Genomic DNA, 45,148 nt, shown 5'->3' on the forward strand with positions numbered 1-45,148 from the left:
TTGGTAGCGGAGGAACGCTACCGCCGAAACAGTCCTAAACGCGCCCTGATCACGATCGCCTGCTAGGCCCTCAGATCAGGGTTTTCTGACCGCCAACGAGCGCCGTCTCCACATTTGAGATCAACAGCTCGCCAACGGGCTTCGCCTCCCCGCCCTGCACCGTGTATTTGGTCTTCACCTCAAGCATGGCAAAGTCCGAGAATATCTCGCGGATCTCTGGCACATCGTTGATCGACAGAATGAACGTGCCGGCCAAACCGGAAAGACGCTTGGCCAGGTCAACAAACCGCGACCGGGAAAACAGCGATTTCCCGTAATCCCCCTCACCACCGTAATAAGGCGGATCGAGGTAAACCAACGTTCGACCAGCGTCGTACCGGTCAATAACCTCGATGAAATCCAAGCTCTCGATGATCACATGTGACAGGCGCTTGCGGATGCGCTCGATATTGGCTTCGATCTTCTCGATCGAGAAACGAGATCCTCGATCGCGGTCAACACCGAAATTCTGCCCCGACGGCTTGCCACCGAATGCCTGATGCTGCAGATACAGGAAACGCACCGCCCGCTCGATCTCTGTCATGAGATCCGGACGCTGCGACTTGAACCGCTCGAACTCTTCACGCGAGCACAGAAGGAATCGAGCTTCATCCAGAACGACCGAATGATGACGACGCAACTGCCGGAACAGGTTTGAGACCTCGCCATTATAGTCGTTGATCACTTCGCACTTTACCGATCGGCGACGACGAAAAAACACGCCGCCCATACCGATAAAAGGCTCTAGATAAAGGTCATGGTCGACACCATCGATCAAATCGACGATCCGGTCAGCCAGACGACTTTTACCGCCGAGCCAAGGAGCCGGCGGTTCGCACTTGATTACATCTTCCATTTGTTAACGATTTACCTGTACTGTCCCGCCCGCCGTCGACGGCAGCGCGGGGCGGCTTAGCCGTGGGATGTTTGCCCATCCCGGTTTGGGTCGCTGGTACGACCCAACCCCCGCCGAAACGGGGTTGCGATATTGGCGCCAAAGGCCATATCCACACCGATCGACAACGGAAGATGCGTGATGGCTATCGATTGGGATGGATACATTTCGCTGCATGAAGCGGCACGGCAAAACGATCATTGTGTGGTTCATTGCATCAATGATCGGTGCCAGCATTCCAGCAGGCTTGACTTCGAACCCTTGCTAGAACGGTTCGACAAATCGACCAGCCTTGGAAAGATCCTGAAGCGGCTTCGCTGTCAGGCCTGCAAAGGACTTGGCGCGACACCGATCATGCAGGCCGGGTCAAAGCAAAAACCGCCCACGCCACTTTTCTGCCCGATCGAAGGACGGCAGGATCACCGTTGCGACAAAAAAAAGGCGTGCCAAACCGGATGCAGGTTTGACACGCTCTGAAAATCACGGCCCGGGATTGAGATCCGGACCAAACAACTCGCCGATCTTGCGGTTCTTCCCAAAGCAATCATCGTGCGCTGAGAGCAGATCGACGATAAACCGACCAACCTTTTTATCGGTAATCGGCGGGCTCGGATCATTCGGGCGGGGCGCGCACGATGTCAGCTCCCCCGGAACCTCCACCTCGATCACTTCCGTCACCTGAATCGGCTCCGACACCATTGTCCCGCATGCTGTCAAAAAGACCGCGCACAGCAGGACCGACACAGCCATCGTCTGGTGCATCATTCACCCCCTCGATAAAAGATTTGTACCTGGCTTCTGATCGCGAACGCCGATCCCGCTCTTCTGTCAGCGCGACCTCGATCCGGGATCGGGCACGGCGGAGGCGATCAATCGTTTCCATGTTCTGAATATTCGCATCCCGCCAGCGCGCGATCCGGACATCAGCAACCTCGACCCGCGCCATTGCCGCATCAAGGCGAACGGTTTGCACGCCCGCGAAGGCAAACAAACCAACACCCACAGCACCGATCAGCCACCAAAGCGTGCTGCCCGAGAAAAACCCGCCAACCAGCTTTAAAACACCGCCCATTATCCACCCCCGATCATTTGCCCGTACCAACCCCAGATCCGATCGACATAAGTGATCGTCTCGCGAGAATGATGACCGGTCACATCAGGCAAACACGAAACGATATCCCGATACAGAACAGGACCGCCGCACACCTTTTGCGCCTTGAGAAGACTGCCAAGTCCGGCGTTGTAACTGCCAAGCGCAAGACTGTGACGATCCCATTCCGGGCGCGGCGAAGACCACTGCCCCCGGAGCCCAGCCATATAAAAAGCCGCAGCCCGGATTGAGAGCTGCGGCATGAAAGCCGACGCATTCGCCGGCAGATCAATCTGCCCGGAAACCTGTCGCCACGTCCCGGGCATGAATTGGCATAACCCCTGCGCGCCGACAGGTGAAACCGCCCTGGGCTTCAACAAGCTTTCCTGATAACACTGCGCTTTCAAAAGCCGCCAATCAAGCCCAGGCAGATAGCGCGCCGAATGCTGGCGGAATTCTGCGTCAAAGCGATCCGGAAACGATAAGGCCCAGCAAGTGACAGACGGCAAGAATCCGAGCAGACACGTAAATAGAAACAGGCAAATCTTCCGCATTTGATATCCACCTCTTGAAATCAAAACCGGTACGCTTGTCCAAGCCTTTCAGCATCCAGCGCGCGACCAGAAACGCGATCAGCGCAAGTACGATCTGGATACAGGCCGAGACCACGGCAGGCGGAAGGACGTACGCAATCTGAGCGAGAACCGACAGAACTTCCGCCGGCAAGAACTTCAAAATTTGATCCATTTCAGACCCCTTTCCAGCGACCGAGCAAAATGGCCTGTATGCCTTTCGGGCCAAGCCAACCGATGAAGGTCGCAACCCCACAGGCCCCCTCGATGCTCATTTTGAAATAATCGACAACCCCCATGGAAATCGCGAAACACAACACCGCTGTGCCCAATTCCCACCAGAGTTCCCGCCCCCAGAACCGCCGCGAACCCTTGGCAACAAGATTCCGATGCCAGAGAACGCGAGCAAACAAAGTCAGGCCAACGACCGGCCACCAGAATTTCAACGCCGTGAGCCACTCAGGCTCGATATCATGCGGCGGCTTGTCCATGCCGGCACCCCTCCACCAAGCAAGCATTAAAAAAGCCGCCGATCGGCGACTGAGAGAGGGCGCGTTGGGGCAACAAAGATTAAGCCAGGTCAGGAACAGCCGGGAAACCTGTCGAACAATCGAACGCAATACAAGCATCGAGATCCGGCAACGCCTCGATCAAAGCCCAGACGTCATCAAGGTTTTCGATACAATCATCACGCAGAATGGCAACCGTGTCGGCAATCTGGACCATTTCTGCCGGGGTGATTTTCGGTGTCGAGTTATCGGCCATCCGGAACGGGATCAGCGTAGCATCCGACGCAGCAACCCGCCGATCGGCAAGACGACCTTTCTCAGCGATATTCGCACGGCTCATTTCATCGGTTTGCACAAGGTAGCTCTCACCCTCCGCGCGATCCCAGATCCAACCGCTAAACATCGCCATCTTGCAGCAATGCACAGCTTTCTTGCGCAGCTTCGCTTTGGCCGCATCGATATTGATTGGCGAAGTAGACCAAACCAGCGCCGCCGTCTGGTTCTCGCCTTCACCCTCGATCAAAACATCCGGCGAGGAGGCCACACTCTGCCATTCGGTTGAGGGCTTGCTTGTCTGAGCAATCGGCTTGACAAAATGCTCCGCCAGATGGCCGATCGAATGATCCGTCGCCGGCTTGAACTGGCGTCCGGTCACTGAGGTGAAATTCACCCCTTTCTCGTAGCGATTGACCGACCAGTCTTCGTTGAAAATCACATAAAGTGGATAACCCATTTGGTTAGCTCCTAAACAGCATTTGCAAATTTGACCGGCGTCTTGGCGACAGCAAAGCCAGCATATAAACCGCTATCGTTGGTTGATTGCGATGCGTCAAACCACTTCACACCGTTGCCGTAAAAGTCCATGCCCCATGTATCTACGCCAGGTGAAGATATGGAATTCAGAAACTGATTCTGGACATTTGGATTAGATCCAAGGTTGTCTTTGACGAAATAATTACTGCCCCCGGAAAGCTTGCGCCCCATAAACAAATCAGCCTCGAAATCGAGCTGGGCAAACGCACCGTCTGCCGCATCGTCATTCCCTTCGTAAACATACGATTTGGAAAACTGAGGGACGGATCTCTTAATCCAAACACGATAAGTGCCACTCGGCAGGGAGCCATCGACGGTGAATTGATTGACCGTATTACCGGTGATGAAACCGGGATCAGATGTAAATTCAATTCCGTTCAAGCGTCGATAGCCATCGCCACCCTGTGAGCGCAAATATTCGCGACGATCCCCACCCGAAACCGGGAAAAATGTCGCCTCATCCGCGACGCCACCCGCCGAATGATTGACGACAGTCGGAACACCGTTGACATGGTTAATTGTGACCAAAGACATGCCCGATTGGGACGTGCACCTGAATGCACGGTCGATACGCGTCCCTTGATAGCTCACATCAGCACCGACCGCCGCACCGCCAGAGTTAAACGTAAACCCGTCCTCTCCGACGATTTCGCCCGAATTGTCCGCTGTATCGAATGGGTTAACCTGCACGCCACCAATAATCATATTAACGCGCCATTCTTCGGCACTGTCTGTGCGGTTGGTGAGAACCAACGTATCGTCGACAAGAGGATTCCAGTTGGTGGAGAGATCACCACCACCAATGATCTGTTCACGCTGGTAGTATTCGGACGGGTCGAGTATCTGCGGGCAAGAAACCGAACCTGTACTGAGCGCCGCATTGGTGGGCGGTGCAAACCCCCACGGGTTTTGCCCGAAATTGACCTCTACGGTTGGAGAATTCCCATCATCGGAGAAAAAACCGAAATAGAAAGGCGTTTCGCCAAACAACTCAGGCGCAGATATCGCGCCTTGCGGGACCCCATCAATAAAGAACTCGATGGTTTCTGCCGCAGGGTCGGTGTATGCACCAACTTCTTCTGTCGTAAAGCCAGAGCTGTACGACGAGACCACTTCGAAGACTGACAGGGTGCCGTCATCTTCAAGCCAGATTGAACTTTCAGTGGCTACAATTCGATCAGAAAGATCGCTCGAGACACCCAGCACAAGTCTCGATCCGAAAACATCTACTTTGACGGTGAAATATGACGGCTTGTCCCTGTGAATGGGCAGCGTGGCGAAGCCAGAGGCATTCAAGGATAGATAAACCCCTGATGACCTCAAGTTTCCATGGCTGTAATTTCCATCCTTTGGACCATAGGGCAACGCCGCATTAAGGGTCGCGAAGTTGTTCTCGGGAACATCTACGGTCTGCTCGACAGATCCAACAACAGTAAGATCAGCGCCAGCCAAGTTTAGCCCCATGTTCAGAGCATCCGAAAACGGGGCATTAATGACCGCTGGGCCGGAGTAGTTTTTATTGACCCAATGGCCGTCATTGTTGAACCGACCGAAATCCTCCCGCGCTGGCGTCAAGCTGTCCGAATAGACAAAACGGCTAATGTACTGATCTTTGCCCTGCCCCGGTGAACTACTACCACCCCAAGAGCCGATATAATAATCGGTTGTCGTACCAAGATGCGGCATGTCGTAATCAAGGGCAGGGAATGTCCCTGTCAGAAGCATTCTGACCCCGTTAAGCCAAAACTGCACGCGGTCTGAATTGACAAGCGCCCCGGTATTAATGCGAATATGCGGGTTCTTATGAGCAGCCCCGCCGCGCACCTTCCCAACCGTTGCCACACTAAAACCGCCGCCTGAAGTAGGAGCGTTCTGAATCAGAAACTGGTCAGTAACGCCAGGTCCTGCATAGAAGTAATTCGCTCCGCTGAACGGAGTAGGCCCGCAGCAAAAGTGCTGCCGGTTAGCCCCCGGCGCGGTGTCCTTATACCAATAATCAATAACCGCTTCTCGCTGACTTGACGGGGAAAAATTCCCCACCAAGTAATTGCCGCCCTCAGGGAACAGCGACGAAAAATTTTCTGGATCACCCGGATCTCCACAGCCGATCTTGGCATATGCATTTTCCATCATCAGCGACATATCAGACCTCCGAGCGCTGAATGGTGACAACATCAATCACATCGTCGTCAGCGTCGTATTCGAGCATGCAACGGTTGACCGCGCCTGCGTCGTTAACAGGCGCGCTTTTTACACGGTACTTTGTTCCCCAAGTGATGCCGTGACCACCAACACCATCAATGGTCAGTTTGATTTGCGCAGGGCCTGCATCAGGGATCGTTGCCGGGTTGGAAATGTGCAACGCGCCATCCACAACATGCTTGAAGCGGTTACCCGTGGCCGGATCGAACGTTGCGACACCAGCATTGACGATCAGATCAACCGGCGTGGTGTGGAAACCCGCCCCAAGAGTTGCCGGCACAGTGCGCTGTAATGCATCCACCATGCCATCAATTACGGCCTGCGAAATTGCCTTGCGCAATTGCTGCAGATCCGCCTCATCCGCAGGGAGCGGCGTTTCGACGGTGCCAAGGAAATAATTGATCGCATGCTCGATCTCGCGCATCGGATGCTCGATCGCCTCGGCAGGCGGGATTGACCCCTCTACGCCGTTTTCCGGCACCGGGTTAACGTACTGGCGGTCCGGATCTTGGGTATCCCCATTAACTGGCGGCTGATACTGCATCACTCACCCTCATATGACATGGTCAAAAAAGAATGGGCCGGCTGATGCCGACCCAAGAGACATTCCAAATCTTCGGCACGCGATATTCGCGCAAGCGGGTCCTGACCCAATGTCGAGACCCCGACCTTGAACCACGTCACGCGCGGACCCAAAACCCGAACACGCCACCACGCACGCTTGTCGGCAGTCGCGCCAAGCATGTCGTATCGCGTGCTGTAATCATTGCCAGACGTGTTCGCTCCGCCAACTTGGCTTACACCGACCATGAACGGACGATATTCGACGATTTCGACCTCATATCCGAGCGTCTCCGCCAAACTGACAAAGTAACGCGGACGCTGACCGCCCGTCGCACGCAAGCGCGTCAACACGGCGGCACGCCGTTCCTCGATCGGCAGGCCGGTCGTCTGAAAACAGCAATCCGGCAGGCCGACTTGGCGTTCATGATCGGCAAGCATTTCGACTGCCCGGGCCGGTTGGCTTTCGATAATCAGGCGCTCTGCCGTGATATCGACATCGACCCATGTCGCCACCTTCCCGATCAGGAATGCATGGCCGACACCATCGTAATCACGAAAACCCTGCCATGCCGCCCCGGGCGGAAATGCCCCGGCGATCACATCGGCATATGCTTCAAGACGCTCACGCGACATAGGACACCGCCCCGATTACCGGAATTTCGCCAATCTCACAGACCACATCACCAGCAGGCACCGTCATCTTGTGCCGGTCTTCGCCCGCTGCGATCGCAACAGCCTCAATCAGCCAGCTTTTGCTGACAGTGACACCGGGCTCGCCACGCCGGTAAAGCATGTCGCGAATTTCCGCCTCGATTGCCGATCGCGTTTCCGGTGTATCCGGGTCCAGACCGGAGATCGTGACATTGATCGGCTTGGCAATTGGCACAACAACGAACAAATCGCCAGTAACCGGGCGCTCCGCATTAATATGCGCCGCGACAAGGTCCACATCCGCCGCAGTCGGGATGCCTTCGGAATCTGCCCGAAGCTTATCCATCATGAAGCGGACGGTTACGGTACCAAGCCCCATTTCGCGCGGCGATGGCCAGACACGAGAAACCCCGGAAACTTCCTTGGCCCACTTGACATAGTCATCCTGATTGCCGCCGTGCGGCGGCGTTCTGATCCGGTCAAGGATGCGTCCGCGATAGTGCTCACTAATACCCTTTCGACCGTCAAGCTCCGTGTCCGAACCACCTGAAAAGCCCGCAGATGAAACAACAAGAACCGGGTCAACACCCTCGACCGGCGAGGTCAATGTCAGCTTTGCGCCCGCTTCGAGGTTTCCCGCTGCACCGGGATCCACAGCAACAAATGAAGCGCTAGCCTCGCCGGAACCATCAAGAACAACACCCTCGACCAACCGAAACTCGGTGCCAGACTTGTCGCGTGCAGTCTGCGGAACAGGGAAAGATGCCCCAGCAAGACCCGTGGCACTCACAGAACCGCCGCCACGGGTCGCCTGATTGCGCTTTACACCCCAAGTGTAGCCATGGGCATCAAGGTTTTCTTCCGTCGCATACAACACCATCGTCTGAGCGGCGACATGATCGATGTATCCGTAAGCCCCCTTCGCGAGAAGGCCATCAACATAGGGCATGGCAGGAACAGGACCCTGCCCGACCGTAACACCCTGACCAAGCTCCCCCTCATAGTGTGCCTTGGATGTGGCGCGCAATTCAGCGAAATCCGGCGTCTGGAAACCTGTCAGTTTGCTCATGAGTTGCTATCCATCCATTTCCAGATATCAGAGTAACGGCGCTCAAAAACGGGCAGGTTTGGCCGCTCAATCAGCGCCCGACCCGAAATCACCCACCGGCCAGCATCGCGGTCGCGGGACGCCTCGAAGGTTGCCGAACTTGCAAACCCCTGATCGACGATCCACTGCAAAGCTTCCGTCCCGTATTCGCGCACGCGCGTGACCGTTTCCGGGGTGATGATCGCGCGATTTAAAAGCCAGAAACGAGACCCGACTTTCATGCCCGGGATCGCGGGCCAGGTATCCCCCCAGAAGCCGCGACGACCCTTTCCATCTGGCAATTCGTCATCATCACGGGCGCGCTGGTCGGTAAACAAGGACACCGTGACGGCGGTTTCCAGACCGTGATCCGTATCAAGACCACCAGAACCGTCACCCAAAAGCTGCAAATCAAAACGCCCCGCCTCGTTATCGAAGCGGAGCGACATGTCGGTAATCAAATTTGGCATTGATCACATTTCCTGATTGGGGGATCCCGTCGGGCCACCATTGTCGTTTTCAGGGTGGTTATGCCCGTTGTGGACTGACCGCATGCCGGCCACGGTCCGCGTGTTTCCATCATTCGTTTGGTCGGTAATGTCTTGAGCGACCTCCAAATTCCCACCAATCTTGACGTTTTGGGTGAACTCCCCCTCGGGGGTTTCGAAGATGATTTTCTCGGTCGCGACAACCCGCAAGACCTTGGTTGTCAGAACAGCCTCCTCTCCGCGTTTAAAGGTGAAAGTCTGCCCCTGATCGTCATACAACCCAACCTCACCCGGGACAGACACACCGCTCTTTGACCGGTGCCGCCGGTCCATCGGCGGCAAGCCGACGACCAAGTTGCGCTCTAGCTGTAGCGCCAACATCTCAGCGCCCCGCCCATTTGCATCCACCGGCAGAGGATATTGATCAAACCCGTAATGGTGCATGATCAACACATCATCCGGCGTCTCGCCGGCACGGCCCGAGGCTTGCGCGATCATCGCACCACTGCCCTCGGTCAGACGGCAACGACGGATGACCGCCCGAAAAAGCATATTCTCGACGCGGCGAGACAAACGATTGAGAATATCCTCAAACATCAAGAACCCCCACTGACCGCAGCTCGCAACGCGGCATATTGAGCATCGCCTTCCGCCTCTTTGAAAACGGGCTTCGGAGCCCAAGCAGATAACGGCTCAAGCGACAATGACGTCCGGTAACCGCCAGCATCCTCATCAAGCATCAAAGAGACCGACACGATCAGCATGTCGGAGCTGATCTTGTTTTTCTCATCCTCGACAGGGACGACGATACCTGGCTTCCAAAACGAGCCGCCCGATGTTTGCCGCCAGCCTTCAAGCTGGTAGCTGACACCGGTCGAAAGACCGATACGGCGGGACGCCTCCCATTCCACACGCGCCTTTAGCTGCGCGGAAGTTCCGGCACCATCTGAGGTCAGGATCGCGGGGCGGTAACGTTTGACCGCCTCGTCAATCGCAACCGCCTCAGACTGGGCAGCGGAAAGACCAAAATCCATGTCCGACGTTGCCGCCTGAGACCGCATGATCAGCCGGCTAAATCGACCGGACATATCGAAAGATCCGCTCAGCTCGACGATGTTATTGTCCAGCCGCAACTGACCCGTTTCGGTATATCGGTATCGAAGCACGGCCTCCGATCGCGCAAAACCGGGACGCCCGATCACGACACCACCATCGGTACCGGCCCACGCATTAAACCCGCGCTCTCGACAAATCCGGTCAATAACTTGCGAAACGGTTTCACCTTGCTCGACCTTGATCCGGTCAAACCTGTCGCCTGTTTGATCAACCGCAGACACGCCGACACCGAACGGACGACACAATTCCCGGCAAGCATCCAGCAACGAAACATTGCGCAGCTCTCCGCCTTGGACGATCGCAGCGCAATCGACCAAATCCCCGGACTTTGAACGCCCACTGATCCGTGTCCCTTCCCGATCGGGAACCGTCGACGTGTCGACACGGTCAAGCCAGCCCGTGAGAAGATCCTCATCACCGCAACGGACCTTGACCGACATATCCCCCACATCTTCGGGCGAGAAATCATCAACCGTCAGGGCAAAGCTGCCGGCGATATCCTTGATCGACATATTGAGGGAGCATTTCTGCCAACCATCATAAATCCGGCCATTCAGCTCGACCTCTGGAACATCACTCATCAAGAACCTCGACCGGAGCCCATGACGGCACCAAATTCGGATGCGCCAGATCATTGCGGCGAACGATCTCGCCTGCCCGGGAAGCATCCCCATAGAGACGATAAGCAGTCACCTCGGACGGCTCAGTAAGCCACGGCAGATCTTCGACGACGTTCGCCTTGCCAGCACCAGCTTCGCGCGTGAAATCAAAAACCGCCGATCGGACCGATGAAAGGGCGGCAAACACACCACCATCCCCCTCGCCAGCAACATCACTGCCAGCGCGGTCAATTTCGGCATCGATCACGTTAACGAAACCCTCGGTGATAGTCTGAGCCTGATTGTAGGAGAGGAAGGTATATTTCGGCAGAAGCTCTGTCGCCATTGAGATCGATGTTCGACGCACGAACGAACCAAGTGCAGACCTGTTGATCGCCTCAATACCCCGCGTTGCCGTCGAGATCGGGACGTCGATCCCAGACGCCTCGAACGCCCCCAGAGACAAGAACCCGCTAACACCGTCGTCAATAGATGGAACGGCGGCAGACAAAGCGGAAAATCCAGCCGACAATCCGGTCGCGATATCCAAACCACCACCGGTTAAAGCGGTAAGACCAACCGCACCGATTTCCGAGATCGCATCCTGCATGGTCGAGCTGACACCGAGCGCAGTGAAGACCTGACCACCAACCTGATCGGTTAGCGCCCCGATAACATCCCCACCAGCTTGACGAACGAACCCCGGAACGCCATCGGTAACATACGAGTTAACGAAAGCGTTCTGGGCAGCCAAACCAAGAGCGGACGATTTTTCAGTAAGCTGGAAGGCAGAAGAAATGCGACCAGCAGTAAAACCGCGCTCGGTGTTTTCGCCAACCTCTTCGAAATTGATCGTGAAGCTGGCGACGCATTCTGCATCGAAACTCTCATCAAGGTCATAGGTCACAACCTTGACCCGGCGCTCGGCAAAGCGGCCACCAAACGGGTCGACAAACGTACCTGGCCCCGCAGCATCTAGAGCCGCGACAAGCCGGTCCTTTGCCTCAAACCCGTCAGACGTCAAGACAAAGGCCGGCACACTGAATGAGCGAACCTTTCGCCCTAGATCCTGTGCCTCGGCCTGATCGCGGTTTGGGCGCTCAATTGTCGGGCCACGACGACCAGACGTTAGCTTGCGCGATTTGGTATGGAACGGAACACCGCGAAAACTGCCTTGACGCAAAAGATCCTCAAACGCCATATCAAACCCCCGGCAACCCGCGCGCCACTTGCGACAATTGATCGAGCGTACTACCGCCTGAAAGCGAACCTCCACCCGGAATTCCGGGCATTGCCGGGACAGGCTTTGTGGCGATCAGATGCTCGATAAACATACTTTTCTTAGGACCCGATCGGGAGGTTTTGAGTGCATCACGCATTTCACGCGCGAAATACGCCGCCATACGCCCCTCGACCACCCCGCTCATTGTCTTCTCAAACCGCCAGCGCGGCCTGATCCTTCGGGAATCCTGAATAACCCAAAGGAGCGACAGCGGGGTGCGCTTGCCCTTCTTTTGACGGACAAAAACGCCGCGCTTGCCGCGACCAAGATCAACAACAAACGGCTTTTGCTTGGCATACCCTTGCTTATTACGCTTGGAGCGCCGCGCTCCGGGGTATGTCCTGTTAGCCTTGAGATCCTGCCGAACCTTCTGCTTGGTAAATCGCCGCGCAACACGACCCTCTTTGGATTTCCGGGTCCTTGCCCCCAAACCCGGAATCCACGACCCCTCGCCCGATTTGCCGCGACGGGTACCGCCGACCTCTTGGTCCTCAAGAAACCAAAACGGCGTCCCGATCTCGGACTGGATCACGGGCTGAGACTTGTTGCTCGGCTTGACCCAAAGAGCCCTGCGCCCGCCGCCAGAGGCCTTGAGGGACTTTTCTCGAATGGTGAAACGACGCGGAAGTTGGTCAATTACAACATCCCGCCCCTCGTAAGTCAGACGGTTGATCGTGCGCGAGAGCGCATAAGGAACATGCTTTTTCTCCAATTCCGTCAAACGATCGATCACATCATCGATGTTGGTCGCGTAATCGAGATCAAGCATGTCACCCTCAAATCTTAGCCCGCACCGAGCCCCGCCAAACTCGGACCAGTTTTCAGATTGGTTTCAAGACCAATCCCACGAGACGCTGACCGGACAACCCGAGCCTCTTGGGCACCACCACCGACCAGCTCGATCGTTATCTTGCCCTCGGGAGCCTCCGGCACCGTCACGACGTTGCGGGTTTCAACCCGCGCATTCGCCACACGCTGCGCTGTTTGAGCGATAGACGGATCAGAAACCGGACCAGATTCCTCACCAGCGCCCGTGTCCGCCACTGCAGCATCGCCTTGCGAGATCCCCAACCGGTCGACAACCCAATCAGGGAGAACAGAAACCATCGACCGGATCTTGCCTTCGATAATAGATGCCAGGTCAAATCCGGTGATGTATTCAACCAGCCCCGTGAAGCCATCATACAAGAGGGAAAACGGGTTAAATTCGGCCATATAGGCCATTATTCCGTCGATAAAACCGTTTTTAAAAGCACCGCGGACTGCTTCGATCTTGCCCGTAAAGAAGGACACGATCCCATCCCAATTGTCATAGATCGCGTAAACCGCGCCCGCAATCAGACCCGCCGCCAGAACGATCGGGTTTGATGCAAGGACCCACCCGAGATTGGCAAAGGCCGTGCCAACGCTCAGAAGCGATGCGATGAACGGGCCAGCCATCAAGGCCGCAAAACCCAGCGCCGCATTCTGCCAGCCGCCAAGAAAATCAACGATACTTGCGCCATATCCGATCATGCTCTCGATCGAGGAAATGAAGCTCATAATCGCCTGACCTGCAGGCGTCGTGCCATCCTTCGCTACCGTGAACCACTGCGACATGGTAGCCGACACACCTATAATCGCCGCGCTAAGGCTCTCGACGATTTGCGGACGCATCGAGATAACGAACTCTTTCATCTTGGCAACCAATGGCGTCAGGACGGGAAACAAAGCCCCCATCAAACCGTTCCGCACACCGGTAACCGACTTACCGAAACTATCCATCGCGTCGTTGTAAGCTTCGGTGTCTTTGGCTGCCTGCCCGCTGATCATGCCGAGATCGGTCATTTCATCGAACAAACGCTCCAGTTCGGCCTGCGGCTGAGACAGTAGCTGAGCCATCGCTATACCACTCTCGCCGAAAAGCTTCATCGCGGCTGAGGTTTTCAGCGAAGGATCTTCGATCTTGCTGAATGCAGCCTGAAGCTCTGGCAGCAACTCATTGAACCCCCGAACCTCTCCACTTCCGTCACGGAGAGATATCCCCATAGCGTCAAAAATGGGCTTAGCCCTACCGATCCCGTTAGCCGCATCACCAACATTCTTTGACAAATCGCGGAAGCTTTTCATCAAATCCGCATTCGTCATGCCTGCGGCCTGATTTGCTGCATGCTGCCATTGCTGCAACTGCTCGGTGGTCAGCCCAACACGACGGCCAAACTTGGCCAGAACGTCCGCATCATCCGCCCCGCCATGTATCCACGCCAGCAATCCGCCACCGAGCCCGATACCGGCCAACCCCAAAAGCCCAGCTCCAACCCCGGAAATATGCCGACTGAGGCCGACAAACGACGTCCCGAGACGGCGGAAGCCATCGGTGATCTTATGGAACCCAAGACTGCGGGAAACCGCTGCAGCACGGGCGCGGATAACGGCAAGCATACCTTGCACACGGCGCATTGGCCCTGCGACCCGTTCCCGGGCATTCAGGATCATGCTAACGACGAAATTCTTACCCATTGTTCAGACCTTCCACAGCGGAAACCTGGCGCTGTGCATCTTCTTCATAGGCCTCGATGCACAGCGCAATGTCATCAAGTGTCATGTCGCGTATTTCCTCAGGCTTCCACCCGAACCGCGCGACAAACACCTTGATTACTGAGCGGATGTCTTCCGGGACGGCTTTGGGAAAAAACTGAAAGCGATCGCCATAGAACGCAGGGAATCCGCCGCGTCCAGATCCCCCAGCTTCACCAAGCTAATCCGGTCATCACCAAAAATCAGAGGATGAACAAATTCCCGGGTTGCCGAGAAGACCTTGCTTGTGCCTTCGATTTTTTCCAAACGGTCCAAATCTCGCCCAACCGGGCGACGATACTCGATGTGAGTGATTTCCTCGGTCCGCTTGCCAGAGCTATCCTCGACCGTAACCGTGAGCGGGTACTCGAGCGTTTGGACCTTACGCCCAAAATCACTAGGCTCAACCCACCCCTCAAGGTCGATGTCTTCTGGATTAAAGTCATCACTGGTTTTCATGACACCGCCCGCGCACTATTGCCTTCAAAACGAACCGTGAGGCTGTTTTCCGAGGCATCGTTATCAGCCGAACCCACTTCATCACCAGAATTCATCACGATCGTGCGGTCAGCACACTCGAGTTGAATTTCTTGGGACGTAGCATTCGTCACATCGTCCGACGACTGGCCCTCATCGAGGTAAATCTTCACCTCAATGAAGGCCGGACGAGCCTTCTCACTATAACCTGCCCGCTTTCCACCACCCATGATGGATTCACGCTGCTTGCCGCCCAAGTTGTACGTCGCTGTCTCTGCGGTCGTGTACGACACACCCGCAACCTTAAGGGATCGAACCCCTGCTACCGTTGGCATAATTCAATCCCCCATCAATAGTTGCGGAAATCTAGAGAGAACGCGATCTTCGACGCGAGGACATAGAGTGGATTCGTAAGATCCGGCTCATAAATCACGTTCGCACGGAATGCGTCATTCGGCGATTTGGACACCGTCAGACGTTTTTCAAACTCCTCAATGCTCTCGACCAGACCAAAGCCCTGCAGGTACTCATAGTGCGACACCAAAGTCCCTTTGATTTGACGCGGCGATACGTGCGGCACCGCATCATCAATGGCGGTGCCGTCATTGACCAGAATCGGGCGCAAAGACATGATGCGCGAATTCACCACACTGCGCATCTCATCACGAAGACGACCGAGCTGCGCGACAGTGTTCAGCAGAAGATAAGCCGCCGATTCATCGCCAAATTCGTTTGTCTGATACATCGTGATCGGCATATTCAGACGAACTTTGCCGTCCGCCCCAACGTCCGTGACCGTGATACCAGCGAACATCAGAGTGTTCTTATCCGAGAAGGTGAACAGGCTGCTTTTCGGCGGGGCCATTTCACCGATAAGCTCAACCCCATAAAGCGGTCGAGCGGGATGATTAAACAGCTTCGCCGAAGCCTGCCCCATATAACGTGCAGCCTTCAACCAGACCGGACCTGGCGCATCAAAACTCTCGACCGTCGTAACAAAACGATCATTACGAGGAGAACCATATGTGACCAGCTCGCTAAGCGTACCACGGCGACCGGTGAAGCCCTTGACGTCAACCTCGGAACCGGCAGATTGCTGTCCTTCGAGCCATCCGGTCGCGGCATCAAGCGTCGCACTATCCGCCCAAGGGAAACCGATATAGTTGAACTTGTCATCACCGATGACCGCCAACGCGCCGGCAATATCCGGATTGCCAGACCCGCCAGTCAGGAAACCGGCATCAGAAACCGCAATCGAGACACCATCCGGCACCTTCTCGCCATTCAGAATGCCACGCAGCGCAACCTGAATGCGCACATCGTTACCAACTTCACCAGCGTTCTTCGCGGTAAATGTCACAACACCAGCCGCTGCAGCCGCAGTTACCGGAAGGTCGGGCTTTGCTGACACAGCCGCCACAATAGAAGCAGCAATATCTTCGTTGGTGTCATCCACCGAAACCCCGACAAACACGCGCTCAGCCGCCACATAGACAGCCAGAGCGCGGCTCTCGGTTGCAGTGCCGGTAACGGTCAGAGTACCGGACGCCTTAACGCCTGCAACAAGATCCGCCATCGGCAGCGCATACAAGGTCATCGTGTCGTTGTTTTCGCGAAACGCCTTGACCATGAGCGCTAGGTTCGAACCCTTGCCAAACAGGTCACCAGAGGAATCGCCGGTGCCGGGAACAATGACAAGCTCATCATTATCCGCAGTACCCGTCGCAAGGCTCTGACCGATCAGCAGCGCAACATGGTTGGCCGTGAAGCCATCAGCGCGCGAACCATCAATCTCGAAGTAGGACCCCGCAACACGCGTGTTGATCGGGATCTCGTTAAAGACTTCATTTGGGATCGCCATGGTTTACCCTTTTTTCTCTGCCTTAGCGGCACCCTTCACAGGGACCAGATCACCGAACTTGCCACCGGGAATACCACCAGCACTGACAGGCGGCAGCAACCGGATCACGCTCGGATTGCGCAAATCCTTGTCGGAGAGTTCGAACTCGCCGTCGGGATAGAAACCACCCTTGACCGGGTTAACCACCCGGAGCGGCATGCCATCGACCTCTCGGTCGGGATTAATCCGCACCTTCATTACTCACTCGCTCCTTGCTGAATATCGACACCCTGCAGCTCACCCGCAGAGATCGAAACGACACGCGGGCGAGTTAGCTCACCCGACATTGAAATGATTTCACCAACCAGCGGACCGCCGTCGCGATGCACGAACTGCTTGATCTCGACCTCCGGCGGCCTCTTCCACAGCTTGCGGAAATCACCATCGGCAAACAGGGCTTGGATGATCGAGGTCGTTTCTGCCTCCGCGACAGCACACCAATTATTCAAATCACGAACATGAACCTCGATCGAAAGACTGACCGAGGGCATGAACTGCCACGCCGATCCGATCGGCGACATACCGTCGGCAGGCGCGTAGATGCTGACCGCCTTTTCCTGATCATCCGGAATTTCAGTGACGCGCCCGATAACCGCGGCAGGACTGTCAGGCCGCGCTTCGATCTTGGTTTTGACGAAGGCCATCAAGTCTGATCGGGCATAATATTCAGACATTGCCAACCTCACCCTTGATTAAACCGACCTCGATCCAACCAGTATCATCCGGGTCGATCTGATCGATCGTGAAAGACCCATCGGGGAGATCCACATAATCCCCCTGCTTAACGTTTGGAGCCTCCGACAATCGAAATGCGCCTGAGTATTCGTAGGCCTGATATTCGGCCTCGCCACCCCCAGATTCCGGACCTGCAGTGTGCCGATAATCAAATTCGGACACCGTAGACGTTCCACCGGCACGATGACGAATAGTCACCTGCTGACCGAGAACCTTGGAAACCGGCTCATTCAACAATCGATCAAAATTGATCATGAAAAATCACCAAACAAAAAGCACCCGCCCCGAAGGGCGAGTGCCGATAGCCAGGTCAAATCAATGGACCGTCAGGACTACTTGCCCGCCGCATTCTCAGCAGCAACAAACTTTTCCCAAGCCGCGTCACGGCGCTTTGCCGTAACCTCAAGACCGGTGAGTTTTTCCAGCGCTTCGACCTTCGGACGACCATCAGCCGTGAAATCTTCCTCGGCGACATTTTCCATCACCGCAAAGATCTGATCGACTGTGGCAATATCCGGATCAGGCTCCACAACCGGGGCAGACGGTTGCGCAGAAACTTCCAAATCGGAAGCCGCAACAGCCTGCTTTTTGTCGATCAGATCCTTGGCTTCAGAAGCCAGAACCTCGACCGACTTTCCCGCAAGGTAGACAAAACGCTCGCCCTTCTTGTCGCGACCTTCAAGGGTGATTGTAGGCACAATGCTCTGCTTTTTTGTAGCCATCACCACCTCCTTACAAGACCGTCGCGCGGAGCGACGCGTTGACATTACCCGGGACAATCAGCGGACGCGATTGCGTCAGCACAGATTCGATCGACGGGTTGTCTTCCTCAATGATTTTCGGGAAGTATTCCATCGGCATGTAGCCGGCACCCTTGTCCAGAATCGCACCGTGCGCTTGCACACCCTGAATGCCGGCACCGACAATAACGACCTCGTCAGCGCCGAGATACGGAACCTCGTTACCGTCATCATCTTCATAGGTTTCCGCGTAGACGAAGATGTTCAGATCGCCAAGTGTTCCGGCAAAACGAACCGAGTTAACCGAGATCGGCCCGATCTCGATCGAGCTTGACGTGCCACGACGGTTATCAAGCAGCTTCATGAACGCTTCATTCTTGCGCATCGCCGACCAAACAGTCGGGGAGACGAAGACATCAAGCGCAACAACACCAGATTTGTTCTGAATGTCAGCGACCCAAGCTTCAAGGTCACCAATAATATCCGCGCCGGCTTCTGACCAGAGATTTGCCGGGATCAGAGCCTTGGTCAGCAGAGGGTCGCGGTTAAAATCAACCGTCCGAGACGGATATTCAGGACCTTCCACAACAACCTGACCCGTGCGAAGAATCTGCCAGCCCATCCAGAGCTTGCGACGCATGATTTCATTGCGGTGATCCATCAGAATTGACGCAACCTGCGCATCACGCCGCTGATCGGGCGACATGCTACCTGCGCCGAGAGCCTCACCTGGCATACGCGTAAGCAAGCGCTCAGGGTCGACAACGTCCATCGGCTTGAGGGTTGCAGGTTTGAAGCTCGTAGTCGTGAAACCTTCGCGAATTCCCGCCTTGGCCTTTGCCGTATCCATGACAAACGGGGCGAGTTTTTTGCCTTTGATAACTTCATCAAGAGCGATCGCCGATTTGTCAGACAGCATCAGCGCGCCGAAATAGCGATCAAGGACGAACATGTCCGGCGCCGAGAAACGCGTCAGGACGCCGAGAAGATCGGTAGTGCTATAGGTATCCATCGGACCCCCCGTTTAAACAGCGAACAGCGGGGCCAGGTCGAGCTTGGCGCGGAGGGACGCCTTTGTCCAACCAGAACCAACCTGCAGTCCGCTGTAATGGAAAATGCCGGTTTTATAAACCGGGGCTTCGATATCGCCGCCGCTGGTATCAAGAGCGGACGTCAGAACCGCAATCGGGGTTTCGCTGCCATCGGAAGCACCCGACGCAGAGAGAGCCAGCTTCCCAGACGCGGTGACACGGCCCAGAAGCGCGCCTTTTGCCAGATTCTGACCGGAAGCAATCACTTCCGGTTCGGTCACCAGCGGATAATCGCCAGCGATGAGGTTTGGCGGAGTATAAGTTTCCGTGGTCATGGCTTAGCCTTTCGCCTTGCAACCCGTGGCCGCAGCATAGTTTGCGGCGATGGTTTCTGCTTTCGAGGGACGGTTTTCTTTACCGTCATCGCCGCCGTCATCACCGATGACATCGTTCGGCTCATTGTTCATGGCAGCACCGAGGGGATCGGCAACAGCAACAGGAGCCTTTGACAGCGCTGCAACTGCGGCCTCGACCGACATGTCGGTCTCGTAAGCGAAGTGTTCCGCAAGTTCCTTGCGGCCTTCCGCTTCCTTGCTGCTCATAATGCCGGCAATGCGCTTGCGCTCACCACCGATCGCCTCTTTGGCGTCGACACCTTTCGGAGCCTCGGCACTGGTATCATCCGGATTGATATCGCCCGGACGGTTACCGTCGTTCGGTTCATCCATTTCAGAAGCATCCTTGCTTTGAATAGGTCCAATGACTGTCCGTCCGGACAGCTTCTCAACAAAGTCGGACATCGCCGACTTACTGGACTGCACCGCGTCGGCGAGCCCAATCTCGACCGCCTCTTCGGCGGAATAGCACTGCGCTTCGGTCGCCAAGACATCCTCAACGGATAGCCCGGAACGACCTTTGACGACTTCCTCGGCAAACAACTGTCGGGTAGCCTCGACATCCGCCGCGACACGGGCGCGAACATCTTCGGGCAATGGCTCAAACGGGTTGCCGTCTGCCTTGTGGGTACCTGCAGCAATGATTGTGACCTTGACACCGCTTTCATCGAGGCGCTTGGAGAGATCAGCATGCATCGTGATCACGCCGATCGAACCAACACCGCCTGTCTTCGGAACCATCAACCGGTCGGCTTGGCTACCAATCCAGTAAGCGGCGCTATAGGCTTTTTCGTCTGCGACTGCCCATACCGGCTTTTTTTCCCGAGCTGCCCGGATAGTCTCGCCAAGCTCAAGAACGCCGGACACCTCGCCGCCCGGACTGTCGATGTCAAGCATGATCCCCTTGACCGCGCCGTCAGCAACCGCCCGATCAATCTTCAATGCGATGCCGTCATATCCGGTCATGCCGCAGTGGGGGTGAAGCCCCAACCGGTGAACCAAAGTATCGCGTACGGGGATCACCGCCACACCATCCATCACACGATAATAGTTATCGTACTGATCCGACCGCGCTTTGACGCTGGTAACGCCAGCCATCAAGTCGGTCACAGAATGGACAGTGTTTTCATCGACGATGAAACCGTTCGACATATTCGACCGGGTCATCAGATACGCTGTCAGGTCACGCGCACACTCAGGCGTAACAAGAAGGGGACGGCTTGTTAGCCGCCCCCATAGGTTTGCAAAGACAGGATTCATTCTACGTTCCCCGCAACTGAGCCCGCCGCCCGATATCCTCAAGCCGCGAGACATGCGCGTTTACAGTGTCGCCATTCTGATCTTCGACATAGACAACCTCGGTCTGACCAGACCCGGGGTAGACCAAGCCACGCTCTTCGAATTCGTCTTTCTCGCGCGCCCGTTGATCAAGGATCTCGCGATAGTCCGATCCCTGCTCCGCCGCCTCGGTCTGCAAGGTCGACAGATTGTTTTCCATCCGGATCTGGGAAGCGTTTGCTTCCTTGACCGGATCAACCCAACCGCGACCTGGCCCGATCCAGTTACCACGACACCAAGCCGCAGGGTTTTCCCAGAAGCGCGGCGTGCCGGGCGGGATATCGATGTTGCCTTGGCTGATATGCTCCTCAAGCCAAAGCGCGAAGATCGGTGTTGCAAACCCGTTAGCAAAGTGACCACGGCGCGTTGTCAGGAATTTCCAAGACTTGAGCATCGCAGCCCGGGCCGAGGAATAGTTGGTCCCCGACCAGTCGTTGGCGAACTCCTCGTATGACTGCCCCAGAGCCGTTGCCGCGTGGCGCAGAGCATTCTGGATGAACACCTGAAACGCTGCGTTGTCGCGATTTCCGTGATTGAAGTTGAAAGATTCGCCTGCGAACAAACGATGCACCTTGGACCCACCGAACAACACGGGGTTCGCCTCGGCAAATGCGGATCTCTCAGTTTGATATTGCGAGATCGCGCCTTCGTCTTCGCTGACCTCATCCATGATCGTCTTGTCGAACGGGCTCTCAATGAAGGCTGCAAAGATCGCATTGATCAGCGCTGCCTCTTGCTCCGAACGCTCGTAGTCATCGGCGACCTTGAGCTTTTCGATCGCGGGACCAAGCAATCCCCGCCCGCGCGTCTGCCCAGCCTGTTCAACCTCAAAGAAATGAATGACACGGGACCGGCCCCACTTGGTGCGCGCCTTCACACGCTGCCAAGTCTGGTTATTCAGCGACCAAGGGTCGTTCGGATGTCGAGACCGGAAATGGTACGCGATCGGCGCACCGTATCCATTGATCTCGATACCGTTCCGCAACCCCTCCCCATTGAACTTGCCATAAGGATTAGACAGCCGATCAGGATCGACAACCTGCACAGCAGTCGCATAGGCAGAGGATCGCTTGGGGAACCAGTGCGCCAGACAGATGGCGTCCCCCTCGCCCATACGATGGCGAAAGCCGAGGCCAAGAATGCCGGCAAGGCTCAACCGACCGCCTGCATCAAGCGGTCGACGAGGGTCGTTTGCATAGTTGTGGAATGCGCTCTCGGTAGCCGCGACAAACTCTTTCGCCCAATCTCGATCGAGACCGAGTGCCTTGAGGTCAGGATTCCAATTGAAGCGGAAGCTCGCACCGATTGCCTCATCGACTTGGCGCTGCACGGCACCGGACAGCCAACCGTTTCGATCGACAAGATCCCGAACACGGGCCACCATCCGATCACGACCAGACGATATGCGATCGTCGGCAGAGCGAAGGCGCGGAGACCAGCCAGCAAGCGAACCACCAACCGAACCACCCCCACCAGAACGAGGGACAGCAAAGGTTGAGGCCGACTTTTTCATTGGCAAACCGTCAGCACCAAGGATTGTGACAGGATTAGTCATCGGCGACCTACCAGATACCCGCGCCGAAACTGCCCCAAAGCAAGTTTCAGCTCTTGAATTCGACGATCAATGAGATCGATCTGCTTGGCCCGGTCCCCATATTGAACCGAACGACCGTTGGACCCGACACCCGACACCCACTCGTCGGTAATGATGGCCTTCTTTCTGGCCTCAAGGCCCGCAAGTTCGGCCTGCATTTCTGCTTTTGTCGCCATCGATCAGCTCGCATATTGTCGAGCGCGACGCATGGCCGGTGAAAGTTCCGGCTCTTTTTTCGTCGGCAGCTCTTTGTTCTGATTAACCAGCACCGGGGGCGCTGGCGGCTTTAGAAGCAGATCCTCAAGATCCATTTGCCCGGTGTCCGGGCGAGTTTCTCGCTCGCTGGTCATCCGATCCCAAGTCTCGGGCGGCATATCCCGCCACCCTTTGGTGATCGCTGCTGCCTCGCCGTAAATCGCCGTATCAAGGACCTCGTTTCGGACCCCATCACCCTTGACCCACACATATTCAGGCGGGGCACCAAGGGTTTTTGACTTTTTCGCGACGCGCTTTTCCGAGGTGTACTGCTCGAACCATTCGTCATCAAAGCCGCTGGCCAGAGCAACGTAACCACGCTGCAACGGGTCGGTTTTTTCCAAGTTCCGGTAGAGCGACAGCTTGAACTTACTGACACACAGGTTATAGAACGGACGCCCACGGCGCTTTTTCTTGCGCCCTTTCCGGTCGCGCTCTTCCTTTACCTGCGCAATGAGCGGCGCTGTTTCCCCACGGCGACCACGGATAACCATGACCTTCGTGCGGGAATGCGATTTCGCCCAATCAAACACGTCCTCGGTGTAAGCGTTGCCGTCGATCGCCATCATATCAACGGCGATTTTGTTGCCGGCTGCATTAGGCCAGGTCGATTTGATCAGATCATCAAGACGCTTCTGGGTTTCTTCTTCTCCGATGAAACCATCGATTGTACCGTATTCAACCGTCGCCTTCCGCAAGTCAGGACCAAACGCCTGCAGGTGCCATTCAAGGCGATCGCCCTGCACGTCGACACCCAACGTCAGAAGCGGGAAGCCCCAAGGAATAATGCCCCGGCGATGCCCCGTTTCATCAGCACGCTTTTTCAGCTCGTCAAATGGCGGCGCTTCGCCTTGGACCTCGTAAGGCAGACCAAGAACGTCGTTGTAGAAGGTTTTCTCCGAATCTGGATCACCTTCTGACCTGATTGCTTCCTCAGCAATTCGCTGCCACGACATCAATGGCGCATAGGCCGACCAAACGTAGAAGCTTCTGTGCGAAGCTTTAAGTTCGGGCCGTTCTGCAACCCAACGCCCTCGCTTCATCATGTTTTGACGATGGCGCTGTTCGATCACGCAGCCATTGTCCGGACAGACAAAATGCGATTTCGCGGGGTTGTCACGATCGACAGCGAAGTTTTCCCATTCGAGCGAATGATAGACGCCACAAGACGGGCAAGGAACGTGGAACCGCTCCTGAGATCCGGCTCGATAGTTTCTCGTAATCCGACACCCGGGCCAAACCAACGGCGTCGAGTTCTTGAATATCTTGCCTTCCTCAAACGCCTGAGATCGCGAGTTCGCCAAAACCTCGGGATCACCCGCGACAGGATCGTTCACCCATTTCGCCAAGTCGTCCTGCACCTGGCGCTTCATCGAGATCATGGACAGGCTTGCTGGAGACGATGCCCCGGAAACCTGAATACCGCCCCGCATATCTCGGCGCTCGATGTAGTCCCATGTCCCTTCGTTGCGGCCATAGGAAAATGCGCTCAATGCGGCGGGCATCTTCATAATCATGGGGCGAAGCTTTGTCTTTGCCCAGCGGATAGCGTTCCCTTCGGTTGGGTGAACGTACAAAAAGAACCCGGGATCTTGCAGAGAGGTCCCGAGCATGAAAGCCTGCGCCAAGATCGTTCCACCGATCTGCGCTGATTTCTTCAATGTCACGATGCGGCACGGATCTTCCGGACCGAGCGCTTTTAGAATTTCCGCAAAAAACGGGAAAAGGTCGCCGTTCCATGGTCCCGGAAACTGACTGTCCGAACCAAACGACACATTGTCGGTCGCCCATTTATTCAGATCGACTGGTGCCGGCGGCTCAAGAATGCCCGCAAGGCTGTCAACGACAAGATGATCCGGGTTTCGCAAAAGAATGGACATCGCGTTTCCTATCAGGCCGCGCTGCTGTCATCCCCGCTGTCGATCGCTTCCTCATCATGCTCGGGAAGATCGTTGACCAGATCACGGCTATGCCGCGCCAGCTTTTCGCGTGTGCCTCGAAACAGTTTTCTCAAACTGAGCTTGATCTCTTTAACCGAACCACCTGTCTCGGCAGATAGTTCCTCGGCCCAATGACCGAGATCGGCCTCAAACCCGTCAATCATGTTGGCAACGTGGCGAATGACCGTCGAGCGCATCGCATCAGCACGAACATAAACCCCGTTCTTTTCCCGGCGGCGCTCCTCAAGATCCTCGTTTTCACGCTGGATCTTGCGCAACCGCTCTTGCTTGTAGAGATCTTCCGTTGTTGGTTCGCGTGGCGCTGTATCGATCGGCGATGTGACAGGATGGTCCTGCCCTTGGTTAGCAACAGCAAGATCCGCAGTGCCATTCGCAGCACGCTGATCAAGGTCAAGGCCCGCACTAAGTTGCTGCTTGGCAATCCCGACCACGATCTTTGCCGACCGCCCATCACCCTGAATTGCAGGACCGTGGATCTTGCCCTCGCTGATCAACTGTGAAACACGGGGTTTCGACACACCGATGATCTGGGCAAATGCCGACTTCGAAACGACGTCAGAAGATGCTGCCATTTCGCCACCAAATTACGATATGAACGCGACCAGTTAACCGGGGATGATGCTAGTTAACCCCCTGAGTTAAGGTGGTTGTTAAGTTGTTAAGGCTCTCAAAACACGACAAAAAGAGCGAACACATGCGGGGCGCTTTACCCGTTTGGCGTTACTTCCCGGGAAGGACCCGTGCGGTTTTCTGTCAGTCGAGACAGGCCCACCAGTCCGAAAGCCAGGTCAGAAACCGATCAATCGAGAACATCGCGCACCTATTCGTGAACGTGGCGGGTCCACTGCGTTCCGCAGCACCCGCAATACATCCGGTAGCGCCTTGGCCGAACCTGTTCGCCAAGGCGGACCGCCATCAAGGTCGCCGCATCATCGTTGCCGCATTGGCAACACGCCGCACCCTCGGCCCCATCCGGGTCAGACGCCTCCGCGTCAGCAGGATCAATCTGCATGGCTCACCCTTTCGATGCTGACGAGGACGGCGGTTCGCCGGTTGCCCCAGATACCAGCCACGCCCAACCGGTAAGCGGCGCTCCGCCGTCCACGTCAACACCCAAAAAGAACAGCCCGCCGCGATGGATGCGAACGGGCTGTCAGGTGCAAATCAGGGAGGGAGACAAAAACATCGTTACATGGGTCCAACCTTTCGAACAGAGGTCCGCCTTGCTTCGTCCAACTACCGCCAGCACTTCCCGGGCTGGCACCCGATTCTGAAACGAGAACGCCCCGCCAAAGTGAGGCAGGGCGCGCGCAACAGAATTCGGGGCAAGAAAAAACGCCTGCCGGAAAGTTCCGATCAGGCGTTCTTTGGTTCGCTGCTAGGTTGTCAAATCCGCCTGCGTAAGTCAAGCCACTTTCTGATAGGCCAGCCCATTTCCATAACCCGAGATCACCCACGGATCTTTCGGCGGCATTTCCGTGGTCAGCTTCCATCGGGCCAAACCACCCTGTGCGGCCTCAACATCAAGCACCAATTGCTGCAGGAAATGAAGCGCCGCCCACCAGACCCGGTATTCACCGCGCGCCACCCGGACAATCTCGGGCAGCTTACCCACCCGCTTGATCCGGCAGCTTTCCTTCACAAGGTTGCGGTGCTGATCCCGGGCAGGCTTTGGCTTGCCGGTGACCGGATCAACATCGGCAACAAACCGCAACACGCCGTCGACGACCCAATCCGGGCGATATCCCGCCTCGCCATAAGACCGGATCAAACACGCCCCCTCCGGGCTGGCGGCGCGAACCTCAAGCCAAGCGCCATAAACGATCGCGGCATCATCATGCATATCATACCCGCCCGAAAAGGCCGACCCGCCGCCAACCCGCTCGCCATAGCTGACCGTGGTGCGCTGCAATTGCGACAGGATCGCGCCAATCCCCCGGTCACGCCCCGCCATGAGTGCGGCCTTTTGCTCCTCAAACGCCCAATTTACAAGCCCTTCGATCCCGATCGGTGTTCGCTGGTTTTTCTGATCCATTGCCTGCCTGCCTTTTGCTGCCGTCTTGCTGTCCTATGTTGTCCCCCGTAAATCTTCCCTGCGGGGGACAGGGATTTGATTATTTTATTGTTTAATTTCAGTAACTTATTTGTTTTGTCCTTAGTGTCCCTAGTGTCCTATGTAAATATTCCCGTGCAATAGGCGCGCCCGCGCACGTACACGGGGGATTTGCCCGGGACACTAGGGACACTAGGGACACCCTTAGAGAACCGGCGCGTCGCGCTGTCCCCCGTTGCCGATTTTCACGGGGGACAACCCGGGACAAAGCCCCGGACGGACCACCGGTGCGGGCAAAAATCGGGAATGATTTCAGGGAAAGATCACAGGTCATCCGGGCCGATCTCCTCATCAAATTCGACCTCGGACCAATCGATCGGCGTGCGGATCATTTCCGCGAATGCCTCGCGGCACGCCTCAAGCTTGGGCATGTGATAGACGTATTTGCGATTGCCGCTGATCCGCTTGCGCCCCTTCTCGACCCCCGGGACCAGCTTGTTGATCGTGCGACCAAACATTTCCTCGGTCAGCGGGAAGCGACGACCGCGCGCCGTGACCCATGCCAGATAGTTCGCATAGGCATCCTCGACCGCGACATAGTCCGACCACATGGCCGAACCGCCGCCCTCGCTGTTGTATTGAACAAACCCGCGCCGCAGGCAGTTGAGCCACCACGACTCCTCTGGCGACAAACTGGCCAGCTTCTGATCGGCCAACGCCGCCGTTTTCGGGATGTCATTCAGGTTGACGCTATCGAGGTCGAAACTGAGCAAATAGCCAAGCAGCGCCTCATATCCGCCCGCCTCAAGCTGGTCGTGCATATCGGCAAAATACTGGCGGTTTTGCTGCGCTGCGTTCTGGACATCAAAGACCGCGAACCGGCGCTCGTCATGGCCTGCCGGCACAACCCATTCGTTGTTGGATGTCACCAGCAGATGGACATAGTTCTTGACCCGGAAGGGATCGACGCCCTTGCGCTCGATCATGTGATAGTCGGATGTCACAAGCCCCTTGAGCCGCCCCTCGGAGTGCTTGTCACCAGCCCAGAAACCTTCATCGGCCTGCAGCAACAATGTCGAGGCCAGGTGCGCGTTAAAGTTCCCGACCACATAGCGCGGATCATCGACCAGCGCATAGTGATCCTCGATCAGCTTGCCGATCGTCTTGCCGAAAACAGTCTTGCCGCTGCCCTGCCCGCCGCGCAACACGATCGCGATTCCGATACGGTCCGTCGGCTTCTGGAGCATATGCGCCGCCCACCCCATGATGAACTTGAAATGCGCCTCATCCCCGCCTGCGATATTGGTCCGGACATGATCAAGAAAGATCGAACATTTCTGTTCGCTATCCTCATAATCCGCGACCATGCTGAAACCGCGCCAAAGGTTATAATAGCCCGATGGCGGCATGCCGCCCGGGGCAAATGACACCCCGCGATACTGGCGACGGATCGGGTCCTTGAACCAGATTTTCGACCACGAAACGCTCTTGTCGCTTGCAAGCCGCTGCTCTTGGTTGGCAAACCACGCGTGGAAAGCATCAACCGGCATGAAGTTGAGCCGCTCCTCGACCGGACAATCGCCGCGCTTGAAGTTTTCCTCAAGGATCAGCGGACGCCCGCCCATCATCACCAGCGCGTAATATTCGTTCATCGCATCGGCGTCATAGGCAACGTCCCCCGGATCGACGCGCTGGCCATCCATCCCGAATATTTCGGCCCCTTCGATAAGCTGCTTGGCGGCGTGAAACCCTGCCAGATCGGCCTGCGGGTCGTTGTTCTCGTTCTCAGCCATCGCTACAACAGTTTCCCCTGTTTTGGTTTACGCTGATCGGCGGGCAACGGGCCGATCGGTTCAATTTCTTGCTCTTGGCCTGCAGCAATCCGCTTGTAGCGGAAGAACTCAGGCGGGATATGTGTCCGGCACCAGCGCCCGTGATTGACCATGATGTGCGTCCCGGCGCGCTTGCAGCCTTTGTGATCACATGGCATTACGCTTGAAGGTTGCATTATGCTAACCTCCGCAATGTCTTGGGGGTTTCGGGAGTTAAAGTACCGTGAGCGACAAACCGGTTTACATCATCGCCGCAATGGGGGCTGGTAGTGCGGTCGGGTTTCCATTTGGGCTCATCGCGGCAACATACGTATTGCCAATAGCCGTCGGTGATGGATGGGCAACCATTGTCGGTGCACTTCTTGGCGCGGCCATGACATCCGCTGCGGCACTTTATGTTGTCCACAGGCAAGACAAACTTAGTCGTAAAGCCAAGCGCGAAGAACAATTCCACAACATTCTTGATGCTATCGAATGGCTTGAAGACATCTTCACCGATTACGAAGAGGTTCATTCCACTGATTACTGGCAGAATCTTTCTCAAACAGATGGAATTATGAGAGATGGCAGCAAAGAACTGCTTGGCTACGCGAGCAAATGCAAACGCCAAATCCAATATCTGGCCATAGACCTGAGCAGTGTTCTGGAGGAGCTCACGGAACTCACGTTGCCAGATAGCATTCCAATAACTATTCGCCGGATCTTCAAAGACAGCCTCAAACCGGTTCGCTTGATAATCAACGACTGGGAGACCCTTAAACCGCTCACGCTCGTCAAAGAGGAAAGCTACCATAGATTTTTCAACACGACGTACGATATTGCGGTTTCGATCATCCCGGCTGAGATTTGGGAATTCAGAATGCAGACCAAGTTTCTGCGAGCGGAAATACTTCGATTGATTGAGCAATCCCCACTGGAACCAACCTCCCGCCCCAGGTCGTAGCGACGCTGATTTCCGTTTACGCATTTCCACGCCCTTCCATCGTTGTGGTGAAGGAAGGAGCCTTGCACGGACGACAAAGGGCAATGTGCCGATACATGCGAAAATTTCGCTTAAACGCGCACGTTCGCCGATTTCTTTTGACCCAAGCACAACCCCAAAGGCATGATCGACAAAAGCACACAACCAGAGAAATGACCCTTGAGATACCTCAGCATAAGGAAGGCAATCATTGGCGCGAGCATCGCATTTTTCGCAGGACCATTCATCTTTATGATGATCGACAGTGCATGCAGCCCCGTCAGCAATGAGATTTGCCGACAGTGGCTCGCGTTTAGCTGGGAAACGGTTCTGGCGGGCGGATTGGGACTTGTCGGCGGTTGGCTTGCCTTCAAAGGCGCTACAATCGACGGGCGCGTTCACAGGGAAGGCACAAGAATCCTTTTCCGTGAGCAAACACTGACCGAGTGCAGTTTTTTCGTGCCCACGGACAAGGATGGAGAACCATCCGAAACAGGAACAAGCATATACGAAAGTAAAGCTCTCGACGACAACTTCGATGACAGTGTGAAGTATTGCGCCGACTTGTTGACAATATCCCTCCCCGATATCCCGCCCGAAATCGCGAACAAAGAACTCGCAAAGTATCGCGCGGCAGTGATTGAATCTGCCCTCGCAGTTTCGGGGGATGCAGCGGAAAACAAGATCACCGAAGCGAATATGAGAACGCTCAAAGGACGTATCCTTGGATACTTGGAGACCATTGACAACTTGAAGGACCCGCTCGGACATTAGAGTAAGCTCTCCTGACTTGCGGCTTGCGCAACCAGCGTCGACTGATCGGTTGGCGTCACGCGCTCGGGCACAAACAGGTCAAGGTTATCCAACTTTGGCTTGGACAGTGTGTCCCAGATCGTGCGGCCATTGAAATCGCGCTCGAACCCAAACCATGCGCAATTGAGCGCAGGGCTTCCAAGGCCTAGGCTATCGATGCGCCATGACAGTTCGAGCTTGTATTTCGGGCGAATGCGCTGCTTGAAACCGGTGCGGCTGGCAGCTTGGTAATAATCGGTTTTCAGCAGCATCCAGACTTCTTCCAGATGCAGGCGCATGGCGTGTTCGATAAACGCCTGCGCCAGCGTGAAAGGCGGGTTGGTGACAGCCTTCGCCGCGCGACGACGGTGCGTGGCGAGAAAATCAACCCCACCCTCGCCATAGCCGCGATCAATCAGATCCGTGCCAATAACTTTGCAGCCGTGATGCTCAAGAACCCGGGCCAAGCGACCATCGCCGCAAGCACATTCCCAGATTTTCTGCCCTGCAAGGTGCGGCATGGCGCGAATAAGGGCCTCGGTTGCTTCTGGCGGCGTTGGGTAAAACTGGTTTTCGTCAGGGCGCTCCCAATCAACCTCGCCAGAACGCCCGCCGAGCATCATCGCGCCTTTGTTGGTCTTGCGGTTTGCCACCATCACGCTACCCCCTTGAGATAGGTTGACGTTATCAGGCACCCCACCAACAATGCCCCGATCAGGGAAGCATGGGGAATTGAGAAATGCGCAAGTTTGAAGACTGGTTCAATAGCATTCCGCTGACAGGAACGGTTGCAACAGCCTTTCTTACGGGCACGCTCTATGGGCGCGAGTTTGACATCAGTTGGGAAACGCTTGCCGCTGGATTCCTTGGCCTTACCGGTGGCTGGCTCGCCTATAAAGCCGCGACAGACCACAGAAGAGCGACCGAGAACCGAAACGAGTATATCTTCAGAGCAAGGCACCTCCCCGATCTCCACCGAGCAAGAGAACTGCTGGAGCGACACAGACCTCTTGGCCAAAATTTCCCAATGCTGGTGATTGGGGACTACAACCCCAATGGAATCATCGAACTCCTTGACGGGGCAGCATGCTTTGACAAGCCACTTCCAGCGAGACTTGCAAACGAAATTGAAAGTTTGTGCCTTGCTCTCCCAGCATTCAAAACCAGTCTGGATGGCACTTCGACTAAACCTCACAACTCCGGGGCCACAAGCGTAGAGATCAAGGATACCGCTTCTATGGTTCGCTCTTTCTGGCGCCTCAAGGGAGCGACAGACGAGCTCATTCAAAACATAACGTTTGACGCATTGCGCTAACCTTGACATCACGCCGCCCCCAAAATCATCGAGTTGAAATCAGTACCTGGCTTTGACATGGCGATGCGGCCAACCCGGCCCTCCGCCGCAGCACGGCGGCAACCGCGCTCAAGCTTCGCCTTGAGCATATGGATGTCTTTGGTGTCGCCATCGCCCAGAAAGATCCGCTCATGGCATTCGCGCGGCCAGATCATGCCCGGGCGGGCCATATCGGGCACCACCGTCGGCAGCTTTTTGCGACCATCAAGCGGATGATATTCGCCCTTGGCGTCCATCAGACCGGCACCAACAAGGTTATCAAGCGAATAGGAACACCAGCCAGAAAGGCCGGACGCCATCATGCCGGAATAGGTCGTTTCCAACCCCTCCCCGCCGACCATCTTGAAGGCAGGCTTTCCAAGGCGGATCGCCGCCTTGGACGGATCGCCCATCACGCGTTTGGTGTTGAGTTCCCGGCTATCATCGGGCGCATAAAGCTTGAGCCGCCCCTTGGGCCGGTTAAGGTCGATGCAGGTCACATGACAGGCGGCAAAGCGATCATCGCTATATTGCATCACGCTCAGCAATGCCGGACCGGTCCAGATCGCCTCGGATTTCTTGGCATCGCGGGCGCGGTACCAGAACTCATAATCAGGCACGAACCGATGCACCCCGTTATGCAGGAAGAGATCGCGATCAATCCCGCGATAATTCGCAAGGTATTCCTCGGCCTCGGTATCCGCGATTGGAAGCCCCCGCTGCCAAAGCGCATGACCGCGCTTGCGACGCTTTTCGGTTTCCGAGACACGGTCCTTTTCATCGGCCCGACTGGCGATCTTGGGCTTGGGCTTGTGCGCAGGCTTTTCGGCCCGCCCGACATATTCGGTCAGGTCAATACCGGCCTTCCATGCCAGATCCTTGAGCGCCTCGATAAATGTCTGGCCATAGACGCGCATCTGATAGCCGATCGGCTTTTCATGCGCGCCGCAGCCAAAGCAATGCGCGAACCCCTTGTCAGGGCGAACCGTAAAGGATGGCGTGCGCTCGGAATGGAACGGACAAAGCCCCATCCATTCACGCCCCGACTTCGCCAGCTTGACACCGGATTTATCGACCAGCTCGACCAGATCGGTTCGCGCGTTAACATCATCGATCGCTGATTGCGGGATTGGGTTGCGATGGGTCATGATAGCCCCACCAGCTCAACAGGTTGCCAAAGCCAGAAAGACAACGATAGATAGAACGGCTGATCAATTAAGAGGGGGCCTACAAAATGGCACACACCAACCACAGGGTCGCGGAAGATAGAGTATCGTTGTTCATTTGCGCCATTGTCGCCGGGTTCTGTGGAGCGGCCCTTTGCTTTATCTTGCTGGTTATCTCCGGCACAAAGTTCGTAGCAGCGACACCAGATTCCTTCGCTGGTTTCTTTAAAACCGCTTTCGAGTGGCAGGCACTGATCGGTGGGCTGCTTACATTTGCAGCAGCAATGATCGCTGTCTGGCTTACGCATCGGCACTTCAACACCACCCGGATCTCTGCCCGCGCCAAAGCGAGAGCAGAGGCCCTGATCGGACTCTCCGAGGCTTTTGAGACAATGGGCAGCTTCATACACAGCGTAGAGGAAAACACCGGACCAAAAGGACCGAGAGAAGACGACTGGCCGGGCACCGATGGCTACAAAATTGATCTGGAGAAGCTCAGAAGATTTAGACCCGATGACATCATCAAAGTGACGCCATTGATCGAGTATGAGCGAAACCCCGACACCAGACGCATCCTTGAGGAATTCACCAAAAGTTACGCCATAACAGTGAACAGACTTAATGACTTCAAGATCAGCTACCGTAACGGAAAAAATAACACCAACATCGAAAATGCCGTCTCCTCGGCTGTAGAAACTTACGCACTGGCAAGCAAAATCATCGCAGCGCTTCAAGGTGATATCGGGAGCTCCATCACCAACGACGACATCAGTCGATATGCTGCCCCAGCAGGCGTTGGCACGGCTTCCAAAGTAGAAAAAATGCTCTACAGGGCAATGAACCCGACCAAAAGATAAACCAATCATGCCGCCACCTTCCGGGCAGCGCGCCCTTGGTAATAGCCGCGCATTTCAAGCTTTTGCGCCAGCTTGATCGCGTTCTTGCGGCCCGAGTTATAGGCGCCATCGACCAGATCGTCATATTCCGAGATCCGATCAATCAGGCAGGTTGCCGCCTGATCAAAATCAGACCCTTCGATAAGGGTCAGCGTGCCATCCTCAAGCGCGTCACGCAGCCAGATCACCACCATCAGGAAAACCGTGATCACCGGGCGATCTTCATATTCACGAAGCAGCTCACCCTGCAGGGCCATCACGCGGTTGCGCAGCTTGTCGGCTTTGGCCTTGGGCAGATCCGAAAACGGTTCATCACAAGCCCGATCAAGGCATTCAAGCACTTCGGCATGGCCTTCTTTAACACCTGGCTCCAGTATCACGCCCGCAACCCGCTGCATCAAAACGGCGGGAATGGCGAACTCGCAGCGATGGCGATCGGAAAGGTACGTCATGCCGCCACCCCGTAAAGACGCGGTTGCGGTTCAAGAGCTGCCGTCATCCGGTCCGCTGCCTCGCGAAGCAGGCTGGCGATTGATCGGATCAGGGCGCGCATACCGGCACGTTCGGCGTCAAACCCGCCAAGCACCCCGGCCTTGTGAAGCTGTGCGGCGTAACTTTCAAAATGCGGACAACCGGCCCCGGCGCGCGCCGCGGCGATATCCGCATCAACCGCGGCTTGCATGTTGATCACATCACCGCGCATCGGATTGGCGCATTGACGCAGGCGGGAATAGGAAACCCCGCAGGCATCCGCCAGAACCTCACCACCCACGGCGTGCATGGCCTTGGTGGTCGCATCGGCGAAACTGTTTTCTGATCGCAAATAAGGCATGACTATCAAACCTCCCCGGTTTGGGAGTTGCCGCCCGATCCATCGACTGAGATAAATCGGGACAGCAACAGGGCAACATAATTGAAGCCAGTCACGAGGCAGCTTTGACAGTCACGAAACCATAGAAGTCATTTGGCGTGACAGCCCCGCCGGTTTCCGCCCAAACACGATGGGCAGTCTCGACATTGGGCATCAGACTTCCATCGCACAAACGGGTGACAGTCGAAGGGCTGACACCGATTTGGTCGGCAAAAACTGATTTTTTGGTTTTCGTGGCTTTAAGCCATTCACTGAGCTTCATGCACCTAGATTTGCAGGATCAGCGAATTTTGACAACCGAAAAATTCGCTAATTCAGATAATTTCGCAAAAAACGGCAAAGACCGAATTACAGTTTTCTGCAAAATTCCGAGAAACCCCCGGAGCAAGAAGATGACAATGGACGAACGCACCAAACGCAAAAAGGCACTTGAGGCAGTTACAGAAGACGCCCGAGACATTGCGAACGAGATCGCCACCAAGATTGACCGTGGCGAGATCGAAAACGCGGACGACCGCGACGAGCTGGAGAGCTACGTCAGCAAGTTTGCAGCGAACAACATTCGCAAACTGCGTAAAAAACGGGGATGGTCGCAGGGCGAGCTGGCGGAAAAAGCCAATAGCACCACCAGTCAGATATCACGCCTTGAACGCGGCGACCTGCAGCTCACGGTTCGATGGCTAGAGCTGATTGCCAACGCGCTGAACTGCAAACCCTATCAACTGATCGCAAACATCCGCGAAACCGTGCGCGTCCCTGTGATCGGCTGGGTATCGGCAGGCCATTTCACCAATGCAGAATCCGTGGCAATACCGGATATCGACCGTTACGACATGATCGAATGCGCTGGGGTGAACCCCGCCACCTGCTTTGCGTTGCGCATTGAGGGCGATTCCATGAACCTGATCGCCCCGGAAGGATCGACGATCATTGTGGACGTCAGCAACAAGGAACCCATGGACAAGAAATTCTATGTGGTTGCCAACAACGGCGGCGAAGCGACGTTCAAGCAGTTCAAAAACAGCCCTCCCCGTCTGGAGCCATGTTCAACCAACCCGGCCCACGAAACGATTTTCCCCAAGGGAGAGATCCACGTTGTCGGGCGCGTTATTCAGGTCATCCACGACCTTTGAGACCCCTGAAGATCAAAGACGACCGGGTTCGGCGGACACCTCCAGAACCATTTCAGGGTCTGTCGAAAACGTGCAGACATAAATAACATTCTGCCAAGCCCCGAACCCGTTCTGCATCTTGAGCTTGTCACCAATAAAATCGACAATCCCGGCTTCTTTGTCCTTCCAACGGTAATGACTGAATTTCATTTCAAGCATACCGTCAGTCCATTCATGATCCCATTTCGCCAGACGCTCAATCTGGTCGGGGCAATAGACAGACGCCGAAGCAATATATTTATCGCCATAGCATGATACCGACTGGCGGCATGCAACCGCTTCGGCCTCGGCTTTTTCACGCGCGGCGACCTCGGCCTCGGCCAGTGCCTTGGCTGCAGCATCCGCAGCCGCTTGTGCCCCTGCCTCTGCCTTTGCTTTTTGATCAGCAAGATGATCGCGGTACGCCAAAGGGTCGGTAAAGCCGGCATTCTTAGCGGCGTTCATTTCGTCCTTGCCCGCAAACCCGGCCTCAATAGCACTCTCGTTCATGTCGGCGTCGGCAAAGTAACCACCAGCCACAAGCAGAACGAACATAGCCAGGAACGCTAAGCCCGTGCGTTTTGAATATTTCGTGCGCTGATCCTTGCGAATCAGCGACAAAACCAACCAAACGACCGCCAGCACTAGGGAAACGAGCGCCAGACAGAACGATATCAACCCAAGTGCCGTGTACATGTCTCCCCCATTGGTAGATGTCGTTTTAATGTTTACAATCAGCACGATAACACAACGAGGCGAGCAAAACTCTTATCCCATAAGGGTAGGAAATCAACCACGAGGACGTGTAAAAATTTGCAGGTTTTGGACAATTTCAGGACAGGCAAAAATCACAAATTCGCAAAATTAGCGAATTTTTCTTTGACAGAAATTTGCAAATTCTGCAAAGTTGGCGCATTCCGAAAAAGGAGAACGCGCCCATGTCTCTCTCAAATCCGACGTTTAACGCCCTTGCGGCGACCGCACCCGACCCGTCCGATCTGATCGCCGATTTCGGCCATCCGCATTTTCCGGGCTGGATGCTTATCATGGCCTTGCTGTTGATCCTGATCACGGCACACAGCGTCATGCCATCATCAAACATCGCGCTCCGCCTCCGCCCTGCGCGGACCTCTGTCACGCGGCTTGTCCGTCGCGGTGAAGACGGGAGCTTTTGATATGGCCATCACCCGTCACACATTGCGCCGCTGGCGCGACCATATCGACGCTTTCCTGCGTGCGATCTGGGATGACCACGACGCGACCACCCACACCAAGGGAGGCCGCTGATATGGCCATGATGATTTGCATCCACACCGACAGCGAAATGGTCGTGACCGAAATGCTCAGTGACGGCGCCAACGGCATGAGCGGCATTATCTCCGCCCGCTTTGGCGATCTCTCGCTGCAGCTAGACGAAAAAACCGCCGAGCAACTCGAAACCGCGATTGCCGCCAGCCGCGAAAAACTCCGCGTGGCCCGCGCCAAACGCACAGAACGGAGGGTTGCGGCATGACAACAGAAACCGAAACCCCGGCAGCGCGTTGGCGAGAACAAGGCGATCAAGATCCGCACGCAGGAAAGTACGACTGCGAGAGAAGCGAACTCGCTTATGGCGATTTCACTGATGATGAACTCGCTAACGCAGTTTACCTCTGCGACCACCGGACCAGCTTCCGCAGCATTGGGCTGATTGAAGCCGCGAAGCAGCGCATTCGCTGGCTATCACGCCAGAACGAAGCCAAGGCGGCGCGGATCAATGAACTCGAACAGGCTGCGTCTGACCTGATCGAACGGTGGTCCGCATCCGGTGCATTGATCCTCGAAAACCCGGAAGACAAGTCAGCAATGCGCAAGTTTCGCGACGCCCTGACCAAAGCAAAGGAGACCGCACAATGACCGCCTCCATCACTCCATTTCCGAGCCCGACCAAGATTGTCCGGATGCAGCAGCATGTTGCCAACCTGGCCGTTTTGCCCGCACCGGGATCAAGCCTGATCTTCATGAGCGATCGCAAGTTGGGGGCTGGCACCGTGATTGTCGCCCTGCCCAACAACCAGATCATGATCAAGGTTGAGGACAACACCCGCCACCCGAAGGCCGGTCAGAAGATCTGGATTGCACGCAACCAGATCCGCACCCACGCGATCTTCACCCCACCCAACAACGAACTGATCGAACCGCCAACCGAGCCCGACGGATTCCCGCCGGCTGCGGCCTGACCACAACACCCGATAGGAGGCATTCCAATGTCGAACAGCAACGGCGAACTCAAAAGCTTTGGCACGCTCATTCAATCGCTTGAAGAAGGACAGTTTCACAGCGACCTGACCGACGAAATCACGGCGATTACCAAGGCCCTGCAAAACCACGTCATCAACCATGGCGGTTCCCCGAAAGGGAAGCTGGACCTGTCCTTGAAGTTCCAGCTCAAGAGCGGCGTCATCACGATCAGCACCACCACCAGTACCAGCCTGCCGGTTGCGCCGCGCAGCCAGTCGATCCTTTGGGCCGACGACAAAGGCAACCTGTGCCGCCAGAACCCACGACAGCGCGACATGTTCACCGACGTGAACGCCGAAGAGGCCGAAACCCGCGCCGTCTAGGCGCAACCAACCAACCCGAGACAACGGAACATCACAATGACCACCGATGCAAAACCACTTTTCCAGACCGAGACCGAGGCGGCGCACAAGCTGACCGCGAAGTTCAGCGACCACAAGGTCGTTGACCTGAAACACGACGGACACAACGTCCCGGTTCTAATCCTGCCGGATGGCCGCAATGCAGCCAGCATCCAGCACTTTATCGACGAGATCCGCGAACATCCGAAGCGCCGCAAAGGCACAAGCGCGATGCAGGATCTCGACAGCTTTGTCGCCATGACCAACCGCTTCAAAGGTGATTTCAGTGCTGTTTTCGGTACCTGCAACGCGGAAAGCGCCGATCTGTCACTGACCACCGTGTTTGACTACCACGACCCGTCCGAAAACAAGGACGGCATCCCGCGCTTTATGGACCACAAATGCATTTACCGCTTCCCGGTCTCCGATGAATGGAAAGCTTGGATGTCGATGAACGACAACTGGCTTGATCAGAACCAGTTTGCCGAGTTCCTCGAAGAACACATTATCGATGTCGCGGCACCACCCGCCTTTGACAGCAAACCGGACATGACCGAGTTCGACAAGCATCTGCTTAATCTGGTTTCGACGCTTGAAAGCAAGTTCACCGGGCCGAGCGGCATCCTTGAGCTTTCCCGGGGGCTGATCATCCGGACCGAGGAAAAATTCGAATCCCGCCAGAAGCTCGCGACCGGCGAACTTGCTATCACGTTCAGCAACGAACACCGGGACGAGCAAGGCGGCAAACTCAAGGTGCCGGACCTTTTCCTGATCAACATCCCGGTCTTCAAGAACGGCGCCAACTACCTGATCCCGGTACGCCTGCGCTTCCGCAAGGACGGCGCAAATCTTGTTTGGAAGTTCCTGCTGCACCGGACCGAGCTGATCGTGAACCACGCCTTCGAGGAAGGCTGCGCAAAGGTCAAAGACGAAACCAATCTCCCCCTGTTTATCGGCTACCCCGAGTAAGCCAGGTCAACATTCCCCGGCGGCACCGCGCCGCCGGGACACCCGAAAGGACCTATCATGAACACCCTTGTCCTAACCGTACATGGCCGCAAAATCGACCTTCTGGCACCGCGCCCGGAAGACATCTATTGGCCCGATGTCTGTTTTTCGCTTGCCAACATCAACCGGTTTACCGGGCACACCACAATCCCGGTCGCACAGCATTCCGTCATTGTTTGCGATCTGGTCGCTGACTTCGCCAAGCCGCACGCGCTTATCCATGACGCCAAGGAATACGCCAAAGGCGATGACAGCACCCCCAAGCAGGACGCAGAGAAGATCGCGTTCTTTGAGCAATTCCCGCCCGATGTGCGCGACATGCTTATGAAGTCCTACCCCAACCTCAAAATGGGCCGCGAGATCATCGAGGAACGGGTCGACGCTGCTATCCATGCTGCCGCCGGTCTGGAATGGCCAGTGCCGCCCCAGATTGTTGCCGAGATCAAGCGCGCCGATCTGATTTCGCTCGCGACCGAAAGCCGCGACAACCTGCCCGAACAAGTTGGCGACCAGACGATCCGCCCGATCACCCCGACGATCAAACCGATGCCACCGACCGAGGCGCAACACCTGTTTGCCAACCGCCTGCAGATCATGCTGCCGGCACTGAATGACGGCATCGCGGCATGACCGATCAAAGCAAACACATGCGCGGCGACGAGATCCTGCTTTTAGCCGAGATCAAAGCCGCCACTGCCATGCGCGAAGCGTTCGAAAGCCTTGAGGCCTATATCGAACGATTTCCCGGCGCGCCCATCAATCGCGACGAATTTATCCGACGGGTTGGCCTTCGGGCCACCAATCAGGACGACGCGGCCTAGCGCCGCCTCGTTCCGCAGGACGGCGGCACGCCGGTTTCCCCACCGGCATCCCTCAACCCAAAACCCGCCAGTGCCGCCGTCCTACGCGACGAGAACGAAAGGAAACAGAACCATGCCCGATATCTTTGAAAACAACGCACTCGCCTATGAAGACGCCAAGCGCACCGTTGCCGAGTTCGAAGGCACCACGATCGCCGATGACTTCAAGATCCGTGCCGTCGAACACCTGATCAAAACCGATCCACTCGCGGCACTCTATGACGCGCTCGACGCCGCCGACCTTGCCAGCCATGAACCGGGACCTGGCTTTCTTGATCAGCTCGAAACCTTCTGCAAGCTGGCGACAAAGGTCACCATTGCCGATGACGGCGAACAAACCTCACGCCTTGTCCGGTTTCTGGTCTCGATCGCAAGCGATCTTTACCACACTGCCCGGGTTGCCCGCCCGGAAACGGGCATCAATCCCGACCGGTACCGCAAACCGCTTGAACGGCTCGCAAACGAGATCTGGGGCAACGAGCTTCTGTTTGCCCATCGCCTGCAGGACGGAAGCGACTACAAGATTGCGTTTCAAGCTGGCGAAATCAGCAAAAACGGGATGTATCCGATCCAATACAACTATCAGGACGATAGCAGACCGCAGGACACAAGCATCCTGATCAACCCGCGTCAAACCAGCACCGAAGCCCGAAGGCTCGCAAACGCCATGAACCGGTGCCTCAAACTCACACCGATGCAGGTCGAGGCAATCACCACAGGCGAAACCCGAAACAGCGAGGCCGCATAATGAAAGCGATAACCATCTGGCAACCATACGCGTCGCTTGTCGCCGAAAATTTCAAGAAAATTGAAACACGGGGATGGCAAACCCACTACCGGGGACAAATCGCCATTCACGCCGCGAAGAAACCCTTCAAGGAAGTAGATTTCCTAGACAACCTTCTTGAGCTGCAATCCGCATCCAACCAGAAGCCAGACGAGGCACAGGCCGTTATCGATTGGTATCATTGCAATCGAAAATCCGGATTTCAGACCAGCGCCATTATCGCGGTCGCATATCTGGAAGCTGTAATACCGACCGAGGACCTGACCGACGAGGGCCTTCTGTGCCCTGTAGAATACGCACTTGGCGGGTACGGACCAGAGCGATTTGGCTGGTGCTTTTCAAATATCAAAAAACTGGAAAATCCAGTCATAACGAACGGCAAACAAGGGATTTGGAACCTAAGCCCATCGCTGACTGTCGAAACCCTAAAGCAGCTACTGAGCCGCGATGCTCAGATCGTTGCCCAATCACTTTTCGGCCTCGGGAAAAACAGCAGCGTCACTTTCCAGACGCCTTCAAGAATAACTCCCCGAACATCGATCGCGATCAATGAACTGATCAATGCCGGCATGGTCGTGCGCGACATGGATTGGCATGAAAGCATCAGAGTTTTCAAGGGAACCGAGAACATCGGAAACCCGCGCCGCGACTTCAAACCCGTCGAAGAGAACGAAGACTTCGCTATCGTCAAGGGAGACGCAGCATGAAATACCTATCGGTCTGCGCAGGCATAGAAGCCGCCAGCGTGGCATGGCATGACCTTGGCTGGGAGCCGGTCCTTTTGAGCGAGATAGAGAATTTCCCGCGCAAAGTTCTTGCCCATCGCCAGAACGCCATTGACGCCCGCAAGACCGGGGCTGCGGCGCGCGGTGTGCCACTTTGGGGTGATTTCACGGCCATGAGGCCACGCTTTATGAAAAGGTTGGGGATTGATGGAACAATTGAACTTGTTGTCGGCGGCACCCCCTGTCAGGACTTCTCGGTCGCAGGAAAGCGCGCAGGACTGGATGGCGCGCGTGGTAACCTTACCCTCGAATTTGCCCACCTTCTGCGCCGAACAAAGCCCCGCTGGTTCGTTTGGGAAAATGTCCCAGGCGCATTCTCTCTTAACAGTGGAAAAGATTTCGCAGCCGTCCTTGCACGATTTGCAGGGCATGCCCCCGGATCTGCCTTTGCAGTGCCAAAGGAAGGATGGCGAAATTCCGGCGTCGTCCCGCCTGCTGGTCCCGGATGTTACGGGCTTGCCTGGCGCGTGCTGGACGCTCAATACGTGCGCATGGACAGCGCCCCCGGAGCAGTGCCACATCAGCGAAAACGTCTGTTCATTGTCGGATATCTTGGAGACTGGCGACCTGCCGCCGCGGTACTTCTTGAGCGCGAAAGCATGTGCGGGAATCCTCCGCCGCGCCGCAAGCCGGGGCAAGGCGCTACCCACGATATTGCACCGAGCCTTACGGCGAGTGGCCGGGGCGTTGAACGCAACGGCGAAAGCCGCGGACAAGATCCGGTAGTTGTTCACGGCTTTGGCGGCGGAAACACCAACGGCCCGATCGATGCCGCGGCCTGCCTGACTGCCAAGGGACAGCGCATCGACTTCGAAATCGAAACCTTTGTTGTCTCTCCTCAGGAAGAAAACGACAACATCCCGCTAGCCTTCGATTGCAAGGCGTCAGGACGCAACGGCTTTGCAGTCGGGGACGTTGCGCCAACGTTACGCGCGATGGGAGCACTACACAGCCACCAGAATGCAGGCGGCCAAGTTGCCGTTGTAAACCGCGGTGAAGTGCGCCGCTTGACCCCCATGGAATGCGAACGCCTGCAAAACTTCCCCGATAATTACACCCTGATCCCGATGAATCGCCGCCGCCCGATCAGCTTTGAAGAAGCCAAATACTACTGGCGTCAGGCAGAACCCGGCATCAAGTGCTGGTGCGAAAACCGCAAATGGTACACCAACGCCGCCCCGGACGGCCCGCGCTACAAGGCGCTCGGCAACAGCATGGCTACCAACGTTATGCGCTGGATCGGCAAACGCATCGAAATGGTTGAACAGATCATCAATGAAAGGATCGCAGCATGACGGCGCGCAAGACCATTGCGCCAATCAATGCCACGTTTCTTCATCAAGGAATAGAGGTTGAGAACGAGAAATCATGAGCATCATCAACACGGATTTCCAGATCGACCGATCACAAATGAGCACAGAGCGCCAGATCATCCATCTGGCGGAGTGCCTTGCGCGTGCGCTCGCAGTGGCGCATCATAACGAAGAATTGGCGGACAAGACCAAAACGTCAGAACCGCAGGATTAAGACACGCCCATGAAAATCGCTGTTTACGCCCGATATTCGTCTGAGCTTCAAGACGAAAGGTCGATCGAAGACCAGATATCACTTTGCAATGATCACGCCGCGCGCCGCCTTGGAGGTGCCGTCACCAAGGTCTATGCCGACTACGCCATTTCCGGCGCGCATATCGCAAACAGACCGGAAGTGAACCAGTTACTTGAAGATGCTGCAGCTCGCAAATTTGACGTGGTTCTCGCCGAGGATCTCGATCGAATTTCGCGCGACCAAGAACATATCGCCAGCATATTCAAGCGACTGACTTTTGCCGGTGTCCGGATACATACGGTAGCCGATGGCGATATCAATGAAATGCATATCGGGCTCAAAGGCACCATGAGCGCGCTTTTCCTCAAAAACTTGGCGCTCAAGGTCAAGCGCGGCCTGACAGGACGCGTCAAGGAAGGAAGACACCCGGGCGGTCGAACCTACGGTTACGATATCACCAACCAAATCGCACCCGATGGCAGCGTCATCCGGGGGAAACGGCGCATCAACCCCGAGCAGGCAGAAGTCATCAAGCGGATTTTCCGAGAATACAACGCCGGTCGCTCCACCAGACAGATCGCCCGCGACCTGAACAAGGACAAGATCCCGGGACCTACTGGCAAAGAATGGACGGCCAGTACAATCAATGGCAATCGCCAGCGCCGACACGGGTTTCTATACACCGAGCTTTATGCAGGATTCTTGATCTATAACCGCGTGCATATGGTCAAAGATCCTGCCACGGGCAGAAGGCTGAGCCGGCCAAACCCGCCCGAGGAATGGATCGTAACCGAGGTCCCCGACCTGGCTATCATTGACCGCGCTGAATGGGACGCAGCTCAAGCACGGAAAGAAGCCAACAATCAGCACTGCCAGCTAAACAGAACGCACCGGCCCAAGCACCCGCTTAGCGGGTTGGTGAAGTGCGGAATTTGCGGCGGATCTTATACCATCGTATCCAAGGACGCGATGGCCTGCTCTGCAGCGCGCGAGCGTGGAACCTGCCACAACAAACACCGCATCAAGATGCCAGACCTGCAGAAGCGGGTCTTTGACGGCATCACCGGCAAGCTGATATCACCAGACGCACTCGAAGCCGCAATGACGGCATACCATCAGGAACGAACGCGCCTGCGTAAGATCGCCCGCTCGAATCTAAAAGCCCTGACCAAACGCAGGACCGAGATTTCTCACTCGATCAACAACATCGTGAATGCGATCGCATCTGGCCACGCGCCCGAATCCCTTACCGGCAAACTGATCGAACTCGAAGGGGAACTAAAATCGATTGAGGCGGAGCTGAATGTCATCGACAGCGAAGATAATGTCGTCGAAATTCACCCGAACGCCGTGCGGGAATACAAGCGGATGGTGAAGGACCTTACCTCAGCCCTCCGATCCGCAGCGGAACCGCACCGATCGGAAGCTATCGAGATCATTCGCGGATTGATCGACCACATCGAAGTATTCCCCACTGACAAACCGCGCGTAACCGACGTGCAGGTCTACGGAATCCTCGATGAAATAAAAAACCTCGCCGGACTTGCGTCGGGCGAGGTCTCAGTCCAAAGGACTGTCTCGTTGGTAGCGGAGGA

57 protein-coding genes are annotated in these 45,148 nt (G+C 56.0%); 18 read left to right on the forward strand and 39 right to left on the reverse strand.

Annotation, left to right across the window (positions count from 1 at the left end; all coding sequences use genetic code 11):
* Window positions 1-70: 70 nt before the first annotated feature.
* The 34 genes from AUQ43_RS02170 to AUQ43_RS02335 form a co-directional block, all read right to left on the reverse strand.
* Window positions 71-895, reverse strand: a complete 825-nt coding sequence (locus AUQ43_RS02170) for a DNA adenine methylase (protein WP_062953999.1) — start codon at window positions 893-895, stop codon at window positions 71-73.
* 652 nt (window positions 896-1,547) lie between these two features.
* Window positions 1,548-2,006 carry a hypothetical protein gene (locus AUQ43_RS02180; RefSeq protein ID WP_062954001.1) on the reverse strand — a complete coding sequence of 153 codons (459 nt, stop codon included), beginning with the start codon at window positions 2,004-2,006 and terminating at the stop codon, window positions 1,548-1,550.
* Complete coding sequence (locus AUQ43_RS02185) at window positions 2,006-2,578, reverse strand: transglycosylase SLT domain-containing protein (protein ID WP_084271960.1); 573 nt, start codon at window positions 2,576-2,578, stop codon at window positions 2,006-2,008. The genes AUQ43_RS02180 and AUQ43_RS02185 overlap by 1 nt, the downstream gene beginning before the upstream one ends.
* Window positions 2,487-2,771, reverse strand: a complete 285-nt coding sequence (locus AUQ43_RS20400) for a hypothetical protein (RefSeq protein ID WP_062954002.1) — start codon at window positions 2,769-2,771, stop codon at window positions 2,487-2,489. Before AUQ43_RS20400 ends, AUQ43_RS02185 begins: the two co-directional genes overlap by 92 nt.
* Before the next feature lies 1 nt (window position 2,772).
* Complete coding sequence (locus AUQ43_RS02195) at window positions 2,773-3,087, reverse strand: phage holin family protein (protein WP_062954003.1); 315 nt, start codon at window positions 3,085-3,087, stop codon at window positions 2,773-2,775.
* Window positions 3,088-3,166: 79 nt separating this feature from the next.
* Complete coding sequence (locus AUQ43_RS02200) at window positions 3,167-3,838, reverse strand: DUF4376 domain-containing protein (RefSeq protein ID WP_062954004.1); 672 nt, start codon at window positions 3,836-3,838, stop codon at window positions 3,167-3,169.
* An 11-nt stretch (window positions 3,839-3,849) separates the two neighbouring features.
* Complete coding sequence (locus AUQ43_RS02205; protein ID WP_114129895.1) at window positions 3,850-6,060, reverse strand: hypothetical protein; 2,211 nt, start codon at window positions 6,058-6,060, stop codon at window positions 3,850-3,852.
* Between the two features lies 1 nt (window position 6,061).
* Window positions 6,062-6,664: a hypothetical protein gene (locus AUQ43_RS02210; protein ID WP_062954006.1), complete on the reverse strand. Its 603-nt coding sequence runs from the start codon at window positions 6,662-6,664 to the stop codon at window positions 6,062-6,064.
* Window positions 6,664-7,317 (reverse strand): YmfQ family protein, encoded by a 654-nt coding sequence (locus AUQ43_RS02215; RefSeq protein ID WP_062954007.1) that lies wholly within the window; start codon window positions 7,315-7,317, stop codon window positions 6,664-6,666. Before AUQ43_RS02215 ends, AUQ43_RS02210 begins: the two co-directional genes overlap by 1 nt.
* Window positions 7,307-8,404, reverse strand: a complete 1,098-nt coding sequence (locus AUQ43_RS02220; RefSeq protein WP_062954008.1) for a baseplate J/gp47 family protein — start codon at window positions 8,402-8,404, stop codon at window positions 7,307-7,309. The genes AUQ43_RS02215 and AUQ43_RS02220 overlap by 11 nt, the downstream gene beginning before the upstream one ends.
* Entirely contained in the window at window positions 8,401-8,892 is a 492-nt protein-coding gene (locus tag AUQ43_RS02225; RefSeq protein WP_114129894.1) for a phage GP46 family protein, read from the reverse strand. The genes AUQ43_RS02220 and AUQ43_RS02225 overlap by 4 nt, the downstream gene beginning before the upstream one ends.
* Before the next feature lie 3 nt (window positions 8,893-8,895).
* Window positions 8,896-9,507 carry a phage baseplate assembly protein gene (locus tag AUQ43_RS02230; protein ID WP_062954009.1) on the reverse strand — a complete coding sequence of 204 codons (612 nt, stop codon included), beginning with the start codon at window positions 9,505-9,507 and terminating at the stop codon, window positions 8,896-8,898.
* A complete protein-coding gene (locus AUQ43_RS02235; protein ID WP_062954010.1) occupies window positions 9,507-10,607 on the reverse strand; it encodes a phage baseplate assembly protein in 1,101 nt (366 codons plus the stop codon). The genes AUQ43_RS02230 and AUQ43_RS02235 overlap by 1 nt, the downstream gene beginning before the upstream one ends.
* Entirely contained in the window at window positions 10,600-11,826 is a 1,227-nt protein-coding gene (locus AUQ43_RS02240) for a DNA circularization protein (protein WP_062954011.1), read from the reverse strand. The genes AUQ43_RS02235 and AUQ43_RS02240 overlap by 8 nt, the downstream gene beginning before the upstream one ends.
* A 1-nt stretch (window position 11,827) precedes the next feature.
* The gene (locus tag AUQ43_RS02245; protein WP_062954012.1) at window positions 11,828-12,676 is read right to left on the reverse strand and encodes a hypothetical protein; all 849 of its coding nucleotides are present in this window, start codon (window positions 12,674-12,676) and stop codon (window positions 11,828-11,830) included.
* 14 nt (window positions 12,677-12,690) lie between these two features.
* Complete coding sequence (locus tag AUQ43_RS02250) at window positions 12,691-14,328, reverse strand: hypothetical protein (RefSeq protein WP_147250478.1); 1,638 nt, start codon at window positions 14,326-14,328, stop codon at window positions 12,691-12,693.
* A 213-nt stretch (window positions 14,329-14,541) separates the two neighbouring features.
* Complete coding sequence (locus tag AUQ43_RS02255) at window positions 14,542-14,922, reverse strand: hypothetical protein (RefSeq protein ID WP_062954014.1); 381 nt, start codon at window positions 14,920-14,922, stop codon at window positions 14,542-14,544.
* Window positions 14,919-15,275, reverse strand: a complete 357-nt coding sequence (locus AUQ43_RS02260) for a phage tail tube protein (RefSeq protein WP_062954015.1) — start codon at window positions 15,273-15,275, stop codon at window positions 14,919-14,921. The genes AUQ43_RS02255 and AUQ43_RS02260 overlap by 4 nt, the downstream gene beginning before the upstream one ends.
* Before the next feature lie 14 nt (window positions 15,276-15,289).
* On the reverse strand, window positions 15,290-16,801 hold the full coding sequence (locus AUQ43_RS02265; RefSeq protein WP_062954016.1) for a hypothetical protein: 1,512 nt from the start codon (window positions 16,799-16,801) through the stop codon (window positions 15,290-15,292).
* A 3-nt stretch (window positions 16,802-16,804) separates the two neighbouring features.
* Window positions 16,805-17,038, reverse strand: a complete 234-nt coding sequence (locus tag AUQ43_RS02270; protein ID WP_062954017.1) for a hypothetical protein — start codon at window positions 17,036-17,038, stop codon at window positions 16,805-16,807.
* Window positions 17,038-17,514, reverse strand: coding sequence for a hypothetical protein (locus AUQ43_RS02275; protein ID WP_062954018.1), 477 nt, complete (start codon window positions 17,512-17,514; stop codon window positions 17,038-17,040). Before AUQ43_RS02275 ends, AUQ43_RS02270 begins: the two co-directional genes overlap by 1 nt.
* Window positions 17,507-17,830 (reverse strand): hypothetical protein, encoded by a 324-nt coding sequence (locus tag AUQ43_RS02280; protein ID WP_062954019.1) that lies wholly within the window; start codon window positions 17,828-17,830, stop codon window positions 17,507-17,509. Before AUQ43_RS02280 ends, AUQ43_RS02275 begins: the two co-directional genes overlap by 8 nt.
* 77 nt (window positions 17,831-17,907) lie before the next feature.
* Window positions 17,908-18,297, reverse strand: a complete 390-nt coding sequence (locus AUQ43_RS02285) for a hypothetical protein (protein ID WP_062954020.1) — start codon at window positions 18,295-18,297, stop codon at window positions 17,908-17,910.
* Window positions 18,298-18,307: 10 nt separating this feature from the next.
* Complete coding sequence (locus tag AUQ43_RS02290) at window positions 18,308-19,327, reverse strand: major capsid protein (RefSeq protein ID WP_062954021.1); 1,020 nt, start codon at window positions 19,325-19,327, stop codon at window positions 18,308-18,310.
* Window positions 19,328-19,339: 12 nt separating this feature from the next.
* The gene (locus tag AUQ43_RS02295) at window positions 19,340-19,681 is read right to left on the reverse strand and encodes a head decoration protein (protein ID WP_062954022.1); all 342 of its coding nucleotides are present in this window, start codon (window positions 19,679-19,681) and stop codon (window positions 19,340-19,342) included.
* Between the two features lie 3 nt (window positions 19,682-19,684).
* A complete protein-coding gene (locus AUQ43_RS02300) occupies window positions 19,685-20,908 on the reverse strand; it encodes a S49 family peptidase (protein WP_181838570.1) in 1,224 nt (407 codons plus the stop codon).
* Between the two features lie 94 nt (window positions 20,909-21,002).
* Entirely contained in the window at window positions 21,003-22,634 is a 1,632-nt protein-coding gene (locus tag AUQ43_RS02305; protein WP_062954024.1) for a phage portal protein, read from the reverse strand.
* Complete coding sequence (locus tag AUQ43_RS02310) at window positions 22,631-22,849, reverse strand: hypothetical protein (protein WP_062954025.1); 219 nt, start codon at window positions 22,847-22,849, stop codon at window positions 22,631-22,633. The genes AUQ43_RS02305 and AUQ43_RS02310 overlap by 4 nt, the downstream gene beginning before the upstream one ends.
* 3 nt (window positions 22,850-22,852) lie before the next feature.
* The gene (locus AUQ43_RS02315) at window positions 22,853-24,808 is read right to left on the reverse strand and encodes a phage terminase large subunit family protein (RefSeq protein WP_062954026.1); all 1,956 of its coding nucleotides are present in this window, start codon (window positions 24,806-24,808) and stop codon (window positions 22,853-22,855) included.
* Window positions 24,809-24,819: 11 nt separating this feature from the next.
* Complete coding sequence (locus tag AUQ43_RS02320; protein WP_062954027.1) at window positions 24,820-25,461, reverse strand: hypothetical protein; 642 nt, start codon at window positions 25,459-25,461, stop codon at window positions 24,820-24,822.
* Between the two features lie 248 nt (window positions 25,462-25,709).
* Window positions 25,710-25,901 carry a hypothetical protein gene (locus AUQ43_RS20205; RefSeq protein ID WP_147250477.1) on the reverse strand — a complete coding sequence of 64 codons (192 nt, stop codon included), beginning with the start codon at window positions 25,899-25,901 and terminating at the stop codon, window positions 25,710-25,712.
* Between the two features lie 393 nt (window positions 25,902-26,294).
* Window positions 26,295-26,924: a hypothetical protein gene (locus AUQ43_RS02325; protein ID WP_062954028.1), complete on the reverse strand. Its 630-nt coding sequence runs from the start codon at window positions 26,922-26,924 to the stop codon at window positions 26,295-26,297.
* A gap of 341 nt (window positions 26,925-27,265) precedes the next feature.
* Complete coding sequence (locus AUQ43_RS02330) at window positions 27,266-28,735, reverse strand: DUF5906 domain-containing protein (protein WP_062954029.1); 1,470 nt, start codon at window positions 28,733-28,735, stop codon at window positions 27,266-27,268.
* A gap of 2 nt (window positions 28,736-28,737) precedes the next feature.
* A complete protein-coding gene (locus AUQ43_RS02335; RefSeq protein ID WP_147250476.1) occupies window positions 28,738-28,950 on the reverse strand; it encodes a hypothetical protein in 213 nt (70 codons plus the stop codon).
* 47 nt (window positions 28,951-28,997) lie between these two features.
* Here AUQ43_RS02335 and AUQ43_RS02340 point away from each other — a divergent pair, with 47 nt between their 5' ends.
* Complete coding sequence (locus AUQ43_RS02340; RefSeq protein ID WP_062954031.1) at window positions 28,998-29,717, forward strand: hypothetical protein; 720 nt, start codon at window positions 28,998-29,000, stop codon at window positions 29,715-29,717.
* Between the two features lie 270 nt (window positions 29,718-29,987).
* On the forward strand, window positions 29,988-30,509 hold the full coding sequence (locus AUQ43_RS02345) for a hypothetical protein (protein ID WP_062954032.1): 522 nt from the start codon (window positions 29,988-29,990) through the stop codon (window positions 30,507-30,509).
* Here the strand turns inward: AUQ43_RS02345 and AUQ43_RS02350 are convergent.
* Window positions 30,506-31,186 (reverse strand): class I SAM-dependent methyltransferase, encoded by a 681-nt coding sequence (locus AUQ43_RS02350; RefSeq protein WP_147250475.1) that lies wholly within the window; start codon window positions 31,184-31,186, stop codon window positions 30,506-30,508. The genes AUQ43_RS02345 and AUQ43_RS02350 overlap by 4 nt on opposite strands.
* Before the next feature lie 80 nt (window positions 31,187-31,266).
* Between AUQ43_RS02350 and AUQ43_RS02355 the strand changes: the two genes are divergently transcribed.
* Window positions 31,267-31,842: a hypothetical protein gene (locus AUQ43_RS02355; RefSeq protein WP_062954034.1), complete on the forward strand. Its 576-nt coding sequence runs from the start codon at window positions 31,267-31,269 to the stop codon at window positions 31,840-31,842.
* Between the two features lie 8 nt (window positions 31,843-31,850).
* Here AUQ43_RS02355 and AUQ43_RS02360 read toward each other — a convergent pair whose 3' ends face one another.
* Entirely contained in the window at window positions 31,851-33,008 is a 1,158-nt protein-coding gene (locus AUQ43_RS02360) for a CHC2 zinc finger domain-containing protein (RefSeq protein ID WP_062954035.1), read from the reverse strand.
* A gap of 86 nt (window positions 33,009-33,094) precedes the next feature.
* Here AUQ43_RS02360 and AUQ43_RS02365 point away from each other — a divergent pair, with 86 nt between their 5' ends.
* Window positions 33,095-33,883: a cytochrome b/b6 domain-containing protein gene (locus tag AUQ43_RS02365; RefSeq protein ID WP_062954036.1), complete on the forward strand. Its 789-nt coding sequence runs from the start codon at window positions 33,095-33,097 to the stop codon at window positions 33,881-33,883.
* A gap of 5 nt (window positions 33,884-33,888) precedes the next feature.
* Here AUQ43_RS02365 and AUQ43_RS02370 read toward each other — a convergent pair whose 3' ends face one another.
* The gene (locus tag AUQ43_RS02370; protein WP_062954037.1) at window positions 33,889-34,374 is read right to left on the reverse strand and encodes a hypothetical protein; all 486 of its coding nucleotides are present in this window, start codon (window positions 34,372-34,374) and stop codon (window positions 33,889-33,891) included.
* Window positions 34,371-34,754: a hypothetical protein gene (locus tag AUQ43_RS02375; RefSeq protein ID WP_062954038.1), complete on the reverse strand. Its 384-nt coding sequence runs from the start codon at window positions 34,752-34,754 to the stop codon at window positions 34,371-34,373. The genes AUQ43_RS02370 and AUQ43_RS02375 overlap by 4 nt, the downstream gene beginning before the upstream one ends.
* 215 nt (window positions 34,755-34,969) lie before the next feature.
* Between AUQ43_RS02375 and AUQ43_RS02385 the strand changes: the two genes are divergently transcribed.
* The gene (locus AUQ43_RS02385; RefSeq protein ID WP_147250474.1) at window positions 34,970-35,926 is read left to right on the forward strand and encodes a LexA family transcriptional regulator; all 957 of its coding nucleotides are present in this window, start codon (window positions 34,970-34,972) and stop codon (window positions 35,924-35,926) included.
* A 12-nt stretch (window positions 35,927-35,938) separates the two neighbouring features.
* On the opposite strand, the gene AUQ43_RS02390 is transcribed toward AUQ43_RS02385, so the two are convergent.
* Complete coding sequence (locus tag AUQ43_RS02390) at window positions 35,939-36,499, reverse strand: zinc ribbon domain-containing protein (RefSeq protein ID WP_147250473.1); 561 nt, start codon at window positions 36,497-36,499, stop codon at window positions 35,939-35,941.
* A 383-nt stretch (window positions 36,500-36,882) separates the two neighbouring features.
* On the opposite strand from AUQ43_RS02390, the gene AUQ43_RS02395 reads away from it, so the two are divergent.
* The 13 genes from AUQ43_RS02395 to AUQ43_RS20215 form a co-directional block, all read left to right on the forward strand.
* A complete protein-coding gene (locus tag AUQ43_RS02395) occupies window positions 36,883-37,119 on the forward strand; it encodes a hypothetical protein (RefSeq protein ID WP_062954042.1) in 237 nt (78 codons plus the stop codon).
* A 113-nt stretch (window positions 37,120-37,232) separates the two neighbouring features.
* Window positions 37,233-37,457, forward strand: coding sequence for a hypothetical protein (locus tag AUQ43_RS02400; protein WP_062954043.1), 225 nt, complete (start codon window positions 37,233-37,235; stop codon window positions 37,455-37,457).
* Window positions 37,454-37,840: a hypothetical protein gene (locus AUQ43_RS02405; protein ID WP_062954044.1), complete on the forward strand. Its 387-nt coding sequence runs from the start codon at window positions 37,454-37,456 to the stop codon at window positions 37,838-37,840. The genes AUQ43_RS02400 and AUQ43_RS02405 overlap by 4 nt, the downstream gene beginning before the upstream one ends.
* The gene (locus AUQ43_RS02410) at window positions 37,837-38,163 is read left to right on the forward strand and encodes a hypothetical protein (RefSeq protein WP_062954045.1); all 327 of its coding nucleotides are present in this window, start codon (window positions 37,837-37,839) and stop codon (window positions 38,161-38,163) included. Before AUQ43_RS02405 ends, AUQ43_RS02410 begins: the two co-directional genes overlap by 4 nt.
* Before the next feature lie 27 nt (window positions 38,164-38,190).
* Window positions 38,191-38,547, forward strand: coding sequence for a hypothetical protein (locus AUQ43_RS02415; protein ID WP_062954046.1), 357 nt, complete (start codon window positions 38,191-38,193; stop codon window positions 38,545-38,547).
* Between the two features lie 36 nt (window positions 38,548-38,583).
* Window positions 38,584-39,534: a DUF2303 family protein gene (locus AUQ43_RS02420; RefSeq protein WP_062954047.1), complete on the forward strand. Its 951-nt coding sequence runs from the start codon at window positions 38,584-38,586 to the stop codon at window positions 39,532-39,534.
* Window positions 39,535-39,591: 57 nt separating this feature from the next.
* A complete protein-coding gene (locus tag AUQ43_RS02425; protein WP_062954048.1) occupies window positions 39,592-40,203 on the forward strand; it encodes a hypothetical protein in 612 nt (203 codons plus the stop codon).
* Window positions 40,200-40,394 (forward strand): hypothetical protein, encoded by a 195-nt coding sequence (locus tag AUQ43_RS02430; RefSeq protein WP_062954049.1) that lies wholly within the window; start codon window positions 40,200-40,202, stop codon window positions 40,392-40,394. Before AUQ43_RS02425 ends, AUQ43_RS02430 begins: the two co-directional genes overlap by 4 nt.
* 112 nt (window positions 40,395-40,506) lie before the next feature.
* The gene (locus tag AUQ43_RS02435; RefSeq protein ID WP_062954050.1) at window positions 40,507-41,181 is read left to right on the forward strand and encodes a hypothetical protein; all 675 of its coding nucleotides are present in this window, start codon (window positions 40,507-40,509) and stop codon (window positions 41,179-41,181) included.
* On the forward strand, window positions 41,181-41,927 hold the full coding sequence (locus AUQ43_RS02440) for an ASCH domain-containing protein (RefSeq protein ID WP_062954051.1): 747 nt from the start codon (window positions 41,181-41,183) through the stop codon (window positions 41,925-41,927). Before AUQ43_RS02435 ends, AUQ43_RS02440 begins: the two co-directional genes overlap by 1 nt.
* Window positions 41,924-43,300 (forward strand): DNA cytosine methyltransferase, encoded by a 1,377-nt coding sequence (locus AUQ43_RS02445; RefSeq protein ID WP_062954052.1) that lies wholly within the window; start codon window positions 41,924-41,926, stop codon window positions 43,298-43,300. The genes AUQ43_RS02440 and AUQ43_RS02445 overlap by 4 nt, the downstream gene beginning before the upstream one ends.
* Before the next feature lie 73 nt (window positions 43,301-43,373).
* The gene (locus AUQ43_RS20210; protein ID WP_157088422.1) at window positions 43,374-43,532 is read left to right on the forward strand and encodes a hypothetical protein; all 159 of its coding nucleotides are present in this window, start codon (window positions 43,374-43,376) and stop codon (window positions 43,530-43,532) included.
* Between the two features lie 9 nt (window positions 43,533-43,541).
* Window positions 43,542-45,148 (forward strand): recombinase family protein (locus AUQ43_RS20215; RefSeq protein WP_157088423.1); only part of this gene is annotated, 1,607 nt, incomplete at its 3' end.

The organism is Thalassospira sp. MCCC 1A01148 (assembly GCF_001613795.1).
GTDB lineage: Bacteria > Pseudomonadota > Alphaproteobacteria > Rhodospirillales > Thalassospiraceae > Thalassospira.

Coding starts and splice junctions, on each gene's coding strand:
- AUQ43_RS02170 (WP_062953999.1), bottom strand. CDS start 895: ATGGAAGATGTAATCAAGTGCGAACCGCCGGCTCCTTGGCTCGGCGGT.
- AUQ43_RS02180 (WP_062954001.1), bottom strand. CDS start 2,006: ATGGGCGGTGTTTTAAAGCTGGTTGGCGGGTTTTTCTCGGGCAGCACG.
- AUQ43_RS02185 (WP_084271960.1), bottom strand. CDS start 2,578: ATGCGGAAGATTTGCCTGTTTCTATTTACGTGTCTGCTCGGATTCTTG.
- AUQ43_RS20400 (WP_062954002.1), bottom strand. CDS start 2,771: ATGGATCAAATTTTGAAGTTCTTGCCGGCGGAAGTTCTGTCGGTTCTC.
- AUQ43_RS02195 (WP_062954003.1), bottom strand. CDS start 3,087: ATGGACAAGCCGCCGCATGATATCGAGCCTGAGTGGCTCACGGCGTTG.
- AUQ43_RS02200 (WP_062954004.1), bottom strand. CDS start 3,838: ATGGGTTATCCACTTTATGTGATTTTCAACGAAGACTGGTCGGTCAAT.
- AUQ43_RS02205 (WP_114129895.1), bottom strand. CDS start 6,060: ATGTCGCTGATGATGGAAAATGCATATGCCAAGATCGGCTGTGGAGAT.
- AUQ43_RS02210 (WP_062954006.1), bottom strand. CDS start 6,664: ATGCAGTATCAGCCGCCAGTTAATGGGGATACCCAAGATCCGGACCGC.
- AUQ43_RS02215 (WP_062954007.1), bottom strand. CDS start 7,317: ATGTCGCGTGAGCGTCTTGAAGCATATGCCGATGTGATCGCCGGGGCA.
- AUQ43_RS02220 (WP_062954008.1), bottom strand. CDS start 8,404: ATGAGCAAACTGACAGGTTTCCAGACGCCGGATTTCGCTGAATTGCGC.
- AUQ43_RS02225 (WP_114129894.1), bottom strand. CDS start 8,892: ATGCCAAATTTGATTACCGACATGTCGCTCCGCTTCGATAACGAGGCG.
- AUQ43_RS02230 (WP_062954009.1), bottom strand. CDS start 9,507: ATGTTTGAGGATATTCTCAATCGTTTGTCTCGCCGCGTCGAGAATATG.
- AUQ43_RS02235 (WP_062954010.1), bottom strand. CDS start 10,607: ATGAGTGATGTTCCAGAGGTCGAGCTGAATGGCCGGATTTATGATGGT.
- AUQ43_RS02240 (WP_062954011.1), bottom strand. CDS start 11,826: ATGGCGTTTGAGGATCTTTTGCGTCAAGGCAGTTTTCGCGGTGTTCCG.
- AUQ43_RS02245 (WP_062954012.1), bottom strand. CDS start 12,676: ATGCTTGATCTCGATTACGCGACCAACATCGATGATGTGATCGATCGT.
- AUQ43_RS02250 (WP_147250478.1), bottom strand. CDS start 14,328: ATGCTTGCCGTTATCCGCGCCCGTGCTGCAGCGGTTTCCCGCAGTCTT.
- AUQ43_RS02255 (WP_062954014.1), bottom strand. CDS start 14,922: ATGAAAACCAGTGATGACTTTAATCCAGAAGACATCGACCTTGAGGGG.
- AUQ43_RS02260 (WP_062954015.1), bottom strand. CDS start 15,275: ATGCCAACGGTAGCAGGGGTTCGATCCCTTAAGGTTGCGGGTGTGTCG.
- AUQ43_RS02265 (WP_062954016.1), bottom strand. CDS start 16,801: ATGGCGATCCCAAATGAAGTCTTTAACGAGATCCCGATCAACACGCGT.
- AUQ43_RS02270 (WP_062954017.1), bottom strand. CDS start 17,038: ATGAAGGTGCGGATTAATCCCGACCGAGAGGTCGATGGCATGCCGCTC.
- AUQ43_RS02275 (WP_062954018.1), bottom strand. CDS start 17,514: ATGTCTGAATATTATGCCCGATCAGACTTGATGGCCTTCGTCAAAACC.
- AUQ43_RS02280 (WP_062954019.1), bottom strand. CDS start 17,830: ATGATCAATTTTGATCGATTGTTGAATGAGCCGGTTTCCAAGGTTCTC.
- AUQ43_RS02285 (WP_062954020.1), bottom strand. CDS start 18,297: ATGGCTACAAAAAAGCAGAGCATTGTGCCTACAATCACCCTTGAAGGT.
- AUQ43_RS02290 (WP_062954021.1), bottom strand. CDS start 19,327: ATGGATACCTATAGCACTACCGATCTTCTCGGCGTCCTGACGCGTTTC.
- AUQ43_RS02295 (WP_062954022.1), bottom strand. CDS start 19,681: ATGACCACGGAAACTTATACTCCGCCAAACCTCATCGCTGGCGATTAT.
- AUQ43_RS02300 (WP_181838570.1), bottom strand. CDS start 20,908: ATGACCCGGTCGAATATGTCGAACGGTTTCATCGTCGATGAAAACACT.
- AUQ43_RS02305 (WP_062954024.1), bottom strand. CDS start 22,634: ATGACTAATCCTGTCACAATCCTTGGTGCTGACGGTTTGCCAATGAAA.
- AUQ43_RS02310 (WP_062954025.1), bottom strand. CDS start 22,849: ATGGCGACAAAAGCAGAAATGCAGGCCGAACTTGCGGGCCTTGAGGCC.
- AUQ43_RS02315 (WP_062954026.1), bottom strand. CDS start 24,808: ATGTCCATTCTTTTGCGAAACCCGGATCATCTTGTCGTTGACAGCCTT.
- AUQ43_RS02320 (WP_062954027.1), bottom strand. CDS start 25,461: ATGGCAGCATCTTCTGACGTCGTTTCGAAGTCGGCATTTGCCCAGATC.
- AUQ43_RS20205 (WP_147250477.1), bottom strand. CDS start 25,901: ATGCAGATTGATCCTGCTGACGCGGAGGCGTCTGACCCGGATGGGGCC.
- AUQ43_RS02325 (WP_062954028.1), bottom strand. CDS start 26,924: ATGGATCAGAAAAACCAGCGAACACCGATCGGGATCGAAGGGCTTGTA.
- AUQ43_RS02330 (WP_062954029.1), bottom strand. CDS start 28,735: ATGGCTGAGAACGAGAACAACGACCCGCAGGCCGATCTGGCAGGGTTT.
- AUQ43_RS02335 (WP_147250476.1), bottom strand. CDS start 28,950: ATGCAACCTTCAAGCGTAATGCCATGTGATCACAAAGGCTGCAAGCGC.
- AUQ43_RS02345 (WP_062954032.1), top strand. CDS start 29,988: ATGATGATCGACAGTGCATGCAGCCCCGTCAGCAATGAGATTTGCCGA.
- AUQ43_RS02355 (WP_062954034.1), top strand. CDS start 31,267: ATGCGCAAGTTTGAAGACTGGTTCAATAGCATTCCGCTGACAGGAACG.
- AUQ43_RS02360 (WP_062954035.1), bottom strand. CDS start 33,008: ATGACCCATCGCAACCCAATCCCGCAATCAGCGATCGATGATGTTAAC.
- AUQ43_RS02365 (WP_062954036.1), top strand. CDS start 33,095: ATGGCACACACCAACCACAGGGTCGCGGAAGATAGAGTATCGTTGTTC.
- AUQ43_RS02370 (WP_062954037.1), bottom strand. CDS start 34,374: ATGACGTACCTTTCCGATCGCCATCGCTGCGAGTTCGCCATTCCCGCC.
- AUQ43_RS02375 (WP_062954038.1), bottom strand. CDS start 34,754: ATGCCTTATTTGCGATCAGAAAACAGTTTCGCCGATGCGACCACCAAG.
- AUQ43_RS02390 (WP_147250473.1), bottom strand. CDS start 36,499: ATGTTCGTTCTGCTTGTGGCTGGTGGTTACTTTGCCGACGCCGACATG.
- AUQ43_RS02395 (WP_062954042.1), top strand. CDS start 36,883: ATGTCTCTCTCAAATCCGACGTTTAACGCCCTTGCGGCGACCGCACCC.
- AUQ43_RS02400 (WP_062954043.1), top strand. CDS start 37,233: ATGGCCATGATGATTTGCATCCACACCGACAGCGAAATGGTCGTGACC.
- AUQ43_RS02405 (WP_062954044.1), top strand. CDS start 37,454: ATGACAACAGAAACCGAAACCCCGGCAGCGCGTTGGCGAGAACAAGGC.
- AUQ43_RS02410 (WP_062954045.1), top strand. CDS start 37,837: ATGACCGCCTCCATCACTCCATTTCCGAGCCCGACCAAGATTGTCCGG.
- AUQ43_RS02415 (WP_062954046.1), top strand. CDS start 38,191: ATGTCGAACAGCAACGGCGAACTCAAAAGCTTTGGCACGCTCATTCAA.
- AUQ43_RS02420 (WP_062954047.1), top strand. CDS start 38,584: ATGACCACCGATGCAAAACCACTTTTCCAGACCGAGACCGAGGCGGCG.
- AUQ43_RS02425 (WP_062954048.1), top strand. CDS start 39,592: ATGAACACCCTTGTCCTAACCGTACATGGCCGCAAAATCGACCTTCTG.
- AUQ43_RS02430 (WP_062954049.1), top strand. CDS start 40,200: ATGACCGATCAAAGCAAACACATGCGCGGCGACGAGATCCTGCTTTTA.
- AUQ43_RS02435 (WP_062954050.1), top strand. CDS start 40,507: ATGCCCGATATCTTTGAAAACAACGCACTCGCCTATGAAGACGCCAAG.
- AUQ43_RS02440 (WP_062954051.1), top strand. CDS start 41,181: ATGAAAGCGATAACCATCTGGCAACCATACGCGTCGCTTGTCGCCGAA.
- AUQ43_RS02445 (WP_062954052.1), top strand. CDS start 41,924: ATGAAATACCTATCGGTCTGCGCAGGCATAGAAGCCGCCAGCGTGGCA.
- AUQ43_RS20210 (WP_157088422.1), top strand. CDS start 43,374: ATGAGCATCATCAACACGGATTTCCAGATCGACCGATCACAAATGAGC.